General features: G+C 71.4%; 40 protein-coding genes, 2 tRNA genes and 1 riboswitch. Of the genes, 17 read left to right on the top strand and 25 right to left on the bottom strand.

Annotated features, from left to right (window positions below):
- Window positions 1-54 precede the first annotated feature (54 nt).
- From ACFWJB_RS31925 to ACFWJB_RS31910, 4 genes are all read right to left on the bottom strand, one after another.
- Window positions 55-1,542: a glycoside hydrolase family 3 protein gene (locus ACFWJB_RS31925; protein ID WP_386926564.1), complete on the bottom strand. Its 1,488-nt coding sequence runs from the start codon at window positions 1,540-1,542 to the stop codon at window positions 55-57.
- Window positions 1,543-1,551: 9 nt separating this feature from the next.
- On the bottom strand, window positions 1,552-2,382 hold the full coding sequence (locus tag ACFWJB_RS31920) for a carbohydrate ABC transporter permease (protein WP_385473527.1): 831 nt from the start codon (window positions 2,380-2,382) through the stop codon (window positions 1,552-1,554).
- Window positions 2,379-3,365: a carbohydrate ABC transporter permease gene (locus tag ACFWJB_RS31915; protein ID WP_385473524.1), complete on the bottom strand. Its 987-nt coding sequence runs from the start codon at window positions 3,363-3,365 to the stop codon at window positions 2,379-2,381. Before ACFWJB_RS31915 ends, ACFWJB_RS31920 begins: the two co-directional genes overlap by 4 nt.
- A gap of 88 nt (window positions 3,366-3,453) precedes the next feature.
- Window positions 3,454-4,734: an extracellular solute-binding protein gene (locus ACFWJB_RS31910; protein WP_385473382.1), complete on the bottom strand. Its 1,281-nt coding sequence runs from the start codon at window positions 4,732-4,734 to the stop codon at window positions 3,454-3,456.
- Between the two features lie 453 nt (window positions 4,735-5,187).
- Between ACFWJB_RS31910 and ACFWJB_RS31905 the strand changes: the two genes are divergently transcribed.
- The 6 genes from ACFWJB_RS31905 to ACFWJB_RS31880 all read left to right on the top strand — a co-directional run bounded on the left by ACFWJB_RS31905 (window position 5,188) and on the right by ACFWJB_RS31880 (window position 12,368).
- Window positions 5,188-5,946 (top strand): GntR family transcriptional regulator, encoded by a 759-nt coding sequence (locus ACFWJB_RS31905; protein WP_385473385.1) that lies wholly within the window; start codon window positions 5,188-5,190, stop codon window positions 5,944-5,946.
- A gap of 242 nt (window positions 5,947-6,188) precedes the next feature.
- The gene (locus ACFWJB_RS31900) at window positions 6,189-6,446 is read left to right on the top strand and encodes a DUF3311 domain-containing protein (RefSeq protein WP_385473388.1); all 258 of its coding nucleotides are present in this window, start codon (window positions 6,189-6,191) and stop codon (window positions 6,444-6,446) included.
- A complete protein-coding gene (mctP, locus tag ACFWJB_RS31895; protein WP_385473391.1) occupies window positions 6,443-8,071 on the top strand; it encodes a monocarboxylate uptake permease MctP in 1,629 nt (542 codons plus the stop codon). Before ACFWJB_RS31900 ends, mctP begins: the two co-directional genes overlap by 4 nt.
- A gap of 70 nt (window positions 8,072-8,141) precedes the next feature.
- Window positions 8,142-8,648, top strand: coding sequence for a GNAT family N-acetyltransferase (locus tag ACFWJB_RS31890; protein WP_386926559.1), 507 nt, complete (start codon window positions 8,142-8,144; stop codon window positions 8,646-8,648).
- A gap of 77 nt (window positions 8,649-8,725) precedes the next feature.
- A riboswitch (cobalamin riboswitch) is annotated at window positions 8,726-8,819 on the top strand.
- Window positions 8,820-8,964: 145 nt separating this feature from the next.
- Window positions 8,965-11,346, top strand: a complete 2,382-nt coding sequence (locus tag ACFWJB_RS31885; RefSeq protein WP_386926557.1) for a ribonucleoside-diphosphate reductase subunit alpha — start codon at window positions 8,965-8,967, stop codon at window positions 11,344-11,346.
- Window positions 11,346-12,368 carry a ribonucleotide-diphosphate reductase subunit beta gene (locus ACFWJB_RS31880; RefSeq protein ID WP_385469438.1) on the top strand — a complete coding sequence of 341 codons (1,023 nt, stop codon included), beginning with the start codon at window positions 11,346-11,348 and terminating at the stop codon, window positions 12,366-12,368. The genes ACFWJB_RS31885 and ACFWJB_RS31880 overlap by 1 nt, the downstream gene beginning before the upstream one ends.
- Here the strand turns inward: ACFWJB_RS31880 and ACFWJB_RS31875 are convergent.
- Window positions 12,281-12,541, bottom strand: coding sequence for a hypothetical protein (locus ACFWJB_RS31875; protein ID WP_385469440.1), 261 nt, complete (start codon window positions 12,539-12,541; stop codon window positions 12,281-12,283). The genes ACFWJB_RS31880 and ACFWJB_RS31875 overlap by 88 nt on opposite strands.
- A gap of 92 nt (window positions 12,542-12,633) precedes the next feature.
- Between ACFWJB_RS31875 and ACFWJB_RS31870 the strand changes: the two genes are divergently transcribed.
- Window positions 12,634-13,602, top strand: a complete 969-nt coding sequence (locus ACFWJB_RS31870; RefSeq protein ID WP_386926554.1) for a GlxA family transcriptional regulator — start codon at window positions 12,634-12,636, stop codon at window positions 13,600-13,602.
- Between the two features lie 18 nt (window positions 13,603-13,620).
- Here the strand turns inward: ACFWJB_RS31870 and ACFWJB_RS31865 are convergent, their stop codons facing one another.
- The 10 genes from ACFWJB_RS31865 to ACFWJB_RS31820 all read right to left on the bottom strand — a co-directional run bounded on the left by ACFWJB_RS31865 (window position 13,621) and on the right by ACFWJB_RS31820 (window position 23,656).
- The gene (locus ACFWJB_RS31865) at window positions 13,621-14,997 is read right to left on the bottom strand and encodes a cytochrome P450 (RefSeq protein WP_386926552.1); all 1,377 of its coding nucleotides are present in this window, start codon (window positions 14,995-14,997) and stop codon (window positions 13,621-13,623) included.
- Window positions 14,994-16,079, bottom strand: a complete 1,086-nt coding sequence (gene cyc1 / locus ACFWJB_RS31860; protein WP_386926568.1) for an epi-isozizaene synthase — start codon at window positions 16,077-16,079, stop codon at window positions 14,994-14,996. Before cyc1 ends, ACFWJB_RS31865 begins: the two co-directional genes overlap by 4 nt.
- Window positions 16,080-16,361: 282 nt before the next feature.
- Entirely contained in the window at window positions 16,362-17,012 is a 651-nt protein-coding gene (gene def / locus ACFWJB_RS31855) for a peptide deformylase (RefSeq protein WP_385469446.1), read from the bottom strand.
- Between the two features lie 71 nt (window positions 17,013-17,083).
- Window positions 17,084-18,064, bottom strand: a complete 981-nt coding sequence (locus ACFWJB_RS31850) for a tetratricopeptide repeat protein (protein WP_385469448.1) — start codon at window positions 18,062-18,064, stop codon at window positions 17,084-17,086.
- A gap of 114 nt (window positions 18,065-18,178) precedes the next feature.
- On the bottom strand, window positions 18,179-19,390 hold the full coding sequence (locus ACFWJB_RS31845; protein WP_386926566.1) for an HD-GYP domain-containing protein: 1,212 nt from the start codon (window positions 19,388-19,390) through the stop codon (window positions 18,179-18,181).
- 125 nt (window positions 19,391-19,515) lie between these two features.
- Window positions 19,516-20,841: an HD-GYP domain-containing protein gene (locus ACFWJB_RS31840; protein ID WP_386926549.1), complete on the bottom strand. Its 1,326-nt coding sequence runs from the start codon at window positions 20,839-20,841 to the stop codon at window positions 19,516-19,518.
- 119 nt (window positions 20,842-20,960) lie between these two features.
- Window positions 20,961-21,272, bottom strand: a complete 312-nt coding sequence (rsrA, locus tag ACFWJB_RS31835; RefSeq protein WP_385469452.1) for a mycothiol system anti-sigma-R factor — start codon at window positions 21,270-21,272, stop codon at window positions 20,961-20,963.
- Window positions 21,269-21,952: an RNA polymerase sigma factor SigR gene (gene sigR, locus ACFWJB_RS31830; RefSeq protein ID WP_385469454.1), complete on the bottom strand. Its 684-nt coding sequence runs from the start codon at window positions 21,950-21,952 to the stop codon at window positions 21,269-21,271. The genes rsrA and sigR overlap by 4 nt, the downstream gene beginning before the upstream one ends.
- A 257-nt stretch (window positions 21,953-22,209) precedes the next feature.
- A complete protein-coding gene (locus ACFWJB_RS31825) occupies window positions 22,210-22,839 on the bottom strand; it encodes an alpha/beta family hydrolase (protein ID WP_386926546.1) in 630 nt (209 codons plus the stop codon).
- A gap of 1 nt (window position 22,840) precedes the next feature.
- Complete coding sequence (locus ACFWJB_RS31820; RefSeq protein WP_386926544.1) at window positions 22,841-23,656, bottom strand: SOS response-associated peptidase; 816 nt, start codon at window positions 23,654-23,656, stop codon at window positions 22,841-22,843.
- A gap of 104 nt (window positions 23,657-23,760) precedes the next feature.
- Here ACFWJB_RS31820 and ACFWJB_RS31815 point away from each other — a divergent pair, with 104 nt between their 5' ends.
- The 4 genes from ACFWJB_RS31815 (at window position 23,761) to ACFWJB_RS31800 (ending at window position 27,407) form a co-directional block, all read left to right on the top strand.
- A complete protein-coding gene (locus ACFWJB_RS31815) occupies window positions 23,761-24,471 on the top strand; it encodes a M50 family metallopeptidase (protein ID WP_386926542.1) in 711 nt (236 codons plus the stop codon).
- Window positions 24,472-24,614: 143 nt separating this feature from the next.
- Window positions 24,615-25,931: a 3-phosphoshikimate 1-carboxyvinyltransferase gene (gene aroA, locus ACFWJB_RS31810; protein ID WP_386926540.1), complete on the top strand. Its 1,317-nt coding sequence runs from the start codon at window positions 24,615-24,617 to the stop codon at window positions 25,929-25,931.
- A gap of 12 nt (window positions 25,932-25,943) precedes the next feature.
- Window positions 25,944-26,957, top strand: a complete 1,014-nt coding sequence (gene rsgA, locus ACFWJB_RS31805; RefSeq protein ID WP_385469464.1) for a ribosome small subunit-dependent GTPase A — start codon at window positions 25,944-25,946, stop codon at window positions 26,955-26,957.
- Between the two features lie 126 nt (window positions 26,958-27,083).
- Complete coding sequence (locus ACFWJB_RS31800; RefSeq protein ID WP_087807323.1) at window positions 27,084-27,407, top strand: multidrug efflux SMR transporter; 324 nt, start codon at window positions 27,084-27,086, stop codon at window positions 27,405-27,407.
- A 12-nt stretch (window positions 27,408-27,419) separates the two neighbouring features.
- On the opposite strand, the gene ACFWJB_RS31795 is transcribed toward ACFWJB_RS31800, so the two are convergent.
- Window positions 27,420-28,028 carry a TetR/AcrR family transcriptional regulator gene (locus tag ACFWJB_RS31795; protein ID WP_386926537.1) on the bottom strand — a complete coding sequence of 203 codons (609 nt, stop codon included), beginning with the start codon at window positions 28,026-28,028 and terminating at the stop codon, window positions 27,420-27,422.
- A 249-nt stretch (window positions 28,029-28,277) separates the two neighbouring features.
- Here ACFWJB_RS31795 and hisN point away from each other — a divergent pair, with 249 nt between their 5' ends.
- Complete coding sequence (gene hisN / locus ACFWJB_RS31790) at window positions 28,278-29,078, top strand: histidinol-phosphatase (protein WP_385469468.1); 801 nt, start codon at window positions 28,278-28,280, stop codon at window positions 29,076-29,078.
- A 146-nt stretch (window positions 29,079-29,224) separates the two neighbouring features.
- A complete protein-coding gene (locus ACFWJB_RS31785) occupies window positions 29,225-29,632 on the top strand; it encodes a cyclic nucleotide-binding/CBS domain-containing protein (protein ID WP_386926535.1) in 408 nt (135 codons plus the stop codon).
- Between the two features lie 99 nt (window positions 29,633-29,731).
- Here the strand turns inward: ACFWJB_RS31785 and ACFWJB_RS31780 are convergent, their stop codons facing one another.
- Window positions 29,732-31,183: a catalase gene (locus ACFWJB_RS31780; protein ID WP_386926533.1), complete on the bottom strand. Its 1,452-nt coding sequence runs from the start codon at window positions 31,181-31,183 to the stop codon at window positions 29,732-29,734.
- A gap of 143 nt (window positions 31,184-31,326) precedes the next feature.
- Between ACFWJB_RS31780 and ACFWJB_RS31775 the strand changes: the two genes are divergently transcribed.
- Window positions 31,327-31,743: a Fur family transcriptional regulator gene (locus tag ACFWJB_RS31775; RefSeq protein ID WP_386926531.1), complete on the top strand. Its 417-nt coding sequence runs from the start codon at window positions 31,327-31,329 to the stop codon at window positions 31,741-31,743.
- A 126-nt stretch (window positions 31,744-31,869) separates the two neighbouring features.
- Here ACFWJB_RS31775 and ACFWJB_RS31770 read toward each other — a convergent pair.
- From ACFWJB_RS31770 to ACFWJB_RS31755, 4 genes are all read right to left on the bottom strand, one after another.
- Window positions 31,870-31,943, bottom strand: a tRNA-Met gene (locus tag ACFWJB_RS31770).
- Window positions 31,944-32,035: 92 nt separating this feature from the next.
- Window positions 32,036-33,901: a tetratricopeptide repeat protein gene (locus ACFWJB_RS31765; protein WP_386926529.1), complete on the bottom strand. Its 1,866-nt coding sequence runs from the start codon at window positions 33,899-33,901 to the stop codon at window positions 32,036-32,038.
- Window positions 33,902-34,131: 230 nt separating this feature from the next.
- A tRNA-Met gene (locus ACFWJB_RS31760) sits at window positions 34,132-34,205 on the bottom strand.
- A 73-nt stretch (window positions 34,206-34,278) separates the two neighbouring features.
- Entirely contained in the window at window positions 34,279-37,242 is a 2,964-nt protein-coding gene (locus ACFWJB_RS31755; protein ID WP_385471953.1) for a UPF0182 family protein, read from the bottom strand.
- A 163-nt stretch (window positions 37,243-37,405) separates the two neighbouring features.
- Between ACFWJB_RS31755 and ACFWJB_RS31750 the strand changes: the two genes are divergently transcribed.
- Window positions 37,406-37,948 (top strand): PPA1309 family protein, encoded by a 543-nt coding sequence (locus tag ACFWJB_RS31750; RefSeq protein WP_385471933.1) that lies wholly within the window; start codon window positions 37,406-37,408, stop codon window positions 37,946-37,948.
- Between the two features lie 45 nt (window positions 37,949-37,993).
- Here the strand turns inward: ACFWJB_RS31750 and ACFWJB_RS31745 are convergent, their stop codons facing one another.
- The 4 genes from ACFWJB_RS31745 to ACFWJB_RS31730 form a co-directional block, all read right to left on the bottom strand.
- Window positions 37,994-39,088 (bottom strand): PDZ domain-containing protein, encoded by a 1,095-nt coding sequence (locus ACFWJB_RS31745; RefSeq protein WP_385471937.1) that lies wholly within the window; start codon window positions 39,086-39,088, stop codon window positions 37,994-37,996.
- 51 nt (window positions 39,089-39,139) lie between these two features.
- Window positions 39,140-39,304: a hypothetical protein gene (locus ACFWJB_RS31740; RefSeq protein ID WP_385471940.1), complete on the bottom strand. Its 165-nt coding sequence runs from the start codon at window positions 39,302-39,304 to the stop codon at window positions 39,140-39,142.
- 150 nt (window positions 39,305-39,454) lie between these two features.
- A complete protein-coding gene (locus ACFWJB_RS31735; RefSeq protein ID WP_385471942.1) occupies window positions 39,455-39,922 on the bottom strand; it encodes a molybdenum cofactor biosynthesis protein MoaE in 468 nt (155 codons plus the stop codon).
- A gap of 98 nt (window positions 39,923-40,020) precedes the next feature.
- Window positions 40,021-41,142: an SDR family oxidoreductase gene (locus ACFWJB_RS31730; RefSeq protein WP_386926526.1), complete on the bottom strand. Its 1,122-nt coding sequence runs from the start codon at window positions 41,140-41,142 to the stop codon at window positions 40,021-40,023.
- A gap of 192 nt (window positions 41,143-41,334) precedes the next feature.
- Between ACFWJB_RS31730 and ACFWJB_RS31725 the strand changes: the two genes are divergently transcribed.
- The gene (locus ACFWJB_RS31725) at window positions 41,335-42,780 is read left to right on the top strand and encodes a zinc-dependent metalloprotease (protein WP_385471947.1); all 1,446 of its coding nucleotides are present in this window, start codon (window positions 41,335-41,337) and stop codon (window positions 42,778-42,780) included.
- A complete protein-coding gene (locus ACFWJB_RS31720; RefSeq protein WP_386926524.1) occupies window positions 42,777-43,292 on the top strand; it encodes an NUDIX hydrolase in 516 nt (171 codons plus the stop codon). Before ACFWJB_RS31725 ends, ACFWJB_RS31720 begins: the two co-directional genes overlap by 4 nt.
- Window positions 43,293-43,327 lie beyond the last annotated feature (35 nt).

The raw sequence follows: 43,327 nt of genomic DNA, 5'->3' as shown, positions 1-43,327 counted from the left end.
CTCCCCGACCGGGAGTGCGGCGCCTACGTCGTGACGGACCGGCGGGCGCCCGGGTCAGGCGCCCGCGACGACCTCCGCCGCGGCCAGGCCGCAGACACGGGCCGCGCCGTGAGTGGCCACGTGCAGCGCGCCGCGGGGCTCGGCCCCGGGCACGCCCATCTCGACCACGACCGTGTCGGGGCGGGCCGCCAGCAGGGTGTCGAGGGCCGCCGCCATCCAGGGGTGGCGGTGCTCGTCGCGGACGACCGCCACGACGCGGCGCGGGCCGGCCGCCGCCAGCACCTCGTCGCCGGCGTCCGGTCCGGCGAAGCTGCCGGTCTCGGTGCCGGGGAGCAGGCGGCGGAGCTCGGCGGCGACGCCCCAGGGGGTCTCGTCGCCGACCGCGATGTTGGCGACCGGGGTGAGCGCGGCGACGTACGGCGGTTCGGTGAGGGGGGTGAAGCCCTCGGCGCCCGTGACGCGCAGGGCGCGGCGGGCCGCGCGCAGGCCCACCTCGCCGTCGGCGGGCACGGACCGCGCGGCGTCCGCCCGGGCCGCCGTCCAGCGGGCCAGGGTACGCACCCGCTCCGCGGCGTCGGCCAGGCGTTCCTCGGGCAGCTCGCCCGTGCGGACCGCCTCCACCAGGGCGTCGCGCAGTCGCCGTACCGTCTCCTCGTCGGCCAGGCCGCCGCCCACGCAGATCGCGTCGGCGCCGGCCGCGACGGCCAGCACGCTGCCGCGTTCGATGCCGTAGGTGCCCGCGATGGCCCGCATCTCCATGCCGTCGGTGACGATCAGGCCGTCGTAGCCCAGCTCGCCCCGGAGCAGGCCGGTGAGGATGCGGCGGGACAGCGTCGCGGGACGGTCCGGGTCGAGGGCCGGGACCAGGATGTGGGCGCTCATCACGGCGCGGCTGCCGGCGGCGATGGCCGCGCGGAACGGCGCCAGGTCGCGCTCGGCCAGCACATCGGCGTCCACGTCGATGCGCGGCAGGGCGTGGTGGGAGTCGACGGCGGTGTCGCCGTGGCCCGGGAAGTGCTTGGTGCAGGCGGCCACGCCCGCGGACTGCAGTCCGGTGACGTAGGCCGCGGTGTGCCGGGCGACCAGGCCGGTGTCCGCGCCGAAGGAGCGCACGCCGATGACCGGGTTGCCGGGGTTGGAGTTGACGTCGGCGGACGGGGCCCAGTTGAGGTTCACCCCGCAGGCGGCGAGGCGGCGGCCCAGTTCGGCGGCGACCTGGCGGGTGAGCACCTCGTCGTCCACCGCGCCGAGGGCGAGGTTGCCGGGGAAGGACGAGCCGGCGCGCACCTCGAGGCGGGTGACGTCGCCGCCCTCCTCGTCGATGGCGACCAGCACGTCCTCGCGCTCGGCGCGCAACTGGGCGGTGAGGGCGGCCAGCTGTTCGTCCGAGGCGATGTTGCGCCCGAACAGGCCGACGGAGGCCAGCCCCTCGCCGAGGCGGCGCAGCACCCAGTCGGGGGCGGTGGTGCCGGTGAAACCGGGCTGGAGGACGGTCAGCGCGTCGCGCGTGAGCGTGTCGGTACCGCTGGCGATTGTCGTCATCGGATGGCGTTATCCCTTCACGGCGCCGTCGGTCAGGCCGCTGACCGCCTTGCGCTGCAGGAAGACGAAGAGGATCAGGATCGGGATGGCGAAGAGGGACGAGGCCGCCATGGTCGCACCCCAGTTGTCGCCGAAGACGGTCTGGAAGCTGGTCAGCCACAGCGGCAGGGTCTGGGACTCCGCCTCCTTGTTGACGACCAGGACGAGGGGGAGCTCGTTCCAGGCGGTGATGAAGCCGAACATCGAGGTGGACATCAGGCCCGGGGCCAGCAGCGGCAGGATGACCAGGCGGAACGACTGGGCGCGGGTGCAGCCGTCGACCATCGCGGACTCCTCCAGCTCCTTCGGCACGGCGGCGACGAAGCCGCGCAGCGTCAGGATGGTGAAGGGCAGGATCATCATCATGTAGAAGAGCGTGAGCGGTACGAGGCTGTTCAGCATCGACGCGTCGCGCACGATCATGTAGATGGCGATGACCATGACTTCCCAGGGCGCCATCTGGGCGAGCATGAAGCCGACGATGAAACCGCGCCGCCCCCTGAACCGCATCCGCGCCAGGGCGAAGGCCCCGGCCAGCGCGATGACCAGCGAGAAGACCACCGCGCAGACGGTGACGACGAGCGAGTTGGTGACGTACGTCCAGAAGTGGTCGGCGTCGACCGCGGTCCTGAAGTGCTCGAGGGTGATGTCGGTCGGGAACCAGACCGGGTCCTCCGAAATGATGTCGCCGGCCGGCTTGAAGGCCGTGGCGAACATCCAGTACACGGGGAAGACGAGGCCGATGAACAGGACGGCGGCCGTGACGTTGGGCCACAGGCGGCCGAAGAGTGAGCGCTTCACAGCTCGTCCTCCTCTTGCTTGAGCACGATCCTGAGGTAGTAGGCGGTCAGGCCGAGCAGGATCAGGATGGTCAGGACCGCGATCGCGGCGCCCATGCCGTAGTGCTGGTTGCCGACGCCCTCGATGTAGGCGTAGACGGGCAGGATCTCGGTGAGACGGTCGGGGCCGCCGCCGTTGAACGTGTAGACCTGGACGAACGCCTTGAAGATCCAGATGATCTCCAGGAAGGTCGTCGCGTAGAGGAACGGCCGCAGGAACGGCAGGGTGACCGTGGTGAAGCTGCGCCAGACGCCGGCTCCGTCGAGGGAGGCGGCCTCGTACAGCTCGCCCGGGATGGTGGTGGTCGCCGCGTACAGGTTGATCGCGACGAACGGGACGGACATCCACACGATCAGCACGGTGACGACGAAGAAGGTCGAGAACTGGCTGCCGGTCCAGCTGAAGTCGGCCATGGAGTGCCAGCCGAGCTTGTCCAGCACCCAGTTGACGACGCCGAAGCGCTGGGCGAAGAGCCACTGGTAGACGGTGGTCGCGGCGACCACCGGCATCGCCCACGCCAGCACCAGGCCGATCAGCAGCACGAGCCGCATCACCCTGCCGAGGCGGGCGAGCAGCAGGCCGATCAGGCCGCCCAGCACCATGGTGAGGACGACGTTGACCGCCGTGAACAGGATCGAGCGGAGGGTGACCCGCCAGAAGTCCTCGCCGGTGAGGACCTCCTTGTAGTTGTCGACGCCGGTCCACTCGGTGACGTGCTGGATCAGCTGCGCCATGTTGAGGTTCTGGAAGGACAGCAGGCCGTCCTTCAGCAGCGGCCACCCGAGCAGCAGCACCGTGGCCGCGCAGGCCGGCAGCAGCAACAGGTACGGGACGAGCGCGCCGGCGCGCGACGCGGCTCTCGGTTTCGCCTGGCCGGTGTTCCCGCCGTCCGCCTTGCGGACGTCCGACGGGCCTCGGGGCGGCCGTTCGGTCTGCACGGTCATGCTCGCGGTCTCTCTTCTTCTCGACCTGTCCCACTCGAGCCGGGGCGGGGGCCCTCGTGCAGCGGCCCCCGCCCCGGCTCACCCGGTGTTACTGCTGCTGCGCCAGGCGCTTGTTGAACTCGCCTTCGACCTGCTTGGCGGCCTCCGCCGGGGACTTGCCCTTCAGCACGGCCGTCAGATAGGTCTTGATCGGGTTGGGGTCGTTCTCGACCGCGGCCCACTCCGGGATCAGCGGCGTGGTGCCACCGCCCGCGGCGGCCGGCGCGGCGGCCTCGGCGGCGGCGTTGCCCTGGAGGTTGCTCTGCAGCGACTCCTTGTTCGGGATGACGCCGTTGGCCTTGGCCAGCGCACCCTCGTACTTGTCGGAGAGGGCCAGCTTCAGGAACTCCTTGGCCAGCTCCTGCTTCTTGCTGCCCGCGGCGACGGCCAGGTTGGAGCCGCCGAGGAAGACGCCCTCGGGCTTGCCGGCCGTGGCACCCGGGATGGTGAAGTAGCCGAGGTCCTTCTCGATCGCCGGGTTGGCGGTGATCGCCGTGCCGGCCTCCCAGCCCATGCCGATGAAGGCGCCGGTCTTGCCCTTGGCGAAGATCTCGCCCTGCTGCGGGGTGGCCTCGTCCTTGTCCTTGGGCGCCTTGGAGAGGGCCTGGAACTTCTTGTAGGTCTCGGTGGCCGCGGCGATCTTCGGGTCGGCCAGGTTGGAGACGTACTTGTCGCCGTCCTTCTTGACCAGCTCGGCGCCCTCACCGACGGCCAGGCCCACGAAGTGGTACCAGTTCTGGCCGGGCAGGTAGATCGGCTCGGCGTCGGTCTTCTCGCCGATCGTCTTGAGGTCGTTGTAGAACTCGTCGCGGGTCTTGGGCGTGTCCTTGATGCCCGCGTCCGCCCAGATCTTCTTGTTGTAGATGACCACGCGGTTGACCACGAACCACGGGGCGGCGTACTGCTTGCCGTCGAAGACCGCGGACTCGTTGAGGGACTCGGACCAGTCGGCGCCGAGCCCGCTCTTGAGGTCGCCCAGGTCCGCCAGGCCGCCGGTCTTGGCGTAGGCAGGGGTCTGGGTGTTGCCGATCTCGAAGACGTCGGGCGGGTTCTCCTCGGAGAGGGCGGTGGTCAGCTTCTGCTGGATACCGTTCCACTTCTGGATCTCGAACTTGACCTTGGCCTTGGTCTTCGCCTCGAACTCCTTGGCGAGGTCCGCCTGCCACTGGTCGGGCGAGGAGCCGTCCATCACCCACACGGTCAGCGTCTGGCCGGCGTAGCCGTCCGCCCCGGCCTTCTTGCCGTCGTCGCCGCCGTCGTCGCCCCCGCACGCCGCGATCGAGACCATCATGCCCGCGATACCGATCGCGGCTATCAGCTTGCGCTTCACGCCACCCTCCTCAGGGATGCCACAAAACCCCCCTGCCTCCCCGCGGTTGCTCGTCGACGCGGACCGCCCATGGGGCCGGGACCTGGACCAATGGTGTAGACCAGTAGGGGGAGCTTGGCCCAGACCAATAGGGCTGTCAAGGGTGTTCAAGCGCCCTCCGGGCGTCCGTGATGCGACCGAGATATGCAGGGACCTTTCATTGCGCAAGCGACACATCGGACGGACCGGCGCCGGGTGTACCACCGCCGCCGGAAGAGGTGCCGCCACCGGCCCGGCGGCGCGTACCAGCCGCCTCGGACGGCGCGGTGGACTAGACCAACGGGGACCTCGGAGGTATACAGAAGGGATCACGGAGCGTGCGGGATCCTCCCCACACGAACCCGTGCCACGATGTGAGCCGTGGCCGATAGGGGATGTCGGTCGCTTCGGCACCCGGAGCCGGGAAGGCAGAGCATGAGCACCGAGGTCAGCAGTGCGGAGAACGAGGGTGGGGCGACCGTCCGTACCGCGCGCGTGCCCAAGTACTACCGACTGAAGAAGCACCTGCTCGACATGACCCGGACGCAGGCGCCGGGCACGCCGGTCCCGCCCGAGCGCACGCTGGCCGCGGAGTTCGACACCTCGCGCACGACCGTGCGCCAGGCCCTGCAGGAGCTGGTCGTCGAGGGCCGCCTCGAGCGCATCCAGGGCAAGGGCACCTTCGTCGCCAAGCCCAAGGTGTCGCAGGCGCTGCAACTCACCTCGTACACCGAGGACATGCGGGCCCAGGGCCTCGAACCCACCTCGCAGCTGCTGGACATCGGCTACATCACCGCCGACGAACGCCTCGCCGGGCTGCTGGACATCACGGCGGGCGGGCGGGTGCTGCGCATCGAGCGCCTGCGCATGGCCAACGCCGAGCCCATGGCCATCGAGACGACCCACCTGTCGGCGAAGCGCTTCCCCGCCCTGCGCAGGTCGCTGGTGAAGTACACCTCCCTCTACACCGCCCTCGCCGAGGTGTACGACGTCCATCTCGCCGAGGCCGAGGAGACCATCGAGACCTCGCTGGCCACCCCGCGCGAGGCCGGCCTGCTCGGCACCGACGTCGGCCTGCCGATGCTGATGCTCTCCCGGCACTCGCTGGACCGCACGGGCCAGCCGGTGGAGTGGGTGCGGTCGGTCTACCGCGGCGACCGCTACAAGTTCGTGGCCAGGCTGAAGCGCCCCTAGGGTCCGCCGTTCGGGTCGGGCCGGCTGAGGGAGCCGGTGCGTCCCGGCCGGCCCGAGCGTGCCACGCCCCGCGACGCCGACATGATCCGGACGCAGGCCCCCAGCAGCCGCCCCGGCCGCGCGGCGTGCGACGTTGCGGATGAGGACCGATATACGGACGAGGTCTTCCGCTTTCCAGACGCCGTCACCTACATTTTCGTGCGCACTGCACCAGGTGATCAGCGAGGGGACGGAGCCACCGCATGTCGCAAGCCCCGGAAGTGAACAGAGGGCCGACGGTGACGCCGGTGCGCGTCGTCATCGGCCTCTGTCTTGTCGCACCGTTCGTCGCCATGCTGTGGGTCGGGTCGTACGCCAAGACGGACCCCACCCTCATCGGCATCCCGTTCTTCTACTGGTACCAGATGGCGTGGGTGCTGATCTCCACCCTGCTGACGGTGACGGCGTACAAGCTCTGGCAGCGTGACCAGCGCGCCCGCCGGGAAGGCGGAGCCAAGTGAACGACGGCGTGAACGGCGTCGCACTCGCCGTCTTCATCCTCTTCTTCGTGCTCGTCACCGCGATGGGCTTCCTGGCCGCCCGCTGGCGCAAGGCCGAGAACGAGCACAGCCTCGACGAGTGGGGCCTCGGCGGCCGCTCGTTCGGCACCTGGGTCACCTGGTTCCTGCTGGGCGGCGACCTCTACACGGCGTACACCTTCGTGGCCGTCCCGGCGGCGATCTACGCGGCCGGCGCGTCCGGCTTCTTCGCGGTGCCGTACACGATCCTGGTCTACCCGCTGATCTTCACCTTCCTGCCCCGCCTGTGGTCGGTCTCCCACAAGCACGGGTACGTGACGACCTCGGACTTCGTGCGCGGCCGGTTCGGTTCGAAGGGCCTGTCGCTGGCGGTCGCCGTCACCGGCATCCTCGCCACGATGCCCTACATCGCGCTCCAGCTGGTCGGCATCCAGGCCGTGCTCGACGTGATGGGCGTCGGCGGCGGGGAGGACACCAACTGGTTCGTCAAGGACCTGCCGCTGCTGATCGCCTTCGGTGTGCTGGCGGCGTACACCTACTCGTCGGGTCTGCGCGCCCCCGCGCTGATCGCGTTCGTGAAGGACACGCTGATCTACATCGTGATCGCCGTGGCGATCATCTACATCCCGATCAAGCTCGGCGGCTTCGACGACATCTTCGCCAAGGCGGGCGAGGCGTTCGGCCAGACCAACGAGGCCACCGGGAAGCCGCGCGGCGCGGTGGTGCCGGGCGAGGCGAGCCAGTGGACGTACGCCACGCTGGCGCTCGGCTCGGCGCTCGCGCTCTTCATGTACCCGCACTCGATCACCGCGACGCTGTCCTCCCGCAGCCGTGAGGTGATCCGCCGCAACACCACGATCCTGCCGCTGTACTCCCTGATGCTCGGCCTGCTCGCGCTGCTGGGCTTCATGGCGATCGCGGCCGGGGTCAAGGTGGACAACGGCCAGCTGGCGATCCCGCAGCTGTTCGAGGACATGTTCCCGGACTGGTTCGCGGGCGTGGCCTTCGCGGCGATCGGCATCGGCGCCCTGGTCCCGGCGGCGATCATGTCGATCGCGGCCGCGAACCTCTTCACCCGCAACATCTACAAGGACTTCATCAAGCCCGACGCCACCCCGGAACAGGAGACGAAGGTCTCCAAGCTGGTGTCGCTGCTGGTGAAGGTAGGCGCGCTGATCTTCGTCCTCGGCATGGACAAGACCGTCGCGATCAACTTCCAGCTGCTCGGCGGCATCTGGATACTGCAGACCTTCCCGGCCCTGGTGGGCGGTCTGTTCACCCGCTGGTTCCACCGCTGGGCCCTGCTCGGCGGCTGGGCGGTCGGCATGGTCTACGGCACGGCCGCCGCCTACGGGGTCGCCTCGCCGACGCAGGCGCACTTCGGCGGATCCTCGAAGGAGATCCCGGGCATCGGCGAGATCGGCTACATCGGCCTCACCGCCTTCGTGCTGAACGTCCTGGTCACCGTGGTCCTGACCTTCGTCCTGAAGGCCGTCAAGGCACCCGAGGGCGTCGACGAGACCCGGCCGGGCGACTACACGGCGGACGCGGGCGACCCGGGCGTCCAGACGGAGCTGCCCCCGGCCACCGCGGGCACCTCGCACTGATCCCCCGATCCGACGGGCCGCCGGAGAAATCCGGCGGCCCGTCGTCGTATCCGTGGGGCACACTCGGCCCATGGACTTCGTGATCAGACAGGCGTCGCCCGACGAGTACCGGGCCCTCGGCGACATCACCGCCCGCGCCTATCTCGACGACGGACTGCTCGACTTCGGGGAGAGCGACTCCTACCTCGGCGAGCTGCGGGACGTCGCCAAGCGGGCCGCGGCGGCCCAGGTGCTCGCCGCCGCCGCGGACGGGCGGATCCTCGGCGGCGTGACCTTCGTGCCGTCCGGCGGCCCCATGGCCGACATCGCCCGGCCCGGCGAGGCCGAGATACGCATGCTCGCCGTCCACCACGAGGCGCGGGGACGCGGCGTCGGCGAGGCCCTCGTGCGGTCGTGCGTCGACCGCGCCCGGGCCGTCGGGGGCTGCGCACGCGTCGTGCTGTCGACGCAGCGGACGATGCACACCGCCCACCGGCTCTACGAACGCCTGGGCTTCGTCCGCACGCCCGAGCGGGACTGGAACCCCGTGCCGGAGCTCGACGACATCACGCTGCTCACCTACCAACTGACGCTCTGACACCAGCGCGGCACAACATCTGGGGGTGCTCGCGGAACCCGGCACAAGATGTATGCTCATGCTCGCTGTCGCCGCAGGGGAATCCGGTGTGAATCCGGAACTGTCCCGCAACGGTGTACTCGTGTGTGTTCGCGTATCCGCGTGAGCGCCACGGGCTCGAGTCCGAGGACCTGCCGACAGTGCGCCCGGCCGTCCCGGTCCGGGTGCCATGACGTCCGGGCCTCGCGGAATGGGCCGGTGGACGCGACGCCGCGCGCGCTCGTGAGCTGCCCCCTGCCCTCCGCCTGGCCCCGTGCCGAGCGAGGGAGTGCCCCACGTGACCATCGCGCCAGCCGACCCGGCCTCAGTGTCCGCTGCGACGGCTTCTGCGATCCCCGTGACCGAGGAACCCGACGGACCCGGTGCCGCCCTGCTGCGGACCCTGACCGGCCTCACCGCCGATCTCCCCGACGCCGACCCCGGCCGGGTCGCCGCCGCCGCGCTGCGCGGCCGGTCCGCGCGGGCCGACGAGGCGGAACTGCGGGAGCTCGCCACGGAGGCCGCGGCCGGTCTGATCTCGGAGGACCCGGTCTACTCCCGGCTGGCCGCCCGGCTGCTGACCCTCGGCATCCGCGCCGAGGCCGCCTCCCAGGGCGTCACCTCCTTCACCGAGTCCGTCGCCACCGGCCACCGCGAGGGCCTGATCGCCGACCGCACGGCCGAATTCGTCCGGTCGCACGCGGCCCGCCTGGACGCGCTGACCGACCCGGCCGCCGACGACCGCTTCGGCTACTTCGGACTGCGCACGCTGTACAGCCGCTATCTGCTCCGGCACCCGCTCACCCGCAAGGTCGTCGAGACGCCCCAGCACTTCCTGCTGCGCGTGGCCGCCGGACTCGCCGAGGACGACACCGACCGGTCGGTGGACGAGGTCGCCGCGCTGTACGGGCTGATGAGCCGCCTGGACTACCTGCCCTCCTCCCCCACCCTCTTCAACTCCGGCACCCGGCACGCCCAGATGTCGTCCTGCTACCTCCTCGACTCCCCCCTGGACGAGCTGGACTCCCTCTACGACCGCCTCCACCAGGTCGCGCGCCTGTCCAAGCACGCCGGCGGCATCGGCATCGCCTACTCCCGCGTCCGCGCCCGGGGTTCGCTGATCCGCGGCACCAACGGGCACTCCAACGGCATCGTCCCGTTCCTGAAGACGCTGGACGCCTCGGTCGCCGCGGTGAACCAGGGCGGCCGGCGCAAGGGCGCGGCGGCGGTCTACCTGGAGACCTGGCACGCCGACATCGAGGAGTTCCTGGAGCTGCGGGACAACACCGGCGAGGACGCCCGGCGCACGCACAACCTGAACCTCGCGCACTGGATCCCGGACGAGTTCATGCGCCGGGTGGACGCGGACGGGCCGTGGTCGCTGTTCTCGCCCTCGGACGTGCCGGAGCTGGCCGACCTGTGGGGCGCGGAGTTCGACGCGGCCTACCGGGAGGCCGAGGCGAAGGGCCTGGCCAGGAAGACCCTCCCGGCCCGCGAGCTGTACGGCCGCATGATGCGCACCCTCGCGCAGACCGGCAACGGCTGGATGACCTTCAAGGACACCGCCAACCGCACGGCCAACCAGACCGCCGAGCCGGGCCACGTGGTGCACTCCTCCAACCTCTGCACGGAGATCCTGGAGGTCACGGACGACGGGGAGACGGCGGTCTGCAACCTCGGGTCGGTCAACCTCGGCGCCTTCGTGACCGGCGGCGACATCGACTGGGAGCGGCTGGACGCCACGGTCCGCACGGCGGTCACCTTCCTGGACCGGGTCGTCGACATCAACTTCTACCCGACCGAGCAGGCGGGCCGCTCCAACGCCCGCTGGCGCCCGGTCGGCCTCGGCGCGATGGGCCTGCAGGACGTCTTCTTCCGGCTGCGCCTGCCCTTCGACTCCGCCGAGGCCAGGGCCCTGTCCACGCGCATCGCCGAGCGGATCATGCTCGCCGCGTACGAGACGTCCGCCGACCTCGCCGAGCGCAACGGCCCGCTGCCGGCCTGGGAGAAGACCCGCACCGCCCGGGGCGTGCTGCACCCCGACCACTACGACGTGCGGACGGCCTGGCCGGAGCGCTGGGCGGCGCTGCGGACGCGCATCGCGACGACCGGGCTGCGCAACTCGCTGCTCCTCGCCATCGCGCCGACCGCCACGATCGCCTCCATCGCGGGCGTCTACGAGTGCATCGAGCCGCAGGTGTCCAACCTGTTCAAGCGCGAGACGCTGTCCGGGGAGTTCCTCCAGGTCAACTCGTACCTGGTCGACGACCTCAAGCGGCTCGGCGTGTGGGACGCCCGCACCCGCGAGGCGCTGCGCGAGGCGAACGGCTCGGTGCAGGGCTTCGCCTGGATCCCCGAGGACGTGCGCGCGCTGTACCGCACCGCGTGGGAGATCCCGCAGCGCGCCCTCATCGACATGGCCGCCGCCCGTACCCCGTACCTCGACCAGGCCCAGTCGCTGAACCTGTTCCTGGAGACGCCGACCATCGGGAAGCTGTCCTCGATGTACGCCTACGCCTGGAAGCAGGGCCTGAAGACCACGTACTACCTGCGTTCCCGCCCGGCGACCCGGATCGCGCGCGCCGCCGGCCGGGCCGCCGTGCCCGTGCAGGCCGCCCCGGACCCCGAAGCGGTCGCCTGCTCCCTGGAAAACCCCGAGTCCTGCGAGGCCTGCCAGTAATGACCACCGAGACCCCCGCCGTGAAGAACCTGCTCGACCCGGGCTTCGAACTGACCCTGCGCCCCATGCGCTACCCGGACTTCTACGAGCGCTACCGGGACGCCATCAAGAACACCTGGCACGTCGAGGAGGTCGACCTCCACTCGGACGTCGCCGACCTCGCGAAGCTCAGCCCCGAGGAGCAGCACCTCATCGGACGGCTGGTGGCCTTCTTCGCGACGGGCGACTCCATCGTCGCGAACAACCTGGTGCTGACCCTCTACAAGCACATCAACTCCCCCGAGGCGCGGCTGTACCTGAGCCGGCAGCTCTTCGAGGAGGCCGTCCACGTCCAGTTCTACCTGACGCTGCTGGACACCTACCTGCCCGACCCGGACGACCGTGCCGCCGCCTTCGCGGCCGTGGAGAACATCCCCTCGATCCGCGAGAAGGCCGAGTTCTGCTTCCGGTGGATGGACTCGGTCGAGTCGATCGACCGCCTGGAGACCAGGGCCGACCGCCGTCGTTTCCTGCTCAACCTCATCTGCTTCGCCGCGTGCATCGAGGGCCTGTTCTTCTACGGCGCCTTCGCCTACGTGTACTGGTTCCGCAGCCGGGGCCTGCTGCACGGCCTGGCCACCGGCACCAACTGGGTGTTCCGCGACGAGACGATGCACATGTCCTTCGCCTTCGACGTGGTCGACACCGTCCGCAAGGAGGAGCCGGACCTCTTCGACGACGAGCTGCGCCGGCAGGTCACCGACATGCTGCGGGAGGCCGTCGAGGCCGAGCTGCAGTTCGCGCGCGACCTGTGCGGTGACGGCCTCCCGGGCATGAACACCGACTCGATGCGGCAGTACCTGGAGTGCGTGGCCGACCAGCGCCTGACGCGCCTCGGCTTCGCCCCGGTGTACGGCTCCGAGAACCCCTTCTCCTTCATGGAGCTCCAGGGGGTTCAGGAGCTGACCAACTTCTTCGAGCGGCGCCCCTCGGCGTACCAGGTGGCGGTGGAGGGCACCGTCGACCTGTCCGAGGACTTCTGAGGCGTCGCGTTCCGGACGGCCTCCCGGGTCTCCTGGTCCCTCCGGGCCTCCCTGAGCTGACGGTCGATGCGCCGGTCGCGCACGATGCCGAACACCGAGGGGAGGACCATGAGGACCAGGAGTCCGAAGGTCGCGAGCATTCCGATCAGGGCTTCTGTCTGGTCTGCGGTCATGTCACTACTGTCGCGCCTCGGACTCCTTACCGGGAGTGGCAGGACTGCCGCAGGGCCTCGATTTCCTGCCACTTCCGGGGCACACTGGCAGCATGCTGAAGAACGTGGCCGCCGTTCTGCTGGACGGCGCGCATCCCTTTGAACTCGGCGTCGTGTGCGAGGTGTTCGGCATCGACCGCAGCGACGACGGGCTTCCCCGGTACGACTTCGCGGTGGTGTCCGCGGAGGGCCCGACGCTGCGCACCCACGTCGGAGGGCTCACCGTGTCGACGCCGTACGGGCTCGACCGGCTGGACGAGGCCGACCTGATCACCGTGCCGGCCGGGAGCGACTTCACGCACCGGGAGTATCCGCCCGCGCTGCTGGACGCCCTGCGGCGGGCCGTGGACCGGGGGACGCGGGTGCTGAGCGTGTGCTCGGGGGTCTTCGTGCTCGGTGCCGCGGGGCTGCTGGAGGGGCGGCGGTGCGCGGTGCACTGGCACCACGCCGACGAGCTGGCCCGGCGGCACCCGGGGGCACGGGTCGAGGCGGACGTGCTCTACGTCGACGAGGACCCGGTGATCACCTCCGCCGGCACGGCCGCCGGGATCGACGCCTGTCTGCACATCGTGCGCAAGGAGCAGGGGCCGGAGGTCGCCAACAAGATCGCCCGGCGCATGGTCGTACCGCCGCACCGGGACGGCGGTCAGGCGCAGTACATCGAGCGGCCGCTGCCGCGCTCCTCCTGCGACAGCGTCGGCGAGGTGCTGGCCTGGATGGAGCAGCACCTCGACCAGGAGGTCACCGTCGAGCAGCTCGCGGCCCGGGCGCTCATGTCCCCGCGCACCTTCGCCCGCCGCTTCCAGCAGGAGACGGGCACGACGCCCTACCGCTGGATCCTGCGCCAGCGCGTGCTGCTGGCCCAGCGGCTGCTGGAAGCGACGGACGAGACGATGGACACGGTGGCCCGGCGCACCGGCTTCGGTACGGCGGCGGCCCTGAGGCACCAGTTCGTCAGGGCTCTCGGCACCACCCCGCACGCCTACCGGCGCACCTTCCGGGGCTCCGAGGCCGCCGCCTGAGCCGCGTCGCCGCGGCACTCACCTCGCCACGGGCCTGACCAGCAGGTCGTGCGGACGCAGCGTGATGCCGACGCGCACCGCGTCGTTCGAGCCCGGTACCTGCTCGAAGCGGTACCTGGCGGCGAGCGCCGCCGTGATCAGCGTCAGCTGCGCCATCGAGAAGTGGTCGCTCGGGCACTTGCGATTGCCCACGCTGAACGGCCGCATGGCGTATTTCGGCAGTTCCGTCACGCGCTCCGGAAGCCATCGGTCCGGGTCGAACTCCAGGTTGCGGGCGTACGACTTCGGATCGCGCTGGATTGCGTACGGACTGTAGATGATGTCCGCCCCGGCCGGAATGCGGTAGCCACCGAGTTCCGTCTCGACCACCGCACGCCGCGTCAATACCCATACCGCGGGGCGCAAACGCATGGTCTCCACGATGACATTGCCGGTGTGCGTGAGCCGGCGAACGTCCTCGAATGCCACAGGACGTCCACCGGTCACCTCTTCCACCTCGTCGCGTATGCGGTCGGCATGTTCCGGGTGTTCGGCAAGTGCCCGGAGCAACCACATGATCGTGGAGGCGATGGTTTCGCTGCCGGGGGTGAGGATCGCGACGACCTGGTCGTGGATCTCCTGTTCCCCGATCGGGTCGCCATTGTCGTCCTCGGCCTCCAGCAAAGCCGTCAGCAAATCGTCCGGCTTTTGACCGGACGCGCGACGCTCGGCGATGATCTCGTCCACCACGAGGTGCAGATCAGCCAGCGCATTGTTGAATTCGCGATTGGCCGGCAGCGGCAGCCGGTACAGCGGCCCCAGCGGGACGACCATCCGCCGGTACATGCCGCGGAAGACGGTGGCGAGGGCGAGGCACAGGCGCTCGGCGCGCTCGTCCATGTACTGGCCGCGCAGCAGGCACCGGGCCGCGACGCGCACGGCGACGCGGAAGGACTCGGAGGTGGCGTCGACGGTCTCCCCCGGCCGCCAGCGCTCGGCGAGCGCGTGCGCCTCCTCCTCCATGATCGGCCCGTAGGCGGGGATCGCGTCCAGTTTGAAGGCGGGCTGGATGGTGCGCCGCTGGCGCCGGTGCAGCGGGCCGTTGGCGGTCGCCACGCCCTCCTTGCCGAGCAGGCCCTCCAGCGACTCCCACAGCGGGCCGGCGATGTGGTAGTCGGGGCTCAGCGCGAGGGCGCCGGTGAGCGCCGGAGTGGTGACCGCGTACACGGTCTTCGGGCCGAGCCGGATGCGTACGACGTCGCCGTGGTCGCGCAGCTGGGCCATGAAGGCCAGCGGGTCGCGGGCCAGCCTCCAGCCGTGCCCGAGGAGCGGAACGCCGCCGCCCGCGACGGGCGGCTCGCGCAGCTCCGCCGCGTCGTCGGTCCGGGTCCCGGGGTTGACCGAATCGACGGTCATTTCTCACCTGCCGCTTCGTTGTTGACGTACGGGGGCGTGGACCGGTCGTCCCAGCTGTCGACCATGTACCGGCCGGACTCGTGATGGAACCAGTAGACGGAACTGAACCAGTTCCGCATATTGCCGACGCAGGCCCGCACGGCGCCGCTCAGTTCCTTTCCGCGCACGGTCCCGTCGGCGAGCCGGTCGGCGAACCGCAAGGCGTCCTGTTCGGCGGCGAGGAATTCCGTGACACATTCCTCGACGCGCCGCCGGACTTCCTCCACAGCTTCTTCCAGGGTCAGTTGGTGATAGGTGATGAGACTGATTCCGAGATTGTGGACCTCGTCGCCCGCTATTTCCTTCGGAAGCGAGCAGAGGTCGTTGTACCAGGCAGCGAATTCCTGGCTCAGAAGTGCCGCCCGCCGGTATGCGGGATGTTTTCGCACGGCGTCCGGGAGTTCGCACCCGGCGCTCGGCTCCAGCAGGTCGGTCCAGATCCAGTGCGCGAAGGTGAGCCGGCGCAAGTCCAGGTAATCCTCGACGCCCGGCACGACTCCGTGGGTGCGGTTGCGGAATTCCCGGTCGTACGCGTCGATCACCGCGTGGAAGTGCCGGGCGAACCGGGCGTTCCACGTCGGCGGCAGGAAGGCGTACAGCCGCCGCACACTGTCGGCGAAAGCGGCGACCAGCGCGTCCTCGTGGTGCAGGTGGTCCGCGGGCGAGTCCAGGGCCGTGTGCAGCCGGTCCCGCAGCTGCCGCCAGGCGGCCGGCCGGCCGTGGACGATGTCACGGTCGTGCCGGTCGTCCCAGACGAAGAACCACGCGCTGTAGTCGGCTATCGCCTGGAGGACCTCGTCGGGGGCGCCGAGGTAGTACCCGGCCATGAGGTCGGTGTAGCACAGGCCATCGGCATATTCCTCGACCTTGTCCGCCGGCATGAGCCGCTTTTCGAGCAGCCACGTGCGGGTCTTCTCCTGGAGCTTCGGCCAATACGGGTGCAGTCGCCGGGTGAATTCCGCCTCGATCACCGGGAGTGAGAGCTGCGGTGGAACTGCGATCGCGGTCGGTGTCGCTGTGGTGCCGTGTGGGAAAGCATGCACGAACAAACCCCTCTCAGCCGCCGGTGGCGCACACCTCTCGCTGAGCGGGGCGTGCGCCGTTGCGTATCCCCGCTCAACCATTCAGCACCACAACTGACCGTCCTGGGAACGGATTTGCTCCATTCACTACCCCACGGCGCCTGAATTCTCCTGTTGTGTGTCGGCTTCGGGATCTCCGGGCTAGCAGCAGGGAAGGAACAGTCGCGGACACACGAACGGCGCCCGCTCGGATGGGACCGAACGGGCGCCGTGCGTCTGGGGCTTGTGAGGCGGAGGTGAGGCTCAGTCGTTCGCGACCACGGGGTAGCGCGGCTCGTTCTCGGCCATCTGCCGCAGCGCGTCCTTGCGTTCGCGCTTGGAGAGCCGGTCGATGTAGAGGTACCCGTAGAGGTGGTCGGTCTCGTGCTGCAGACACCGTGCGAAGTAGCCGGTGCCGCGCACCTTGATCGGGTCGCCCTTCTCGTCCTGCCCGGTCACCTCGGCGTAGTCGGGGCGGGCGAGCGGCGCGTAGGCGGTCGGCACCGACAGGCAGCCCTCGTTGCTGTCGTCCAGGCGGCGCCGGTCGGCGGGCAGCTCGACGAGCCGCGGGTTGCAGACCACGCCGACGTGGCGGACGCCCTCGTCGTCGGGGCAGTCGTAGACGAAGACCTTCTTGTCGACGCCGATCTGGTTGGCGGCCAGGCCCACGCCCTCGGCGGTGCGCTGGCTGGCGAACATGTCCGCGACGAGCTGCTGGAGGTCCTCGCCGAAGTCGGTGACGTCCTGGCACTCCTTGTGCAGCACCGGATTGCCGACCACCGTGATCGGCCGCGAGGTACCGCGCTCACGCCAGGCCGTCTCGCGCTCCTCGCAGTCCTCGGTGTCCACGACGAAGCCCTCGTCGTCCACGGGGAGCACGCCCGCGTGCTGCTGATCGGTGTCCTGCTGCGCCATGACCGACGTACGCCTTCCTCATGAAACCCGGGTGATGCCTGATACAGGGTACGGGGAAAGGGACGACGGCCTCAGCAGACCTCTTCGAGATCCCGCCAGTCCCGGGAATCCGGGCTGTCCGCCACCCACCCGTCCAGCAGCCCCCGCACCAGGGAGGCCGGCGCGGCCACACCGCACTCCCGCTCCGGCACCCACAGCTGCCCGTCGGTCCGGTGCCCGAGCGGCCCCGGGTGCCCCGGCTCGCTCTGATCGTGCGGGTCGAGATGCTCGCCGTCGCCCTCGTCGGACGGCATCCGGGACTCCGAGCACGTCCGGCACAGCAGCCGCACGGAGGACGACCAGTCCTCGGCGGCGAACCCGGCGTCGGCGGCGAGCTGCTCCAGCGCGTCCCGGTCCGCCTCGGTGGCGGCCTCCAGGAGGACCACCCAGGTGGGCACGGGCGACGGCGCCCACAGCTCGATCTCGTCGAAGACCGGGTAGGCGTGTCCGGCGGCCGTGGTCCGCTCCCCGTGCGGGACGCCGTCGTGCAGCACGACCTCGCCCCAGCGCCGCCCGGAGGACGGCAGCGGAATGGACAGCACCTCGATGCGGGCGGGGTCGAGCCGCCGCCCCCACACCACCTCGGCCTCCCCCTCGGGCGACAGCCGTACGGCCGCGCTGCCGAGGTCCATGCCGAGGGGTTCGCCGGCGTCCGTGGCGTCGCCGGGCGTCTTCAGCCCGTAGGCCTGCCACGCGCGGCGGGCCAGGGGCCAGTCCTGCAGGGCGGTCGCGGCGATGCCCACGTTCCACCAGTCGGGCGCTCCGCTGTCCCGGTCGAGCAGCGCCACGGCCCGCAGGCCGGCAGCTCTGGCCTGCTCCCAGTCGTGCCGGAACTTGTGCAGCAGGGCGAGGTTGAACCACGACTCCGACAGCCAGGGTTCCAGGTCGGCGGCCCGCGTCAGCAGCGCGCCCGCGTCCTCGTAGCGACCGTCGCCGATCAGCGTGAACGCACGGTCGGTGGCCTGCCGCCAGGAGGCGGAGGGCCGGTGCCGTCCCTTGCCGAAGATCCTCACGATTCCCGCCTGCCAGTTCCGTTCTGTGGGCTGGCTGTGCCTTTTCGCGCCCCCGGACACCCTCTCCTGCGCATCAAACCATGTACGGCCTGCGGGGCGCTCATTACCCATGGGTTACCCAGCCGAGGGCGAGGTAAGGCTGCCTCGGGAGAGCACTCGGGCCAGTGCCTCCACGACGTCGGGAGCGTAGTCGCCGGCGGTGGCGAGGCGCAGCTCCTCCAGGGCGGAGAGGTCGCCGCCGGGGCCGGCGTCCCGCGCCTTCTCCTCGTAGGCGTTCACCGCGCGCACGATCCGCGCCGCGACCGGCTGGTCGTGGCAGGGGTCGGCCTGCCGCTCCACCACCACGGCGACCGCGGCGTCGACCCCGGTCTGGCGGACGACGGCCCCGCCGAGCAGCGCGATCCGCCGCTGTTCGGCCACGGGCAGGCCGGCCGTGGCTCCCGCCGGGACCGGGTCGACGAGGCTCAGCTGTCCGATGTCGTGCATGAGGGCCGCGTACTCCAGCACCGTCAGCTCGGGCCCGGACAGCCCCAGGTCGCGTCCGACGGCCGCGCTGAGCTCGGCGACGCGGCGGGCGTGGCCGGCGGGGGTGTACCCGGCGATCTCGGTGGCCCGGGCCAGGGAGGCGATGGTCTGCCGGTAGGTGGCCCGGACGGCGGCGTACCGCCGGTAGGACAGCTGCGTGAGCAGCAGCGGCACGCAGAAGACGGGCAGTGCCCACAGTCCCGCGACGGCCACCGCGAGTGCCATCACCGCCCCCGTCGCGCACACCGCGGAGGTGACGCCGACCATGGCGCGCAGTTCCTCGCGCAGTAGCGGGCCGAAGGGCCACCCCGTACGCGCGTGGGCCGGCGCCGCGGCGAGCACGGCGTCGCAGAGCGCGGTCAGGGCGAGCAGCGCGATCAGCAGCAGGGCGTGGGCGGGGCCGCCCCAGTCGTGGAAGGTGCCCCGGGCGGCCGGCGGCTGGAAGCACACGGCGGCGAAGGCGACGGTGAGCAGGCGCCGCGCCAGGTGGTCGAGCACGGGTCCGTGTCCGCGCGCGATGTGCGGGACGCTGCCGAGCAGGGAGGCGACGAGCACCACGGTGACGGTCTGGGCGACCCCGTGGTGCACGGGCCGTCCGGCGTTCTCCCCGAGCAGGGCGTACGCCAGCGCCCCGGCGGTCCCGAGCGGTGCCGTCTCCCGGCCCTCGCCCCCGGTGCGCCGGGTCAGCTCGCCGAGCGCGACGAGGACCCCGAAGGCGAGCGCGACGGGACGCTCGACGACACCGGTCCACAGCACGGAGGCGAGGCACACGAGCGCGACCAGGGCGGCGCCGGTGTGCATCAGGAGCACCGCCGGGGTCCGTGGCGCCGTCACGGGCCGCTCCCGTCGCGGCCACGGTCCGGACAGGCCGCGTCCGGTGCGGGCGGGGCGGAGGCCGCCCGCCGCCCCCGCGGCCCCCGGCGGCGTCACGAAGCCCCCCTCGTCACGCTGCCGCGCGCGTCCTCGCCGTGGCCGTCGGCCGGACGGGACGGGTGGTCGTGCGCGCCGTCGGAGGTCACGGCCGGGTGCCAGCCGTGGTGGTCCAGCGCCCGCACCAGGGCCCCGACCATCCGGGGGTCGAAGTGGGTCCCGGCGCACCGCCGGAGCTCCTCCACGGCCTTCGCGACGGGCCGCGCCCTGCTGTACGACCGGGTGGACGTCATCGCGTCGAAGGCGTCGGCGACGGCGACCACCCGGGCCGACTCGGGAATCTGGCCGCCGGCCAGTCCGTAGGGGTATCCGCTGCCGTCCAGCCGTTCGTGATGATGCAGTACGGCGGCCCGGGCCTCGCCGAGGAAGCGGATGCCGCGCACCATCTCATGTCCGTACTCGGGGTGCAGCTCGATCACGCGCCGTTCCTCGGGCGTCAGCGGCCCGTCCTTGCGCAGCAGCCGCGTGGGCACGCCGAGCTTGCCCACGTCGTGCAGGATCCCGGCGAAGCGCAGCGTCTCCACGCGCTCGTCGTCCAGACCCAGCTCCCGGGCGATCAGCATCGAGGCGTGGCCGACCCGCTCGCTGTGCCCGCGCGTGTAGCCGTCCTTGATGTCGACGGCCTGCACGAGGGCGCGGATGGTCGCCTGGTGCGCGGCTCGCTCCCGGTGGTACTGGGCGAACGCCCACCAGGCCACGCACATCGGCAGGAGCACGAGCAGCGCGGCGACCGGGCCGTAGGGGCTGCGCCACAGCACGGCCATCATCAGACCGGCGAGCCCGTGCACGGCGATCGGGGCGAGCGACCGGAGGAACAGCCCCCGCCACGCCCGCCGCACCGGCACCCGGTCGGCCAGCGCCAGGATGCCGCCGTCCAGCAGGGTCAGCACCAGGCAGAAGGCCAGCACCGCGGCCCCGGCCGGCGCGAGCGCGTAGGGGAAGTCGGGGGCCGCGACCGCGTCCCGCCCGCCGCACTCCGCGTGCACGTGGGCCGCGGCCCACAGGGCGAGGGTCAGCTGCGCGGCCCGCCAGGCCCGTCGCAGGGCGGCCGGCCGCTGCGCCACCGGGGACAGCAGGGTCCCCGGCAGTGCCACGAGCGCGGCGGCGGCCGGCGGAAGCAGGAAGGCCCCGGCGAGCAGCACGGGGTAGCAGGTCCCGACGAAACGGGACCGGGCGACCTGCTCGCAGCCCGCGTACAGTCCGGCGAGCAGCAGTACGGCCCACCAGGGCGTGGGCGCCTGGGGCAGCGGGCGCAGACAGAGCAGGGCGGCGAGGACGACACCGGCGACATACGCGCGCGCCCGCGCCGGTACCGCGTCCATGAGCACCTCCCCCGGCCATGCCTGTCAGGCTCGCGAGCCTAGGACGGCGGCAGGGGGAGGCGGGCGGATGCCCCACGGGTTAGCACGTACGAGTGACGGTCACGCGGAGCTTGCCTGGCTCAGGACTCCTGCGGCGTGGACGGCGCCGACGTCACGTCGTGCTCGGGCACCGACTGGCCCGAGCGGATCAGGTCGATCCGGCCCATGACCTTGGAGCGCAGGTCACCCGGTACGTCGTCGTGTCCGCAGCACCGCTTGACCAGCTTCTTCACGGCCTGCTCCAGGCCGTACTTCTCCAGGCAGGGCGAGCACTCCTCGAAGTGGTGCTCGAACTTCACGCAGTCCGAGTCCGGCATCTCCCGGTCGAGGAACTCGTAGAGATGATCGAGGATTTCGCTGCAATCCGTCTCGTGCGGCTCTCCGCAGCTCATGACCCCGAGCCTTTCGCTTCGTTCGACTCTCCGGCGCCGGCCGGGACGAGACCACGGTCGCGGGCGTAGTCCTCCAGCATGCCGCGCAGCTGACGGCGGCCCCGGTGCAGCCGGGACATCACCGTACCGATGGGTGTCCCCATGATGTCCGCGATCTCCTTGTAGGCAAAGCCCTCTACATCGGCCAGATAGACGGCGATGCGGAATTCCTCGGGGATCGCCTGGAGCGCCTTCTTCACGTCCGAGTCGGGCAGGTGGTCGAGCGCCTGCGACTCGGCGGAGCGCAGACCTGTCGACATGTGCGACTCGGCGCGCGCGAGCTGCCAGTCCTCGATCTCCTCGGCGGCGCTGCGCTGGGGCTCCCGCTGCTTCTTGCGGTAGCTGTTGATGAAGGTGTTGGTGAGGATGCGGTACAGCCACGCCTTGAGGTTGGTGCCCTCACGGAACTGATGGAAGGACGCGTACGCCTTGGCGTAGGTCTCCTGCACCAGATCCTCGGCATCGGCCGGGTTGCGGGTCATGCGCAGCGCTGCCGAGTACATCTGGTCGAGGAACTCGAGCGCGTCCCGCTCGAAGCGCGCACTGCGCTCCGCGGTCGACTCCGCGCCCGTGCCCCGGCCCTCGGGCTGCTCCGCCTGGCCGTGTTCGGTCCCTGCGTCGGTCCCAGTGACCGGACCCACCTCCTCCAGTGATGTCGCGGAGCCGAAACCGGTCCCGCTCGAATCGGAGGATAGACGACGATCCGGCCCGCTCGCCGCCCGAACAGGGGCGGTCTTCGCCGCGTGCAGCACCGTCCAGTCCAGGTCGGATCGGCTGCTACGACTCGGGCAGAAGGTCGAACCCATGCGGCAGACTTCCTCTCCTACGGCGTCGGTGCTGATGCTCAGCAACGTACGACCGGCACAACAGCGGTCGCCCGCCGGTCATTCCCGGGCCCTCAGCCGAGTGAGCGGGCCCACTCCGCGACGCCGTCGGTGATCAGCTCCAGGGCTTCGTCCTGTGTGATCCCGGCCCGCTTGGGCACGGCGAAACCGTGGTCGCCGTACGGCACCGGGGTCAGGTCGTAGCTCCCGTCGGGGAACTCGCCGGGCCTGCCGAACGGATCGTTGCCGCCCTGGACGACGAGGGTGGGCACCCCGGCCCCGAGCAGTTCCGCGGCGCGGGACTTCTCCGGCTTGCCCGGCGGGTGCAGCGGGAAGCTCAGGGCGAGGACGGCCCGGGCGCCCAGCTCGGTCGCGGTGCGGCAGGCGACGCGGGCGCCGGCGCTGCGGCCGCCGGAGACCACCGGCAGGCCGGGTCCGTTCAGCGCGGGCCAGACGCCCCGCCAGCCGGTGTCCAGGGTCTTCGGCGCGGGCGCCAGCTTCTTGCCGGCCACCCGCCAGGGCTGCTCGACCAGGGCGACGGTCACGCCCCGGGCGGGCAGTTCCGCCGCCAGTGCCGTGAGGTCGCGCGCCTCGATGCCGCCGCCGGCGCCGTGGCCGACGGCGAGGACCAGGCGGGGCCGTGCGGCCGGGTGCCAGGTGATGCGGGCGGCGCCGGCCTCCGTGTCGATGATCTCGGTCTTCACGTCAGAAGAGTGTGCCCTCCTCCGGCCCCGCCAGCTCCTTCAGCAGCTCCGGCCCGTTGTTGCGGACGTTGCTGACGGCCGTGGCGACGGGGTACGCCCGCATCAGCCCGGCGGGCGGCGGCGCGAGCAGGGAGGTCAGCTCGTCGGGGTCGGTGCGCGCCGGGTCCAGCCAGGCGTCCCACCGGTCCGGTGTCAGCATCAGCGGCATCCGGGGGTGGATGTCGGCCAGGACGTCCGGGCCCTCGGCCGGGGCGACGGCCAGCGGCGTGGTCTCCGCCTCGGTCGTGATCACCGAGCAGGTCACCCACCAGGCCCCCGGGTGGTCGTCCGGCAGCGTCCGGTCCCGCCAGAACTCGTACAGTCCCGCCATGGCGAAGACGGAGCCATCGGCGGGGGTCACGAAGTACGGCTGCTTGCGGGGCCGCTTCCTGCGCCCCTCAACCTCCAGGTCCCGCTCCTGCTTGCCGGTGACCCACTCGTAGTAGCCGTCAGCGGGCAGGATGCAGCGCCGGGTGGCGAAGGCGCGGCGGTAGGACGGCTTCTCGTGGACGGTCTCCGCGCGGGCGTTGATCATCCGGGCGCCGCCCTCGGGCGTCTTGGACCAGGCGGGGACGAGCCCCCACTTCAGTTTCCGCAGCTGGCGAACCGGTCTCGGGTCCCGGGCGTCCTTCAGGGGACGGTCCAGGACGGCGTAGACCTCCTTGGTGGGGGCCACGTTGTAGTCGGGCTCCAGGGTCTCCTCGGGCTCCCACTTGTCGATCTCAAAGATTCCTGCGAGATCCTCGGGTCGACGACTCGCCGCATACCGTCCGCACATACGTGCCACACTGCCAGGCCCGCCCGTCTCCGGGCCACCACCCGGCACCGAGGCGCTTCGCGCCGCACCCGCCCGACCGCGCACACGAGGAGCCCGCACCGAACATGGACCACTCGCTCGCCTCCCTCTGGGACGAGGTCTCCGGCACCCAGCCCGATCCCGGCCTGTGGGTGGTGATCGGGACGCTGGTCGCCGCGCTCGCCGTCGTCGTGCCGCACGGGCTGTGGCGAATAGCGCGAAACGCGATCACCATCGCCCACGAGGGCGGTCACGGTCTCGTGGCGCTGCTCACCGGCCGCACGCTGGTCGGGATCACCCTCCACTCCGACACCAGCGGCCTGACCGTGAGCCGGGGCAGGCCGCACGGACTCGGCATGGTCCTCACCGCGGTCGCCGGCTACACGGCCCCGCCGCTGCTGGGCCTCGGCGGGGCCGCGCTGCTGGCCTCAGGGCGCATCACGCTGCTGCTGTGGGTGGCGACGGCGCTGCTGGTCGCGCTGCTCGTGATGATCCGCAACGCGTACGGCGTGCTGACGGTCGTGCTGACCGGCGCCGCGTTCCTCCTGGCGTCCTGGCTGGCCGACGCGGAGGTGCAGGCGGCGTTCGCCTACGCGGCGGTGTGGTTCCTGCTGCTGGGCGGGGTGCGGCCGGCGTTCGAGCTGCAGGCCAAGCGGGCGCGGGGCGGGGCCGGCGACTCGGACGCGGACCAGCTGGCCCGGCTGTCCCACGCGCCGGCCGCCGTGTGGTTCTTCCTGTTCCACGCGGTCTCGCTGTGCTCGCTGATCGGCGGGGGCCGCTGGCTGCTGGGGCTGTGAGCGGGGTCACCGAGGCCGGCGGCGCCGTCCGCGCGGGGGATCCGCCGCATATATGCGCGGCAATTCCCCTGTCACGGTTTCGGTCGGATTTCGCCGCCTTTGATCAAGATCTCCGATCGGCTTCAGCCATTAAAGTGGGGCCCATGACCGTGAATTCCGCGCACACCGCCCTCTGGCCCGCCCCGCACGCGAGCGGGGCCGTCGACGCGACCGTCCATGTGCCGGGGTCCAAGTCGGTCACCAACCGCGCCCTGGTGCTGGCCGCGCTCGCCTCCGAGCCCGGGTGGCTGCGCCGCCCGCTGCGCTCCCGCGACACCCTGCTGATGGCCGGGGCGCTGCGGGCCATGGGCGTCGAGATCGAGGAGGGCGTCGGTCCCGACGGCACCGGTGAGGTCTGGCGCGTCATCCCGGCCGGGCTGCACGGCCCCGCCACGGTCGACGTCGGGAACGCCGGCACGGTCATGCGTTTCCTCCCGCCGGTCGCCACGCTCGCCGACGGCCCCGTCCGGTTCGACGGCGACCCCCGTTCCTACGAGCGTCCGCTGCACGGGGTGATCGACGCGCTGCGCGCGCTCGGCGCCCGCGTCGACGACGACGGGCGCGGCGCGCTGCCGATGACCGTGCACGGCGGCGGCGCGCTGGAGGGCGGCCCGGTCGAGATCGACGCGTCGTCGTCCTCGCAGTTCGTCAGCGCCCTGCTGCTGTCCGGCCCGCGCTTCAACCAGGGCGTCGAGGTCCGCCACACCGGCTCCGCGCTGCCGTCCATGCCGCACATCCGGATGACCGTCGACATGCTCCGCTCGGTCGGTGCCCAGGTGGACACCCCGGAGTCCGGCGGCGAGCCGAACGTGTGGCGGGTCACGCCGGGCGCGCTGCTCGGCCGCGACCTGACGGTCGAGCCGGACCTGTCCAACGCCCAGCCGTTCCTGGCGGCGGCGCTGGTGACCGGCGGCAGGGTGGTCGTTCCCGACTGGCCGGCCCGCACCACCCAGCCCGGCGACCGGCTGCGCGAGATCTTCACCGAGATGGGCGGTGACTGCGAACTGACCGAGTACGGTCTCGTGTTCACCGGGTCGGGCGCCGTGCACGGCATCGACGTGGACCTCGGGGAGGTCGGGGAGCTCACCCCCGGCATCGCGGCCGTCGCGGCCCTCGCCGACTCCCCCTCGACCCTGCGCGGGGTGGCGCACCTGCGCCTGCACGAGACGGACCGGCTGGCCGCGCTCACCAAGGAGATCAACGAACTGGGCGGCGACGTCACCGAGACCGCGGACGGGCTGCACATCCGGCCGCGCCGCCTGCACGGCGGGGTCTTCCACACCTACGAGGACCACCGCATGGCCACCGCCGGCGCGATCATCGGCCTCGCGGTCGAGGGCGTGGAGATCGAGAACGTGGCGACGACCGCCAAGACGCTGCCCGACTTCCCCGACCTGTGGACCGGGATGCTCGGGGCGTAGGGACCGTTCGCCATGCGCCGCTACGGCAAGCACACCGACGAGGACGACATCCGCTCCCGCCCCAACCGCAAGGGCAACCGGCCGCGCACCCACATCCGGCCCAAGCACGAGGACGCCGCCGGGGGCCTGGTCCTCACCGTGGACCGGGGCCGGCTGACCTGCCTCGTCGAGGACCGGGTCGTCACGGCCATGAAGGCACGCGAACTGGGCCGCAAGGCGGCGGTCGTCGGCGACCGGGTCGCGCTGGTCGGCGACCTGTCGGGCACGAAGGACACGCTGGCCCGGATCGTCCGCATCGAGGAGCGCACCTCGGTGCTGCGCCGCACCGCGGACGACGACGACCCCTACGAGCGGGTGGTCGTCGCCAACGCCGACCAGCTCGCCATCGTCACCGCCCTCGCCGATCCCGAGCCGCGCCCGCGACTCATCGACCGCTGCCTGGTCGCGGCGTTCGACGGCGGCCTCACCCCGCTGCTGGTGATGACCAAGTCGGACCTCGCCCCGCCCGACGAACTGCTCGGCCTGTACGGCGCGTTGGACATCCCCTACGTCGTCACCAGCCGCGAGGAGCTGGAGAACGGCGACGCCGCCGACCGTGTGCGCGAGCACCTGGACGGCAAGGTGACGGCGTTCGTCGGCCACTCGGGCGTCGGCAAGACGACGCTGGTCAACGCGCTGGTCCCGAAGGACCGGCGCCGTACGACGGGGCACGTCAACGCGGTGACGGGACGCGGCCGGCACACGACGACCTCCGCGCTCGCCCTGCCGCTGTCCTCGGACCTGGGCGGATGGGTCGTCGACACCCCCGGCGTACGGTCGTTCGGGCTCGCCCACATCGACCCGTCCCGCGTGATCCACGCCTTCCCCGACCTGGAGCCGGGCACGGAGGGCTGCCCGCGCGCGTGCAGCCACGACGAGCCCGACTGCGCGCTGGACGCGTGGGTCGCCGAGGGCCACGCCGATCAGGCCCGGCTGTACTCGCTGCGCCGGCTGCTGGCGACTCGGGAGCGGACCGAGGGCGACTGACCTTCGCGTTGTTTGCGGTGCCCGGCGACCGGCAAGTGCATAATCGCACCAAGCTGGAGACAAGCCTCGGCAAAAGCCGGTGAATCGACGAAGCGGTCACGGTACGGGACCACGGAAGGACGACACATGGCGTGGCTGCTGGTCATTGTGGCCGGGGTGCTCGAGACCGGCTTCGCTGTGTGTCTGAAGCTGTCGCACGGCTTCACCCGGCTCTGGCCGACGGTCGCCTTCTGTGCCTTCGCGCTGGGCAGTTTCGGCCTGCTGACCATGTCGCTGAAGAAGCTCGACGTCGGCCCGGCGTACGCCGTGTGGACCGGCATCGGGGCGGCGGGCACCGCCATCTACGGCATGGTGTTCCTGGGCGACCTGGTCTCCACGCTGAAGATCGTCTCGATCAGCTTCGTCATCATCGGCGTGATCGGGCTCCAGCTGTCGGGCTCGGCGCACTGAGGCGTCCGGCCGTCACGCCGTCAACTTCCGTGGCAGGACGGTGCGGACGAGTTCCGACACGCCGCCCTCCGGCGGGGCCGCGACGCAGGACAGGGCGAGCCGGACGGTGAGTTCGCAGGTTCGGGCGAGGTCGGCGGCCTCCGCCCGGGCGAGGCCGGGCCCGGACAGGGCGGCGACGGCGCGGTCGCGCACGAGGGTCACGAAGTCGCCGGGCGTGGGCAGCGGACCGTCGGCCCGGCGCTGGGCCGGCACGACGGAGGACGACGGTACGGCCCCCGGTGCCGGGGCGGGCAGCCACGCACCCCAGCAGCCGGTGAGCATGGCGCGCACCAGCGCGTTCTCCCCGGCGGCCGCGGTCGTCCACTCGGCCGTCGCGGTGAGCCGCTCGCGCGGGTCGCCGAGCGCGGAGAGCGCGCGCTCCACACCGGCGAGGTACCCGTCCGCCTCCCGCCGGACGAGTGCCCGGCCGAGGCCCTCCTTGCTGCCGAACTCGTTGTACAGCGTCTGCCGCGACACCCCGGCCGCCGACGCCACGTCCACCATCCGCACGGCGGCCCACGGCCGGCGCGCCAACGCCGTGCCGGCGGCGTCGAGCAGGGACTCCCGGGCTGCGGGCATCATCGCCTCCCTGGGCCGAAAGCGACTCGTCGCCCAGATTTGACGGGTCCGCCGTGCCTGTCAAGGGTCCTCGCGTCCCGCCCGCGCCGTGAGGACGGTGCCGGGTGCGCGCACCCGTCCCCGGAGCGTGCTGACACGCCCGCGCTCCACCCCGGCCGAACCGGCGCCCTGCCCCGCCCTCACGCCCCGGACGCGTCCGTGCCCGCCGCCCCCTGGTGGCCCCGCCCCGCCCCCGCCGGATACCGTGGCCGCATGCCGGACTACCTCGACGACCTGCGCCTCGCCCACGTCCTCGCGGACGCCGCCGACGCCACGACGATGGACCGCTTCAAGGCCCTCGACCTGAAGGTCGAGACGAAGCCGGACATGACTCCGGTGAGCGAGGCGGACAAGGCCGCCGAGGAACTGATCCGCGGTCACCTCGCCCGCGCCCGCCCCCGGGACTCCGTGCTCGGCGAGGAGTACGGCACGGAGGGCACCGGCCCCCGCCGCTGGGTCGTCGACCCGATCGACGGCACCAAGAACTACGTCCGCGGCGTCCCCGTCTGGGCCACCCTCATCGCCCTCATGGAGGCGGGTGAGGGCGGCTACCATCCCGTCGTCGGCCTCGTCTCCGCGCCGGCCCTCGGCCGCCGCTGGTGGGCCGTGAAGGACCACGGCGCGTTCACCGGCCGCAGTCTGACCTCGGCGTCCCGGCTCCAGGTGTCCCAGGTCTCCGCGCTGTCCGACGCGTCCTTCGCGTACTCCTCGCTCAGCGGCTGGGAGGAGCAGGGCCGGCTGGACGGCTTCCTGGACCTGACCCGCGAGGTGTGGCGCACGCGCGCGTACGGCGACTTCTGGCCGTACATGATGGTGGCCGAGGGATCGGTCGACCTGTGCGCCGAACCCGAGCTCTCGCTCTGGGACATGGCCGCCAACGCCATCATCGTCACGGAGGCGGGCGGCACCTTCACCGGGCTGGACGGCCGCCCCGGCCCGCACAGCGGCAACGCGGCGGCGTCCAACGGCCGGCTCCACGACGAACTGCTCGGCTATCTCAACCAGCGGTACTGAGCACGCCCCCCCGTACGCCCGCCGACTCGCCCTCCGCGCCCCCTTGTTGACCCCCGGTTCGCCTGCCACTCTGAGAGCCTCCCCACTTGTGAACTTGTGAATCCATGAACTAGCTCATGGATCACCGGCAGGAGGTGGCTCCACCCATGCTCGTCCGCGAAGCCATGAGCTCGGTCGTCCTCACCATCGGTCCCGACCACACCCTGCGCCAGGCCGCCGCGCTGATGTCCGCCCGCCGCGTCGGCGCGGCCGTGGTGTACGACCCCGACGCCGGCGGCATCGGCATCCTCACCGAACGCGACGTCCTCAACTCCGTCGGCCGGGGCCAGGACCCGGACGCCGAACGCGTGCACGCCCACACCACCACCGACGTCGTGTTCGCCGCGCCGTCCTGGACCGTGGAGGAGGCGGCCGGGGCGATGGCGCACGGCGGCTTCCGCCACCTCATCGTGCTGGAACGCGACGAGCCCGTGGGTATCGTCTCGGTCCGCGACATCATCCGCCGCTGGGCGCCGGAGCGGCGGCAGCGCGAGGCACCGGCGGCGATCGCCTGACGCCGCTCCCGGCCGGCGGCGTGGCGGCACGACGAAGGGCCGGACCCCCGTCCCCGGGGATCCGGCCCGCCGCTACGACAAGCGGTCCAGTGCTGGACGTCAGCCGCGCAGGGCCTGGACCGCGACCTCCAGCCGCTTGCCGAAGTCACCGTCGGCCTGACGGAAGTTGTTGATCGCGCGCTCGGCGATGTCCTCGCGCGAGACCTGGGAGATGCCGCCGGCCAGGTTGTTGACCAGGCGCTCCTTCTCCTCCTCCGTCATCAGGCGGTAGAGGTTGCCCGCCTGCACGAAGTCGTTGTCCTCGGCGTGCACCGGGGCCTGCGTCTCGCCGGTGACACCGGTGACCGCGACGGGCTGCCACAGCGCGCGGTCCGTCTGGAACGGGCCGCCGAAGCTGTTGGGCTCGTAGTTCTTCGCGCCCTTGTGGCGGCCGTCGTACAGGTAGCCGTCACGGGAGTGGGTGCGCGCCTCGGTGGCGTGCGGACGGTTCACCGGCAGGTGGTCGGCGTTGATGCCGACGCGGTAGCGGTGGGCGTCGCCGTAGGCGAAGAGGCGGCCCTGGAGCATCTTGTCCGGGGACGGGCCGATGCCGGGGACGAAGTGCGCCGGGGAGAAGATCGACTGCTCGACCTCGGCGAAGATGTTCTCCGGGTTGCGGTTGAGCTCCAGCTTGCCGAACCAGACGATCGGGTAGTCCGCGTGCGGCCACACCTTGGTGAGGTCGAACGGGTTGAAGCGGTAGGTCGCCGCCTCGGCCACCGGCATGATCTGCACACCGACCGTCCAGGACGGGAAGTCGCCGCGCTCGATGGCCTCGCGCAGGTCGCGCTGGTGCGAGTCGGGGTCCTTGCCCGCGAGGACCTCGGCCTCCTCGGCCGTCAGGTTCTTGATGCCCTGGTCGGTCTTGAAGTGGTACTTCACCCAGAAGGCCTCGCCGGCCTCGTTGCTCCACTGGTACGTGTGCGAGCCGAAGCCGTCCATGTGCCGGTAGGAGGCCGGGATGCCGCGGTCGCCGTGCAGCCAGGTCACCTGGTGCGTGGACTCGGGAGACAGGCTCCAGAAGTCCCAGACGTTGTCCGCCTCCTGCGAGCCGGTGTACGGGTCGCGCTTCTGGGTGTGGATGAAGTCCGGGAACTTGATGGCGTCCTTGATGAAGAACACCGGGGTGTTGTTGCCGACGAGGTCGTAGTTGCCCTCTTCGGTGTAGAACTTCAGCGCGAAACCACGCGGGTCGCGGACGGCGTCCGCCGCGCCCAGGTTGCCGGCCACGGTCGAGAAGCGGAGGAAGGTCTCCGTCTCCTTGCCGACCTCGGAGAGGAAGGCGGCGCGCGTGTACTTGGTGACGTCGGCGGTGACCGTGAAGGTGCCGTAGGCGCCGGCGCCACGGGCGTGCACGACGCGCTCCGGGATGCGCTCACGGTTGAAGTGGGCCAGCTTCTCGAGGAGGAGCTGGTCCTGGACGAGCACGGGGCCGCCGACGCCCGCGGTCTCGCTGTTCTGGTTGTCGGCCACCGGAGCACCGGCTTCCGTAGTAAGCGGTCCCTGAGTCACGTACGCCTCCTGCGCCAATCCTGCAAACCTGTCCCTTGGCTAATGCCGATCCCGATCCTACAATGGACAATGTCTAAGTCAAGTAAGACTCCAAAGTCACACCCGTTCGGGACCTGGTTCCCCTTGCTGTTAGGCTGGTCTGTATGAGTGACCTTCTGGAACGGCTGCGTGGTCGCGGATGGCGCATGACCGCGCAGCGACGCGTCGTGGCCGAGGTCCTTGACGGCGAGCACGTCCACATGACCGCCGACGAGGTGCACGCCAGGGCCGTCACCAAGCTGCCGGAGATCTCCCGGGCGACCGTCTACAACACCCTGGGCGAGCTGGTCTCGCTCGGCGAGGTGCTGGAGGTCGCGACGGACAAGCGCGCGAAGCGGTACGACCCGAACGCGCACCGGCCGCACCACCACCTGGTCTGCGGGCAGTGCGGCGCGATCCGCGACGTCCACCCGACCGGCAATCCGCTGGCCGACCTCCCCGACACGGAGCGCTTCGGCTTCACGGTCTCCGACGTCGAGGTGACGTACCGCGGCACCTGCCCGAACTGCGCCGCGGCGTAGTCCGGTCCCGCGCTCGTACGAGAGCCCCGGCACCCATGGGTGCCGGGGCTCTCGCGTGTACGCCGCGCGCGTCGCCGAACGCACCGAGGGCCGGAACCCTTTCGGATTCCGGCCCTCGGCCTTCAGTAGCGGGGACAGGATTTGAACCTGCGACCTCTGGGTTATGAGCCCAGCGAGCTACCGAGCTGCTCCACCCCGCGGCGATGAATGGAACACTACGTCAAGCCCGCGACCAGAAGCAAATCGCCCCCGGCCGGCGGCACAGCGGCGCCCCTCGGCGCGGCGCCGTGCGTCACGCCGACAGCTCCTGCCGCAACGCGTCCCGCAGCCGAGCCGCCCGCTCCGCCACCTCCCGCGGCCCCAGCGACACCGCCCGGTCGGCCCAGCGCTGCCCCTCGTCCAGTTCCCCACGCCGAGCGCACACCAGCGCGAGCCGCAGCGCGGCCCGTCCGTGCCCGGCGTCGGCGGCCCGGCGCCACCACACGACGGCCTCCGGCTCGCTGCCCTCGCGGGCCAGCAGCAGCCCCAGGTTGAAGGCGCCGTTGCGGGAGCCGGCCTCGGCCGCCTCCCGGTACCACCGCGCCGCCTCCACCACGTCGCCCCGGGCCGCGGCCAGCATGCCGACGCGCACCTGGGCCCGGCGGTGGCCCTGCGAGGCCGCCCGCTCGTACCACTCCTCGCACTCGGTCTTCTCCTGCGCCGGCTCGCCCAGCTCGTGCGCGGGTGCCGGCGGCCGGCGCGCGTCGAGCAGCGTGGCCAGGCGGTACGCGGCCTCCGGGCTGCCGCCCCCTGCCGCGCACCGCAGGAACCGCTCCGCCTCCGGCTCGTCACCGTCCCGCAGCCGCGCCATCCCGACCTGCAGCGCCGCCTCCGTGTGTCCGGCGGCGGCGGCCCTCTCGTACCAGCGCAGCGCGGCGACGTCCTCGCCCCGTCCGGCGTGCAGGATGCCGAGGTTGAAGGCGGCGTCCACGCTGCCCACCTCGGCGGCCTTGGAGAACCACGGCTCGGCGCCGGCCGCGTCCCCGCCCCGGAGCAGCAGGATGGCCAGCGCGTTCGCGGCCTCCCGGTGCCCGGCGTACGCGGCGCGCCGGTACCACTGCTCGGCCTGCGCGGTGCGGCCCTGCTCGGCGCAGAGCAGGCCCAGGTTGTAGGCGCCGTTGTCGTCCCCGGCGTCCAGCGCGGCCCGGTACCACCGCTCGGCGGTCTGCGGCTCGCCGCGCTCGGCGTGCAGCGCGCCCAGCGCGTTGGCCGCGTTGCCGTCGCCGTCCTGCGCGGCCCGCAGCCACCACACGGCGGCGCTCTCGGTGTCGCCCGCGTCGCGCAGCAGGAAGCCCAGCGCGCAGGCCGCGCGCGCCTCGCCGTCCTTGGCGGACGTCAGGTACCAGCGCCCGGCCTCCCTGAGCTCTCCCCGCTTCTCCAGGATCGCCCCGAGGTGCAGCGCGGCCCGGCGGTGCCCGCGCGCGGCGGCCTGCCGGTACCACTGCTCGGCCTCCTCGCTGCCCTCGGCCCGGTCGGCGCGGGAGCCGCGCTCGGTCACGGAGCGCACGACGCCGGGGCCGTCGTCGTCGAGGTCCCGGCCCGCGCGCCGGTCCAGCGTCCGGGCCAGCCGGTACGCGGCCTCGCGGTGCCCCCGCTCGGCCGCGGCCCGCATCCACCGCTCGGCGCCCGCGCCGTCGCCGCGGTGCTCCAGCAGGTCGGCGAGCGCGTAGGCGCCCAGCACGTGTCCCTGCTCGGCGGACTGGCGGAGCCAGTACTCGGCGGCGGGCTCGTCGCCGCGCTCGCGGAAGTGCCGCCCCAGCGCGTGGGCGGCCGCGCAGGAACCGGCCACGGCGGCGATCCGCCACCATCCGGCGGCCTCGTCGGCGTAGCCGCGCTGGTGCAGCAGGACGCCGAGGTTGTTGGCGGCGGCGCGGTCCCCGGCGGCGGTGGCGGCACGCAGGTGGGACTCGGCTCCGTCGAGATCACCACGGCGCAGCAGCATGGCCCCGAGCACGCTCATCGCCTCGACGTCACCGGCCTCGGCGGCGATCCGCCGGCGTACCTCCTCGGCGGCTTCGTCGGCGGCTTCCTGGGCCTCGTCCCCGGCCTCCTCCCGGCCGGACGACCGCGCAAAACGCCCCGTCTCGAACAGATCTGCCATCTCCCCCATAACGTCCATCGTCGCACCACCCGCAACCCGGGTACACCTGGTATACCGCAGCCATTGAGGTCACTTCAGCGTTTTGTCGACATGCCCACAGGGAGACAAGTCAAACACGGATCACCCCAACTCCCCCCACCGGCGCGGCCGTAGCCACCGTCGGCACATGCGTTCGCACATCACAAAGGCCCGGATCCCTGTCGGGATCCGGGCCTTCGCTGTCGTTCGCACGTAGCTCACGACTTCAGTAGCGGGGACAGGATTTGAACCTGCGACCTCTGGGTTATGAGCCCAGCGAGCTACCGAGCTGCTCCACCCCGCGCCGTTGTGTTCACAACCGTATCACGGCGCGGGACGAGCATTTGACCAGCTCGGACGGGCTCCGCCGGGTGCGGTCAGCCGCCGCCCGACCCGGCGCCGGCACTGCCGGTCGGGGTCGGGCTCGGACTCGCCGCGCCGCCCTGGTTCTTGTCGCCGGTGTTCTTGTCTCCGCCGCTCCCGGCCTTGGCCTGCGCGTCCTCGGCCTTCTTGAGGGCGTCCTCCAGGTCCTTCTGCGCCTTGCCGTACGCCGTCCAGTCGTTCTGCTTGAGGGCTTCCTGACCGGCCTCGAAGGCCTTCTGGGCGTCGTTCAGCGCGTCCTGGACCGTGGGGTTGGCGGACGTCGGGGGCGGTGTGGTGGTGCCGTCGCCCTGGTCCGGCGGCTCGGTGGCCGAGGCCTTCGCCCCGAAGACCTTGTTCAGGGCTTCGTCGAGCGTGTCCTCGAAGGCGGTGTTGCCGCCGTAGGACACCAGCACCTTCCGCAGCAGCGGGTACTTGAGGTCGCCACCGCGCACGTAGACCGGTTCCACGTAGAGCAGCCCGCCGTCGAGCGGCACCGTCAGGAGGTTGCCGTACTCGACCTCCGAGTCGCCGCCTCTCAGCAGCCTGATGGACTCGGCGATGTCCTGTTCGGAGTTGAACTGGCTCTGGACCTGCTTCGGCCCGTTCACGGTCGTGCTCGTCTGCAGCTTCAGGACTCTGATCTTGCCGTAGTCCTTGGTGCCCGCTTCCGCGTCGACCGCCATGAACGCGCTGAGGTTGTCACGTCCGATGGGCGTGAACGTCGTCGTCAGCGAGAACGCCTGCTGCTTCTGGTCGGGCATCTTCATGCTCAGGTAGTACGGCGGCACCGCGTCGCCCGACTTGTTGGTCGGGTCGTCCGGCACCTGCCACACCTCGCTGCCGCTGAGGAACGTCGTGGCGTCCTTCACGTGGTAGCGGGTGAGCAGCTCGCGCTGCACCTTGAACAGGTCCTGCGGGTACCGCAGGTGGGCCATCAGCGCGTCGGAGATCTCGCTCTTGGCCTTGACCGTGTTCGGGAACGCCTTCATCCAGGTCTTCAGGACCGGGTCCTCGGTGTCCCACTGGTACAGCTTGACGTCGCCCGTGTAGGCGTCGACGGTCGCCTTCACCGAGTTGCGGATGTAGTTGACCTGGTTCTGCTGGGCCACCACGGCGCGCGAGTCGTTGCGCGCGGTCAGCGAGTCGGCGGTCGTGTCGCCGAGCGTCGTGCGCGAGGCGTACGGGTAGCCGTTCGTCGTCGTGTAGGCGTCCACGATCCACTGGATGCGGCCGTCCACCACCGCCGGGTAGGCGTCGCCGTCGATGGTCAGCCACGGGGCGACCGCCTCGACGCGCTCCTTCGGCGTGCGGTTGTAGAGGATCTTCGAACCCTCGCCGATGGCCCCCGAGTAGAGGATCTGCGGTTCGCTGAACGCCACCGCGTACGCGGCCCGGTTGATCGGGTTGGACAGGTCCACCCCGCCGTCGCCCTTGTAACTGGTGGTCTTCTCACCGCTGTCGTCGGAGTAGTCGATCTCCTTCTGGGGACCGCCGACGATGGAGTACGTGGTGGTCTTCTCGCCGTAGTAGACCCGCTGTTCGTACGTGCCGAGGTCGCCCTTGGACGGCAGGTCGGACTCGGTGAAGACCGGGCGGCCCTCGGAGTCGACCTGGGTGCCCTTGGCGGCGACCACTCCGAAGCCGTGGGTGTAGCGGAAGTGGTTGTTGATCCAGTTCTTCTTCGGGATGCCGGCCAGGTTCAGCTCGCGCAGACCGATGACCGTGTCCTGGTCCTTGCCGTCCTTGGAGTAGCGGTCGACGTCCAGGTTGTTCGGGAACGCGTAGTAGTTCCGCATCTGCTGGAGCTGCTGGAACGTCGGCGAGATGACGTTCGGGTCCATGATGCGGATCGACGCCGTCGCGTCGACGTCGTCACGGAGCCGGGTCTTGTCGTCGGTCTTGCTCACGCCGGCGTACTCGGTGACCTGGGTGCCCTCGATGTCGTAGGCCTTGCGCGTCGCGTCGAGGTTCTTCTCGACGTACGGCGCCTCCTTGGCCTGCTCGTTGGGCTGCACCTCGAACTTCTGGACCAGCGCCGGGTACAGACCGCCGATGAGGATCGCCGACAGCACCATCAGGCCGAAGCCGATCACCGGCAGCTGCCAGGTGCGGCGCCACAGGGTGGCGAAGAACAGCAGCGCGCAGATGACGGCGATGCAGAACAGGATCGTCTTGGCCGGCAGGTAGGCGTTGGCGTCGACGTACCTGAGGCCCGTCCAGTTGTCGGTGGCCTTGAAGTCGCTGGACTTCACCGCCAGTCCGTACCGGTCGAGCCAGTACGCGACCGCCTTGAGGGCGACGAAGACGCCGATGAGCACCGACAGGTGGCCGGTGGCCGCCGCCGTGGCGCGCGCGCCCGGGCTGGTGACGCGCAGTCCGCCGTAGAGGTAATGGGTGAGCGCCGCGGCGATCACCGAGATGATCACGGTCGCGAAACCGAAACCGAGCAGGAACCGGTACCAGGGGAGGTCGAAGGCGTAGAAGGAGACGTCCAGCTTGAACTGGGGGTCCTTCTGGTGGAAGGGCACGCCGTTGACCCACATCAGCCAGGTCCGCCACTGGCCGGACGCCGAGGCGCCGGCGATCAGGCCGACCAGGGCGGTGATGCCGAGCAGCAGCCACTTCTTGTACGGGGCGATGCCCATCCGGTAGCGGTCGAGGTTCTGCTGCTCCATCGACATGGCGCTCAGCGGCGGGCGGAGCCGGTGGGCCAGCCAGATGTTGAGCCCGACCGCCAGCGCCATGAGCAGGCCGAAGACGAAGAAGAGACCGATCTTGGTCCACAGCGTCGTCGTGAAGACCGACGAGTAGTGGACCGACCGGTACCACAGCCAGTCCGTCCAGAAGCCCGCGAACATGGTGAACGCCATGCCGAGCACGGCGAGGACACCGAGCGTCATCAGCAGGGTGCGGACACGCCGGGACGGGCGGCCCACTCTGATCCGTGGCCCCGTCGGGCCTCCGCCTCGGTCCGGCATCTGGAAAGCCAAGGTGCGCACCTCGAAGTCGCTGTTGATCCGTCAGGCCCTCGGGTTCGCGGGCCCCCCGTGCGCCCCCGTCGTCGTGGGCCCACACCTATGCAACTTACTCATCGTTTACTCGGTTCCCGATTCGGCCCAGGAACGAGGCAGGATTGTGACCATGTCCAACACCCCCATGGCAGCGAGCCCCCTCACCCGGGCCGTGCTCGAGATCGACGAGTACGTCTCCGGCCTCGGCTGGGACCAGCCCGCACGCCTCTTCGCCCTTGTCGACACCGCACGTCTGCGGGCCGACCAGCCCACGCTCGCGGACCGGCTCGGTCTGCAGGAGGAAACGGAGAGCTCCGGCCTCACCCCGATCGAGCAGGACGAGATTCCGGCGGACCGGCCGCTGGACGACTTCCTCGGAACCATCGCCTGGCCCGACGCCGTGGTCGGCTGCGCGCTGGCCGTGGAACGCCTGATGCTGCCGCCGTCCGCCGAGGCCCAGGTGCCGGCGGACCTGGACGGGGAGAAGCTGACGCGGTGGGTGGCGGAGCACCCCGACCGCCAGGAGGTCCGTATGACGGTCGCGGTGCTGCGTGACGGCGCCCGCGAATCCGCCCTGCGGCTGCGGGAGAAGGACTCCGCCACCGAGGTCCTCACGGGTGCGGATCTGGTGCCCGGTCTGGCCCAGGCGCTGACGGCCACCTTCGAGGAGTAGTCCGGGCCGGTCCCGGGCGGCCCGTGCGGCCGCCCGGGGCGCCGGCTATCCGGTCGTGCACTTCGGCAGGTCGGCGGTCTTCCCGGCGCGGATGTCGTCGAGGGCGCCGATGGCGTCGTCGATGGTGCCGACCTTCACGAGGGTCAGCCCGCCGGGGGTGTCCTCGGCGGCGGCCTTGCAGTTGTCGGCGGGCGTCAGGAAGTACCGGGCGCCCTTCTCCCGCGCGCCGATGGTCTTCATCCCGATGCCGCCGATCGGGCCGACCTTGCCGGCGTCGTCGATCGTCCCGGTGCCGGCGACGAACGCGCCCCCGGTGAGGCTGCCCGGCGTGAGCTTGTCGTAGATGCCGAGCGCGAACATCAGGCCGGCGCTGGGCCCGCCGACGTCGGCGAGCTTGATGTCGACGGAGAACGGGAACGTGTGGTCCGTTCCGGCGCTGATTCCGACGATGGCGCGCTTCTCGCCGGCGTCGTCGGAGGCCGCGGTGGTGATCGTGACCTTCTCGGTCCTCGTCGGCGTCCGGTTCTGCTTCTCCGCGGCGGCCTGCTCCTTGGCGGGCACGATGGTGAAGACGACGTCCTGGCCGGCTTTGTGCTTCGTCACCAGGTCGGCGACGTCACCGGGCTCCTCGACCGCCGTGCCGTCCACGGCCCGGATCACGTCACCGGCGTGCAGCCTGCCCTGCGCCGGGGACCCCTTGACCACCGTGGAGACGATCACCCAGGACTTCACCGGGATGTCCAGTGCCTCCAGGGCGGCGACCTTGGCGCTCTCCTGGGACTGGCTGAACTCCTCGGCGTTCTCCTGGGTGGCCTCCTCCTCGGTCTTGCCGTCCGGGTAGAGCGTGTCGTGCGGCACCACGCGGTTGTCGTGCGCGAACCATCCGTAGACGGCCTCCACGAGGTTCATCCGGTAGTCGGCGCTGGTGACCCGGACGGTGGTCATGTTCAGGTGACCGCTCGTGTCGTACGTCCTGTGGCCGGAGATCTGCAGCACCGGCTCGCCGTCGTGGTCCCCGAGCGTGTTCACCGTCGGCCCCGGGGACATCTCCGAGTAGGGCACGGGGATGAACACACCCGCGCACAGGAGCGCGATCAGCATCAGGGTGGAGGCGAGCATCGTCGCGGTGCGGCGTGGCATGGGACGACATTACGGGACGCGACTGTCGGAGCACCGTCAGGGCGGCACCCGTCAGGCTCCGGTGCGGGACTTCTCCATCGCCTCGCGGAACCGGGCATACCCGTCGAGCTCCGGACCGTCGCTCCGGATCTTGCGGGTCCGGTTGGCCCAGCTTCCCCACAGACCCGCGCCTACCGCAGCCACCAGCGGAATCAGCAACCAGGCGAGCGCCCCCATGCCGACCTCCCAACCCCACGAGCTCCGCGACTGACTGATCAGCAGATTAACCATCCGCCGTGACAACGCTCACGCCGGGGGGCCGGTTACGCAACCGGAGTCACGGGGTGCACGGAGGGTGCCGGCGAGGTCCGCGGACGCCCGGTCGGCTCAGCAGGCGCCGACCCATTCCTCGGTTCCGTCGGAGAACGTCTGGTGCTTCCAGATGGGCACCTCGTGCTTGAGGTCGTCGATGAGCCTGCGGCAGGCCTCGAAGGCCTCGCCCCGGTGCGGGCAGGAGACGGCGACGACCACGGCGAGGTCACCGACCTCCAGGTCCCCCACACGGTGGACGGCGGCGAGCGCCCGTACGGGGTAGTCGGCCACGACCTTCTCGGCGATCCGCCGCATCTCGGCCTCGGCGCTGGGATGGCAGGAGTATCCGAGCCGGTCGACGTCGGTGCCCCCGTCGTGGTCGCGCACGGTCCCCACGAACAGCGCGGTCCCCCCGGCCGCGTCGTCCCCGACCGCCCGGAAGACCTCGTCCACGGACAGGGGCGTGTCCCGGATGCCGATCAGCTTGACGGGGTCCGGTGCGGCCTGCTCACCGGGGTGGTCGCTCGTGGATGCGGATGCCATGTGCCCATCGTGCCCCACGGTGCGCGCGGCACGGAATAGCCTCATCGCCCGGTACGCGCGCGTCGCGCCTTGGAGCCTCCTACAGGCCGGCGCCCACGTCAGATCCGCCGCCGCGCCTTCCGCGCCCGCCGCACCACGGCCGCCGCGCCCAGCAGGGCGACCGTCGCACCCGCGGCCCCGGCCGCCGTCGCGTCCTTGCGTCCGAGGCGCCGGCCGGCGACCGTGTGCCGTCCCGCGACCTCCTCCAGCAGCTCCGCGAGGACCTCCTCGTTGGTGTACTTCGGCCGCCACCCGGCGTCGTGCAGGCGGCTGCCGCTCACCACCCAGGGGTACATCGTGTACGCCAGGTCCCCGGCCGGGGAGGGTGTCAGTCCGATCCGGTGCAGGCGGGCCGCCGCGCCCAGTGCGACGGCCGACGGCAGCTCCATCCGCCGGATCCCGCTGAGCTCCTCGACCTCCTCCTGCTCCAGCCAGCCGTCGCAGCCGACGGCCAGCTCCCCGTCGGCCTTCTCCAGGACGGCGTACTCGAGGGCACTGCACAGGTCGTCGACGTGGCAGAACTGCCAGGCGGGCCGGGACCCGGCCACCACGAGCAGCCGGGGCGACTCGAAGTACCTGGTCAGCGCGGTGTCCATGCCCCCGACCAGCACCGCGGGACGGACGACGGTCACGTTCAGGCCCGGATGGGCGCGCGGTGCACGGCGCGCGAGGCGCTCGATCTCCAGCAGGTCCCCGACCCCGGTGGCCTCCGCCGTGGCCCGCAGCTCGGCGTCCTCGGACAGCGGCAGCTCGTTGTCCGGCAGCGCGCCGTAGACCATCGCCGAGGTGCACAGCACGACGCGGTGCACGCCGGCCGCCGCGGCGGCGGTCAGGACGGTCTGCGTCCCCCGGACGTTGTAAGCCGTCCGGGCGGCCGCGTCGGTCTCCAGATCGAGGTCCAGCGCGAGGTGCACCACGACGTCCGCGCCGCGCAGTTTCTCGGCGATGGCCGGGTCCCGCACGTCCAGGGTGTGCCAGTGCGCCTCCGCGCACTCGCCGCGCCGCTCGTCGATGGCCACGACCTGTCTGACCTCGTCGGACGCGGCCAGCCGCGCCGTGAGCAGGGCACCGATGCCGGCAGCGGCGCCGGTGACCGCGACGACGGGCCCGCGCGCGCCGGGCGCGGCGGAACTGGTTGACTGGTTTCGCGCTGCGCGAACCTGCGGATCTGGGGAACTCACCGGGCGTCTCCAGTGGTTGTCTTCAGTACGGGCGCGGGTGACGCGTACGTACCAGGTGGCATCCATCCTGCCGCAGGTCGTCAGCCGGCGAAGCACCGAGGCCCGAACCGCCGCGGGTGTCTAGGCTGGGTGGTGATGTCGGGCAGCCGTGCCGCCGGAAAGAACCGGTGGCCCTACCAGCCGAGGAACCCCGTGAGTGACACCCCATTCGGATTCGGCCTTCCGCCGGAGGAGCCGGACGACGGCGACGAAGGCAAGAAGAAGGACCAGCAGAGCGGTGGTGGTCAGGGACCGGCCAACCCGTTCGGTTTCGGGCTGTCCGGAGCCGGTGGCCTGGGAGGCCCCGGTGCGGACAACCCGTTCGCTGCCATGTTCGGTTCCATGAACCCCACCGACCTGGGCGCCGCCTTCCAGCAGCTGGGCCAGATGCTCTCCTACGAGGGCGGCCCGGTGAACTGGGACATGGCCAAGCAGATCGCCCGCCAGACGGTCGCCCAGGGCACCCCGGACGGCACGAAGGACGCGAGTGTCGGCCCCACCGAGCGCAGCGCCGTCCAGGAGGCCGTCCGCCTGGCCGACCTGTGGCTGGACGACGCGACCGCCCTGCCGTCGGGCTCGGGCTCCGCGGTGGCCTGGAGCCGCGCGGAGTGGGTCGAGGCGACCCTCCCCGCCTGGCGCGAGCTCGTCGACCCGGTCGCGGAGCGTGTCGGGACCGCCATGGGCGACGTGCTGCCGGAGGAGATGCAGGCCATGGCCGGCCCGCTGATCGGCATGATGCGCTCCATGGGCGGTGCCATGTTCGGCACCCAGATCGGGCAGGCCGTCGGTGTGCTCGCCGGCGAGGTCGTCGGCTCCACCGACGTCGGCCTGCCGCTCGGCCCGGCCGGCAAGGCCGCGCTGCTGCCGGCGAACGTCGAGGCGTTCGGCAAGGACCTGGGCGTCCCCCAGGAGGAGGTGCGGCTGTACCTCGCCCTGCGCGAGGCCGCCCACCAGCGTCTGTTCGCGCACGTGCCGTGGCTGCGCTCGCACCTGTTCGGCGCGGTCGACGGCTACGCCCGCGGGATCAAGGTCGACACGGCCAAGCTCGAGGACGTGGTCGGGCAGTTCGACCCGCAGAACCCCGAGCAGCTCCAGGAAGCACTCCAGCAGGGCATGTTCCAGCCGGAGGACACCCCGGAGCAGAAGGCCGCCCTGGCCCGCCTGGAGACGGCTCTGGCGCTCGTCGAGGGCTGGGTGGACGCGGTGGTGCACGCCGCCGCCAAGCCGCGCCTGTCCTCCGCGGACGCGCTGCGCGAGACGCTGCGCCGCCGTCGCGCCTCGGGCGGTCCGGCGGAGCAGACGTTCGCCACGCTGATCGGCCTGGAGCTGCGCCCGCGCCGTCTGCGGGACGCCTCGCGTCTGTGGGCGTCCGTGACGGACGCGCGCGGTGTGGACGGCCGGGACGCCCTGTGGGCCCACCCGGACATGCTGCCGACGGCCACCGACCTGGACGACCCGGACGGCTTCGTGCACCGCGAGCACCTGGACTTCTCCGAGCTGGACAAGATGCTCGGCGAGGCCGCGGGGAAGACCGATCTGACGAAGAAGGACGAGAAGGACCAGGACGGGGCCGACGGCAAGGGCGACGACGCCGAGTGAGCCTCCACGACGACGCGGTCCTGGTCCTCAAGGGCCACGAGGGCCAGGACGAGCTGTGTCAGGTCTACCTGGACCATCTCGCGGCACATCCGGACGGCCTGTGGAAGTCCTGCGCCGACGGGCACATCACGGCGAGCGCCCTGGTGATCGACCCGTCGCGCGGGCGGGTGCTGCTCACCCTCCACAAGAAGTTGCGCATGTGGCTGCAGATGGGCGGCCACTGCGAGCCGGCCGACGAGACGCTGGCGCTCGCCGCCCTGCGCGAGGGCACGGAGGAGTCGGGCATCGACGGCCTGGCCCTGCTGCCCGGCGGTCCCGTGCGGCTGGACCGCCACCACACGCCCTGTGCCTGGCACCTGGACGTGCAGTACGCGGCGGTGGCTCCGGAGGGGTCCCTGGAGGTCATCAGCGACGAGTCGCTCGACCTGCGCTGGTTCCCGTACCGGGAGGTCGCGGACGTGGCCGACGAGTCGGTCGTGCGCCTGGTGGAGTCCGCCCGCGCGCGGCTCTGAGACGCCGGGCGGCGGTACGGCGAGGGGCGACCGCC

It is taken from the genome of Streptomyces sp. NPDC127100 (genome assembly GCF_042724095.1).
In the GTDB taxonomy this organism is placed as follows: domain Bacteria; phylum Actinomycetota; class Actinomycetes; order Streptomycetales; family Streptomycetaceae; genus Streptomyces.
Note: the sequence above shows the minus strand (reverse complement) of the source record. Positions and strands in the feature narration are given on the sequence as shown.

Excerpts from the sequence above, each read along its gene's own strand:
- ACFWJB_RS31925 (WP_386926564.1), bottom strand. The coding sequence starts at position 1,542 with ATGACGACAATCGCCAGCGGTACCGACACGCTCACGCGCGACGCGCTG.
- ACFWJB_RS31915 (WP_385473524.1), bottom strand. The coding sequence starts at position 3,365 with ATGACCGTGCAGACCGAACGGCCGCCCCGAGGCCCGTCGGACGTCCGC.
- ACFWJB_RS31905 (WP_385473385.1), top strand. The coding sequence starts at position 5,188 with ATGAGCACCGAGGTCAGCAGTGCGGAGAACGAGGGTGGGGCGACCGTC.
- ACFWJB_RS31900 (WP_385473388.1), top strand. The coding sequence starts at position 6,189 with ATGTCGCAAGCCCCGGAAGTGAACAGAGGGCCGACGGTGACGCCGGTG.
- ACFWJB_RS31890 (WP_386926559.1), top strand. The coding sequence starts at position 8,142 with ATGGACTTCGTGATCAGACAGGCGTCGCCCGACGAGTACCGGGCCCTC.
- ACFWJB_RS31880 (WP_385469438.1), top strand. The coding sequence starts at position 11,346 with ATGACCACCGAGACCCCCGCCGTGAAGAACCTGCTCGACCCGGGCTTC.
- ACFWJB_RS31875 (WP_385469440.1), bottom strand. The coding sequence starts at position 12,541 with ATGACCGCAGACCAGACAGAAGCCCTGATCGGAATGCTCGCGACCTTC.
- ACFWJB_RS31870 (WP_386926554.1), top strand. The coding sequence starts at position 12,634 with ATGCTGAAGAACGTGGCCGCCGTTCTGCTGGACGGCGCGCATCCCTTT.
- ACFWJB_RS31865 (WP_386926552.1), bottom strand. The coding sequence starts at position 14,997 with ATGACCGTCGATTCGGTCAACCCCGGGACCCGGACCGACGACGCGGCG.
- def (WP_385469446.1), bottom strand. The coding sequence starts at position 17,012 with ATGGCGCAGCAGGACACCGATCAGCAGCACGCGGGCGTGCTCCCCGTG.
- ACFWJB_RS31845 (WP_386926566.1), bottom strand. The coding sequence starts at position 19,390 with ATGCACACCGGCGCCGCCCTGGTCGCGCTCGTGTGCCTCGCCTCCGTG.
- ACFWJB_RS31840 (WP_386926549.1), bottom strand. The coding sequence starts at position 20,841 with ATGGACGCGGTACCGGCGCGGGCGCGCGCGTATGTCGCCGGTGTCGTC.
- rsrA (WP_385469452.1), bottom strand. The coding sequence starts at position 21,272 with ATGAGCTGCGGAGAGCCGCACGAGACGGATTGCAGCGAAATCCTCGAT.
- ACFWJB_RS31820 (WP_386926544.1), bottom strand. The coding sequence starts at position 23,656 with ATGTGCGGACGGTATGCGGCGAGTCGTCGACCCGAGGATCTCGCAGGA.
- ACFWJB_RS31815 (WP_386926542.1), top strand. The coding sequence starts at position 23,761 with ATGGACCACTCGCTCGCCTCCCTCTGGGACGAGGTCTCCGGCACCCAG.
- aroA (WP_386926540.1), top strand. The coding sequence starts at position 24,615 with ATGACCGTGAATTCCGCGCACACCGCCCTCTGGCCCGCCCCGCACGCG.
- rsgA (WP_385469464.1), top strand. The coding sequence starts at position 25,944 with ATGCGCCGCTACGGCAAGCACACCGACGAGGACGACATCCGCTCCCGC.
- ACFWJB_RS31800 (WP_087807323.1), top strand. The coding sequence starts at position 27,084 with ATGGCGTGGCTGCTGGTCATTGTGGCCGGGGTGCTCGAGACCGGCTTC.
- ACFWJB_RS31795 (WP_386926537.1), bottom strand. The coding sequence starts at position 28,028 with ATGATGCCCGCAGCCCGGGAGTCCCTGCTCGACGCCGCCGGCACGGCG.
- hisN (WP_385469468.1), top strand. The coding sequence starts at position 28,278 with ATGCCGGACTACCTCGACGACCTGCGCCTCGCCCACGTCCTCGCGGAC.
- ACFWJB_RS31785 (WP_386926535.1), top strand. The coding sequence starts at position 29,225 with ATGCTCGTCCGCGAAGCCATGAGCTCGGTCGTCCTCACCATCGGTCCC.
- ACFWJB_RS31775 (WP_386926531.1), top strand. The coding sequence starts at position 31,327 with ATGAGTGACCTTCTGGAACGGCTGCGTGGTCGCGGATGGCGCATGACC.
- ACFWJB_RS31765 (WP_386926529.1), bottom strand. The coding sequence starts at position 33,901 with ATGGACGTTATGGGGGAGATGGCAGATCTGTTCGAGACGGGGCGTTTT.
- ACFWJB_RS31755 (WP_385471953.1), bottom strand. The coding sequence starts at position 37,242 with ATGCCGGACCGAGGCGGAGGCCCGACGGGGCCACGGATCAGAGTGGGC.
- ACFWJB_RS31750 (WP_385471933.1), top strand. The coding sequence starts at position 37,406 with ATGTCCAACACCCCCATGGCAGCGAGCCCCCTCACCCGGGCCGTGCTC.
- ACFWJB_RS31745 (WP_385471937.1), bottom strand. The coding sequence starts at position 39,088 with ATGCCACGCCGCACCGCGACGATGCTCGCCTCCACCCTGATGCTGATC.
- ACFWJB_RS31740 (WP_385471940.1), bottom strand. The coding sequence starts at position 39,304 with ATGGGGGCGCTCGCCTGGTTGCTGATTCCGCTGGTGGCTGCGGTAGGC.
- ACFWJB_RS31735 (WP_385471942.1), bottom strand. The coding sequence starts at position 39,922 with ATGGCATCCGCATCCACGAGCGACCACCCCGGTGAGCAGGCCGCACCG.